Genomic DNA, 55,892 nt, shown 5'->3' with positions numbered 1-55,892 from the left:
CGGCCTACTGGTCGCCGATGTACTTCAAGCCGGGCGACAGCGATAGCGAACAAATGCGTCGCCTGGATAAACGTAAATCGACCGTGATGGCCGGTCTTTCTTATGTCCACAACACGTCCTATGGCTTCCTGCGCACGACGATTGCCGGCGATACGCTGGATAACAGCAACGGCATCAACTGGGATCTCGCCTGGCTGTACCGCTACACCAACGGGAACCTGACGCTGACGCCGGGCATTGGCGTCGAGTGGAACAGCGACAATCAGAACGAATACTACTATGGCGTCTCGCAGCATGAGTCCCGTCGCAGCGGGATGCGCAGCTACGATCCGGACAGCAGCTGGAACCCGTATCTGGAGCTGGCGGCCAACTATCGCTTCCTCGGCGACTGGAGCGTATACGGTATTGCGCGCTACACGCGTCTGTCGGATGAAATTACCGATAGCCCGATGGTGGACAAATCCTGGAGCGGTCTAATCTCAACCGGGATCACCTACACCTTCTGATTGTGCATTATTACAGTGCGCTTTATGCATCAAAACAGGGCTTCGCGCCCTGTTTTGCTTTATGGTGGTGCAGGGCGCGAAGAAGGAGACGATGGTGAAAAAAACAGTATGCTTTGACGAGCAGGCGGCAGTTCCGGCCATCGGGCTGGGAACCTGGTATATGGGCGAGAACGCGGCGCAGCGTCAGCAGGAGGTGGCTGCACTGCGCGCGGGCATCGACCATGGCCTGACGGTAATCGATACCGCGGAGATGTATGCCGACGGCGGGGCGGAGGAGGTAGTGGGCCAGGCGATCCGCGGCCTGCGCGACCGGGTGACGCTGGTCTCTAAAGTCTATCCCTGGCACGCCGGCGGAGCGGCGATGCGCCGCGCCTGTGAAAACAGTCTGCGCCGGCTGCAGACCGACTATCTGGATATGTATCTCCTGCACTGGCGGGGCGATATCCCCCTGCAGGAGACGGTCGAGGCGATGGAAAGGCTGGTGGCCGAGGGCAAAATCCGCCGTTGGGGCGTCTCCAATCTGGACACCGACGATATGCAGGCGCTGTGGCGCACGGCGGGCGGCGAACGCTGCGCCACCAACCAGGTGCTCTATCATCTCGCGTCGCGGGGCATTGAATACGATCTCCTGCCCTGGTGCCAGCAGCACACCCTGCCGGTGATGGCCTATTGCCCGCTGGCGCAGGCGGGGCGCTTACGCGATGGACTTTTTCAGCATACCGATATCATCAATATGGCTAACGCGCGGGGCGTGACGGTGGCGCAGCTGCTGCTGGCCTGGGTGATTCGTCATCCGGGAATGCTGGCGATCCCGAAAGCGGCGACTATCGAGCATGTGGTGCAGAATGCCGCCGCGCTTGATATCGTTCTCAGCCCGCAAGAGCTTGCGCAGCTGGATCGCCTCTATCCGCCGCCGCCGCGGAAAACCCGGTTGGATATGGTTTAACCCACAGCGCATCCAGGTGGAGAAGAGAAAAAGCCCCGTGATAAACGGGGCTTTTTGCGGTTAGCGTTTTTTCACGCTGATGGTTTGCGCCAGGCGAGACGGGGTCTCTTCACTGGCTTTCTGTGGCTGGGTCACGCAGCAGGTTTCGACGCAAACGAAGGTTTTATAGCCATCGTCCGGCATGTCGCCCATGCTGACGGACAGCGCCGGGCCCGGGTTCCAGGCCACCACGTTGTGCTGATGATGATGCACCACGTCGATCGTGCGGCTGAGCGCGTCGTCGTGGATCACGCTGCAGCCTTCGGCGTCGAGATAGACGCGGTCGGTACGATCCGGGAAGGTCTGCACGCCGTTGTTCAGAACGCCTTCTTCGGCGTTCTTCACTTTATCGATATAGCGCTCGCCAAGACCGCTCACTTTCACCGCCGCGATATCGCCAACGTTGAAGTAGCTGTGCAGGGCAGAGGTGGTCTCGAATTCGCCGTGGGCTTCCAGCTCGATTTCGCAGGTCTTGCCCAGCTTGAAGCGGGCATAGAGGGTGAACTCATGCGGCCACAGCTTCATGGTTTCAGCGCTGTTCTGCAGCGCAAAGGTCAACATCACGCCGCTGTCGTCTTCATCATGCCCTTCCAGGGTCCACGGCAGGTTGCGGGCAAAGCCGTGCGACGGCAGGCCCTGCTGCGCCGATGGGCCAAACCACGGCCAGCAAATCGGCACGCCGCCGCGCAGGGCGACGCCCTGTTTAAATGGGGTGTTGTTGCTCAGCCACAGGACTTCTTCTTCACCGGCGGGTTTCCAGGAGAGCAGGTGCGCCCCCTGCAGCGCCACAGAGGCTTTCACCTGCGGATGGTCGATGACAATCAGCTCCAGGTCGTCCAGCTGGCGACGGGAGATAACGGGCGAAATGGTTTCATTCACCGGGAGAGCAAAAATTTTATTTATCATTGTGCAATCCTATCTCTGCAGACAAAAAAAAGAGCGACCGAAGTCGCTCTTACAGATTACTTTTTCATCTCAACTTATTTGGAGATGTGGGCAATCAGGTCCAGAACTTTGTTGGAGTAGCCAGTTTCGTTGTCGTACCAGGAAACCAGTTTAACGAAGTTGTCGTTCAGTGCGATACCTGCTTTAGCATCGAACACGGAAGTGCAAACTTCGCCGTTGAAGTCGGTAGAAACAACGTCGTCTTCGGTGTAACCCAGAACGCCTTTCATTGCGCCTTCAGAAGCGGCTTTGATAGCTTTCTTGATTTCTTCGTAGGACGCTGCTTTTTCCAGACGAACGGTCAGGTCAACAACGGATACGTTCGGAGTCGGAACGCGGAACGCCATACCGGTCAGTTTGCCGTTCAGTTCTGGCAGTACTTTACCTACAGCTTTAGCAGCGCCGGTAGAGGACGGGATGATGTTCTGAGCTGCGCCGCGGCCGCCGCGCCAGTCTTTGTGAGACGGGCCATCAACGGTTTTCTGAGTAGCGGTGGTTGCGTGGACGGTGGTCATCAGGCCTTCAACGATACCGAAGTTGTCGTTGATGACTTTAGCCAGCGGTGCCAGGCAGTTGGTGGTGCAGGATGCGTTGGAAACGATGTCCTGGCCAGCGTAAGTGTCGAAGTTAGCGCCGCGAACGAACATCGGGGTGTTGTCTTTGGACGGGCCAGTCAGAACGACTTTTTTCGCGCCAGCGGTGATGTGTTTACGAGCGGTTTCGTCGGTCAGGAAGATACCGGTTGCTTCAGCAACAACGTCAACACCAACTTCGTCCCACTTCAGGTTAGCCGGGTCACGTTCAGCGGTAACACGGATTTTTTTACCGTTAACGACCAGATGACCGTCTTTCACTTCAACGGTGCCGTCGAAACGACCGTGAGTGGAGTCATACTTCAGCATGTAAGCCATGTACTCTGCGTCTAACAGGTCGTTGATTGCAACGATCTCGATGTCAGAACGTTTCTGAGCAGCACGGAAAACAATGCGACCGATACGGCCAAAACCGTTGATACCTACTTTGATAGTCATATATTCCACCAGCTATTTGTTAGTGAATAAAAGGTTGCCTGTAAAATTACAAAAACCTTACGCAGCGTCAAGCGGAATCGTGTCAATCATTGCGACAAATCAATCCTGAGCACACCTTGCGCGATTGATTTGCCTCACTCTCCCTTTGAGCCCAATTCCATATGGGGGCTGCGCGCGGAATTTTAAAGGGCATTTAAGATAAAAACGTGATTTAAGTCACAATTATCTGGCTGCCTGTGGGCACCGGATAAGTTTAGAACAAAAGTGTACGCTTCATTGTTAATGTTTTGTTAGAATTGGGGCGAAAGTTGTCCATTGCAAAGCGAGATGTAAGCCCATGGCAAATAAACCCTCCCCGGAAGAGCTGAAAAACGGCTTGAGCGAAATGCAGTTTTACGTGACCCAACATCATGGCACCGAACCGCCTTTCACCGGACGGCTGCTGCACAACAAGAAAAATGGCGTGTATCACTGCCTGGTGTGCGATGCGCCGCTGTTCAACTCCCAGACCAAATACGACTCCGGCTGCGGCTGGCCGAGCTTCTACGAGCCGGTAAGCGAAGAGGCCATTCGCTATCTGGACGACAGCTCCCACGGCATGCAGCGCATTGAGATCCGCTGCGGAAATTGTGATGCCCATCTCGGTCACGTGTTTCCGGATGGCCCGCAGCCGACCGGCGAGCGCTATTGTGTCAATTCGGCGTCGCTCAGCTTCACCGATGAGCAGAACGGCGAGCAGATCAAGGGTTGAAGAAACGATTCAGCAAATTATTCCAGGTGGAGGTGAGTGGAAGATGGATATTGAGCAAATTATCGACAGCATGACCCCGGAAGTGTATCAGCGTCTGGCGACGGCGGTAGAGCTGGGAAAATGGCCGGATGGCGTGGCGCTGACGCCGGAGCAGAAGGAAAATAGCCTGCAGCTGGTGATGCTATGGCAGGCCCGGTATAACACCGACGCCCAGCATATGACCATCGACACCCGCGGGCAGATGGTGATGAAGAGCAAACAGCAGCTGAAGGAAGATTTCGGCATCGTGCCGAAGCCGATCGCCACCGTGAAGTTGCAATAAACCGCCGGCCGGCGGGGAGACGTTCCGGCGTCGGGTGATCCGGCGCCGGACCAGGGTAGCGTCAATGACCGCGCCCGGCGGTCAGTCGCTTCGCTTACTTTTTATTCATCATCGCTTTCAGGTCGGCAAACGGGTTGTAGGTGGCCTCGCCGACGCTCTTTTGCGCATCTTCGCCCGCTACCACCGTGGAGCCATACTGATCGGCTTCGGTGTACTTGGAATGTTCGTGATCGTGACAGTAAAGGCACAACATCTCCCAGTTGCTGCCATCTTCCGGGTTATTGGAGTGGTCGTGATCGATATGGTGCACCGTCAGCTCGCGCAGATTGGAGTAGACAAACTCCCGGGAGCAGCGTCCGCATACCCAGGGAAAGAGCTTGAGCGCCTTTTCGCGGTAACCCACTTCCAGACGTGCGTAATTTTTGGGGATATAGGCCATGGCCCCCTGCCTCCTGTCAAACGGTTAAGCTGCGCCAGCCCCTGGCGCAGCGGATAACAGGCATCATAACCTATCCCGGGCGGCGCGATATACCTGCATTGCCGGCGATGCTGCCTGCGTCACGCCGCCCGGCGGCGGCGATGCGGCGGAACAGCCGCGATTAGTGTTTGATCCCCAGCGATTCCGCCAGCTGGCGGGCCAGCTGGTTCTGGTCATCGGCGCCATACTCCCAGAACATCGCTCCGGCGAGGCCTTTCGCCTTGATGTAGTCCGCTTTAATGGCCACCGAGCGCGGGTTCTCGTAGGAGAGGGCGAACAGCGGCTTGCCCTCGGCGGACTGCACCGACAGCCACGGGACTTTCGCCTCATCGTCCCAGTGCTCGGTAAAGCGTTTCTGCGGATCGTTGAGCAATTTGCCCACGATATCATTGTATTTCACGTAGGTGTCTTTGCTCAGGTCATAGCCCAGCGAGGCAAACAGCGCGATCTGCTGTGGACCAAAATAGGGCTGGGTGACCGGGTTCTTTTGCGCATCCGCTTTACTCCAGTCAATCCCCGGCTCGACCGCCCGTTTCGGCACCCGGCCATAAAAACCAATTCCGAGGTTCATCTGGCTGGGTTTAAGCCCGGCGGCCAGGTAATTGTTGACCACAAAATCGGCGCTGTATTTATCCGCCGCGGCGACCGTCGGCCAGTGGCTGGAGTCATACAGGTTCGAGTTGAAGTACTGCGTGCCGTAGGCCATGTCGTAGGTCATCAGGTTGATGTAGTCGAGCGATGACGCAATCGCTTTAACGTCCACCCAGCTTTTCGGGCTTTCGGCGTTGGCGCCCACGGCGATAGTGACAAGTTTCCTGGTACCAAACGCTGCGCGCAGCTCTTTTAACAGCGCGGTAAAGTTATCGCGATCGGCCGGTTGACTGGCAACCAGCCCCCAGGCGCCGTTGACCGGAAACTCCCAGTCGAGGTCAATCCCATCCAGACCATATTTTTCAACAATTTCCTGCGCAGACTGAATAAACACCTTCCGGGTTTCTTTGCTTGCCGCCGCGCCGGAGAAACCGCGCGCTCCCCAGCCGCCGACCGACAGCAGGACTTTGAGGTCCGGGTTCTGTTTACGCAGGGCCGGGAGCTTTTGCAGATCCGCCTGCACCTTCGGCGACAGCCAGATCTCGTGCAGATGAGCAGGATCCTTCAGGGCTGCGTTGGTCTCGTCTTTTTCATCGTTATAGATAAGGCCAAACGAGTAGTTGAGATGGGTGATCTGCCGGACGTCCAGCTTGTCGATATCCCCGCCCGGCCCGGCAGTGACGTCGCCGCCGCCGTTGAAATAGCCGACGGACATCAGCGGTTGGGCAGAGAGCGCGGAAGCGCAAAGCAGGGGCAAGGCTGCCAGCAAGGGCAAACGTTTCATAGTGGTTCCTCTTTGACATAAAAAAAATAACCGCGCCACGAAAATGGCGTGGCGAAAAAACAGCCTTGCCAGACTACCAGCAATAACCTGTTGAAACTGCGAGAGAGTTCAATTTATGGACGATAACGAAGCGGCAGAAGAAGCCCCGGCGCGGGCGCGCCGGGGAAGGGATCAGGCGTGGGTTTCCCGCCAGTCGTCGAGGGTATAGAGCGTGGCGCCTGCGGCGGCCATCTCCATAAACGCCTGGCTGCTGTCCTGCGGCTGAAGATTCACCCCGCGGCAGCCGTCGGTGATGACGTTGACCGCGTAGCCCAGCGCCAGGGCATCCAGCACGGTGAACTTAACGCAGTAATCGGTGGCGAGGCCGAGCACGGTCAGCTCCACGATCCCTTGACCACGCAGCCAGCCGTCCAGTTCAGTTTTCTGCCGGTGACCGTTGTCAAAAAAAGCGCTGTAGCTGTCAATGACCCGGTTTTGCCCTTTGTGGAACACGGCGGCGATGGCCTGCTGCTTGAGCAGGGGATGCAGCGCCGCGCCTTCGCTGTGCTGAACGCAGTGATCCGGCCAGAAAGTTTGCGCCAGGCCATCCAGGTCGCCCACGGTGTAGGGCTCCACATGGTGCTGGCTGGCGAAGCTGCCGTGATCCGCCGGGTGCCAGTCCTGGCTGGCGACGATGGGCTCGCCGCGCGCCAGGCTCCAGTCGATAAGCGCATTGGCCACCTCGACGGTACTATCGCCTTCAGGAACCGCCAGCGCGCCGCCGGCGCAGAAGTCGTTCTGCAAATCAACCAGTAACAGCGCTCGATGCGCCATACGTCCTCCTTAAGCTTCGTCAGGGGTCAGTTCGCCACGCAGATTCTGCTGCATCGCCGCGCGAATGGCGTCAACGTCCAGCTGCTGGCTCAGCAGATAGTGTAGCTTGGTCAGCGTCGCTTCCACCGTCATATCGAAACCACTGATGACTCCCGCCTGGGCGAGGGCATTGCCGGTGGCATAGCCGCCCATGTTCACTTTACCGGACATACACTGCGTCAAGTTGACCACCACAATGCCGCGCTGGCTGGCTTCCGCCAGCACCTGAATAAACTCGCCATTCTGCGGCGCATTGCCGACGCCGTAGGAGCGGAGGATCAGCGCTTTCACCGGTTGGCGCAGGAAATTACGCACCACGTCGGCGGAGATGCCAGGGTAAATCGTCACCACGCCAATCGGCTGCGGGGTGATGGGGTGCACGATAAGCTCTCCGCAGCCCTGCGGCGCCGGCGGGGTACCGAGACGGCGGATATGGATCCCGGCCTCCAGCAGCGGCGCGAGGTTTGGCGAGGCGAAGGCGTCAAAGCCGTCGGCATGGGCTTTAGTGGTACGGTTGCCGCGGAACAGCCGATTGTTGAAGAACAGCGCCACTTCGTTAATCGGATAGTTGGCGGCGACGTACAGGGCATTGAGCAGGTTGATCTGGCCGTCGGAGCGCAGCTCGGCCAGCGGGATTTGTGACCCTGTCACAATCACCGGTTTGCCGAGGTTTTCCAGCATGAACGACAGCGCAGAGGCGGTAAACGCCATGGTGTCGGTACCGTGGAGGATCACAAAGCCATCATACTCCTCGTAATGGCTGCGGATATCGTCGGCGATGTGCTGCCAGTCCTCAGGGGTCATATCGGATGAATCCATCAGCGGATGGTATTCATGGATCGTGAAGTCCGGCATCTCCGGGCGATGGAACTCAGGCATCAGCGCCAGCTGACGCTGCAGATGGCCGGAAACGGGTACATAGCCGTGTTCAGAGCGCTGCATACCGATGGTCCCACCGGTGTAGGCAACGTAAATCGATTTTTTTTGCATAGCATCGCTTAGGTTGGTCGTAGACAGGCGCAGTATAAAGAGACGGAGGAAAAAATACAGTGTTGGCCGCTCGCTTTGTGGCGGCGCTGGCAGGTGCGGAAAAAAGGCTGCCCCGGGAGACGGGGCAGCCGCTGCGTATTAACGGATGTTGGCGCAGGTCAGGCAGAAGGCATAGCGGTTCTGCGGGTCGTTAAACGCCGCCAGCTTGTCGCTTTCGGCTTTCACCGTCTCGGCTGCCGCGGCCACCGGCGCAGGCAGCCAGGCCTGAATGGCGGCCGGCAGCGAGGCGCGTACCGAACCGGTCAGGCTGTCCAGCACCATCGAGAAGAAGGTGGGCTCTTCCTGATAGTAGTTGAGGTGCCAGGTTTTCAGCTTCGCCAGCTCGGCGGCCTTGGCCACCGCGTCGTCGAAGTCGCCGAGGCTGTCGACAAGACCGTTGGCTTTGGCATCTTCCCCGGTCCAGACGTGGCCCTGGGCAATCTGGTCGATTTTCTCCGGCGTGCTCTTACGCGCGTTAGCCACCAGGGTGATAAAGCGTTGATAGCCGTTCTCAATGCTCAACTGCATCAGCTGCTGCACTTCCGGCGGCAGCGCTTTGGTGCTGGAGATATCCGCCAGCGGCGATGTGGCGACGCCGTCGGTATGGACGCCAATCGACCCAAGGGTGTTTTCCACGGTGTTGATCACCCCAAAGATGCCGATGGAGCCGGTGAGGGTGCTTGGGTTCGCGACAATGTAGTCCGCCGGCGTGGAGATCCAGTAGCCGCCGGAGGCCGCCATGCCGCCCATTGAAACGACCACCGGTTTACCCGCGGCTTTGGCTGCCGCCAGCTCTTCGCGAATGATTTCCGAGGCGGTCACGCTGCCGCCCGGGCTGTTGACGCGCAGGACGATGGCCTTAATTTTCGGGTCGAGGCGCGCATCGCGAATTTGCGCAGCGGTGGTGTCGCCGCCAACGTTGCCCGGGGTCTCCTCGCCGTCCATGATGGCGCCGTTGGCGAAGATCACCGCGATGGCGGAACCCTGGTCAGACGGTGTCTTCACGTTGTAGTCGTAATAGCTGATCGCCCGGTAATTGTTATCCGCTTTGCTCCAGCCAAACTGTTTGGTCAGCGCCTTTTCCACTTCCGTGGAGGTCGCCAGCTCATCCACCAGCTTATTGTCCAGCGCATATTTCGCCGTATCGCCGCCCACCTTACGCAGGCCATCGATAATGCCCTGGGCGCCCGGGAAGAGCTGCTGGGTGGTGATCTGCCGGTTGGCGGCGATGGTGTTGAGGTAGTTCTGCCACAGTTCGCCAATCCAGCGGCTGTCCGCTTCGCGGGCGGCAGGGGACATGTCATCGCGAATGAAAGGCTCGACGGCGGATTTATAGGTGCCGACGCGGAAGACATGGGTGGAGACTTTCAGCTTATCCAGCAGCGACTTGTAGTACAGCCCGTTGGTGGCGAAGCCGTGCAGGTCCACCTCGCCCTGCGGAGAGAGCCAGATTTTGTTGGCAAAGCTCGCCAGGTAGTACTGGCCCTGGCTGTAGCTGCTGCCGACGGCATACACCGGTTTGCCGCTGTCGCGGAATTCGCGCAGCGCTTTACCGATGTACTGCATGGACGGCTGATCGCCGCCGACGAAGTTTTTCAGATCCAGCACAATACCGGTGATATTACGGTCATCCTTCGCCTGACGGATGGTCTGCACGATATCGAACAGAGAATTCTCCTGCAGACGGTCCGAGCTGGCGCCAAACAGCTGGCGGCCAATTACGCCGAGCTTGCTGCTGGCGGACGGTTTATCCACCACCACGCCGGTAATATCCAGCAGCAGCGCGCCGCGCGCGGCATGTTCGCTGGTGGTGCTGCTGAACTGGCTCCAGATGCCGATACACACCAGCACCAGCACCAGGAAGATCGCATTGAGGGCCAGTTTGCGAATAAAGTTGAGTATCCGCCACGTCCATTTAAAAAAGCTGGCAATCAGTCGCCAAAGGGTTCGCATGTATTCTCCCTAACGTTATCTAAAAATGGGCAGGCCGCAGGGGCCGCCGCGTCTGGCTATCCTAAAGAGTGAGCCGTCGGTTGTCAGCAGGAATCACCGACCGCGCTGTAACAAAATCCTTGTGCATGTTAATTTTATGAAAAATGACATCACAGGAGTTATACAGATGGATGCTCTCGACCTACTGCTTAATCGCCGCAGCGCTTCCCGCCTGGCGGAACCGGCCCCGGCCGGCGAACAGCTGGAAAACATTCTGCGCGCCGGGCTGCGCGCCCCGGATCATGGCACCCTGCAGCCGTGGCGCTTTTTCATTATCGCCGATGACGGCCGCGAACGCTTTAGTCAGCTGCTGGAAAAGGGGGCCCGGGAGGCCGGCCAGGATGAGAAGGGCATAGAGAAAGCCCGCAATGCGCCGTTTCGCGCGCCGCTGATCATTACCGTAGTGGCGCGCTGTGAAGACCACCCGAAGGTGCCGCGCTGGGAGCAGGAGATGTCCGCTGGCTGCGCGGTGATGGCGATGCAGATGGCGGCCCTGGCCCAGGGATTCAACGGCATCTGGCGCAGCGGAGCATTGACCGAGAGCCCGGTGGTGCGGGCCGGCTTCGGGTGCCGCGAGCAGGATAAAATCGTCGGCTTCCTCTATCTGGGCACGCCGCAGCTGAAAGCCTCAACCACCATTGCCCTGCCGGATACCGCGCCGTTTGTGACGCGATTCTGAGTCAGCGCGTGTTACGCCGGGTGACGGCTGCGCCTTACCCGGCCTACATTCGTACGACCTGTCGTTAATTTATTCACCATTGTTGCTGAAACTGCCGGTGCTGGCGGCCTCAAAATCGCTGAGACGTTCCCGGAAGGCCGGGGCAGCCCGCATGGATGCGGGCTGAGGGCCGTGTTTTGCATGGACGCTGCCTCGGCCCGACCCGAAGCCTGCAGGGATAAGTCGAAGGGACCACGCAGTGGCGATTTTGCTGGCCGGAGCCCGGGGGTACAGGGGGCGGCGGCGACTGGCCGCCCCCTGTGCGCTCCCTGCGCCATGATTGACATAACGCAGACGATTAGCCGGGAGCGCCATCTGCCCGGACATAACACAGGAGTGGTAGCCCTGCTAAGCGCAGCGCGAGCAGGGAAATTTACGATTGTGCCGTTATTTCGCCGGGTGGCGGCTGTGTCTTACCCGGCCTACATAACCATCCCGATATCAGACGGTTACCCCTCAATGTAGGCCCGCGCAAGCACAGCGCCGCCGGGCGATGGCAGCAGGCTCGGAGCCGCATCTATGCCGGGTGGCGGCGTGCGCGTGACCCGGCCTGCCGCCCCAAAGGTAGCCCGGACAAGGCGCGTCAGGCGCCGCCTCCCGGAGTTCAACGGCGATGACGTTACTTCTGCGTTTTGGCGAATTCGTCTTTGGCTTTCTGCAACTGCTGCTGGAAGGCCGGGTTGGTGTGCAGCGTGGCGACCACCGCGGAGCCGACGATGCGCGCCGCATCGACATCGCTCTGCCAGTGATAGCCGCAGATCACCCGGCTCTCGCCGAGCTCATAGCCGCGCTTCAAAATTTCGTTCTGCCGCTGCGGGTTGATCTCCGCCAGCACCAGGGCGGTGGCCCAGCCGATGGAGGTATGCCCGGATGGGTAAGAGCCGTTTTTCGCCAGCTTGTCCTGCTCGGTGGTGTTGCAGGTGGAGACACCGTAGAAGGCAAACGGGCGAATGCGCATATACTTCTCTTTCGCGCCGCGGGTCGCCAGATCGCCGGCGTCTTCAATCATATTGGTCAACAGCTTATGGAGCTGCGGCGCGTCCTTTTCGGTGATCGGCGAGCCAAAGGCGCTGGAGAAGGCGTTAGCCACGCCGCCCGCGCTGAGGTTGGCATCCTCTGCCGCCAGCTTCCCGCGCTCGGTGTTGCGCAGCAGGCGCCCCTGCTCATACATCGCCTGATCGTTTAAGAACGCGATACTGCCCACCGCCGGCGGCGGCGGCAACAGCGCCAGGCTGTCGATGGCCTGGGCATTGGTCAGATAGTAGAGATCGGGCTTGGTGGTGACATCGTTACCGGGGGGAACCAGCGCGAAGGCGTTAACGGAGAAGAAACTGGCCAGGCAAAGGGCAAGAACACGCTTTTTCATTAGAATTTCCTTACGTCATAATCATTCCAGAGAAGACAGTCCTGGGTTGTCACATTTCTGTCATCTTTAAGTAAAAGTGAAAATGGTCGGGAAAAAATTGCCGCGTCTCGCAAAAACGGCTTTTTGTCTGCTTAATGAGCAACCATACGCGATTTCAGACTGTCGTACTTACCACCCTGACGTTTGGGCGCTAACATAGCGGGATTGCAATGACAGGAGATGTCCATGAGCGAGCAAGCCATTCGTTTAACGCAATACAGCCACGGAGCCGGTTGTGGTTGTAAAATTTCCCCGAAAGTGCTGGAAACCATCCTGCATAGCGAGCAGGCGAAGTTTGTCGACCCGAACCTGCTTGTCGGCAACGAAACCAGCGATGATGCCGCCGTTTACGATCTTGGTAATGGCACGTCAATCGTCAGCACCACCGACTTCTTTATGCCGATTGTCGATAATCCGTTCGACTTTGGCCGCATTGCCGCCACCAACGCCATCAGCGATATTTTCGCCATGGGCGGGAAACCGATTATGGCGATTGCCATTCTCGGCTGGCCGATCAACACCCTGGCGCCGGAAATTGCCCGCGACGTGGTGGAGGGCGGGCGCTTTGCCTGCCAGCAGGCCGGGATCGCGCTGGCGGGCGGCCACTCCATTGACGCTCCGGAGCCGATCTTTGGTCTGGCGGTCACCGGCGTGGTGCCCACCGAGCGCATCAAGAAAAACAGCACCGCGCAGGCGGGCTGCAAACTGTATCTCACCAAACCGCTGGGGATCGGCGTGCTGACCACCGCGGAGAAAAAATCGCTGCTCAAGCCAGAGCATCAGGGGCTGGCGACGGAGACCATGTGCCAGATGAACCTCGCCGGCGCCGCGTTTGCCGCTATCGACGGGGTGAAGGCGATGACCGACGTCACCGGCTTTGGCCTGCTCGGCCACCTCAGCGAGGTGTGCCGCGGGGCCGGCGTGCAGGCGCAACTGCGCTATGCCGATATCCCGAAACTGCCGGGGGTGGAGGAGTATATCGCCGCCGGCGCGGTGCCGGGCGGCACCGGGCGCAACTTTGCCAGCTACGGCCATTTGATGGGCGAGATGCCGACGGCGTGGCGCGATCTGCTGTGCGACCCACAAACCTCAGGCGGTCTGCTGCTGGCGGTGACCCCGGAGGCGGAGGCGGAAGTCCAGGTCGCCGCGGCGGAGTTCGGTATTAAGCTGGCCGCCATCGGCGAGCTGGTGACCGCCCGTGGCGGGCGACCGATGATCGAGATCCGTTGATTCGATGCGGTTGTTTATTGCAGAAAAACCGAGTCTCGGTCGGGCTATCGCCGATGTGTTGCCTAAACCGCACCGCAAAGGCGATGGCTATATTGAGTGCGGCAACGGTCAGGTGGTCACCTGGTGTATCGGCCATCTGCTGGAGCAGGCGCAGCCGGACGTCTATGACAGCCGCTATGCCCGCTGGAATCTCACCGACCTGCCGATTGTGCCGGAGAAATGGCAGCTGCAGCCAAAACCTTCGGTCACCAAACAGCTGAATGTGATCAAGCGCCTGCTCGGCGACGCCGAGGAGGTTATCCACGCTGGCGACCCCGACCGTGAAGGGCAACTGCTGGTGGACGAGGTCCTCGACTACCTGCAGCTGGCTCCGGAGAAGCGCCAGCAGGTGCAGCGCTGTCTGATAAACGATCTCAACCCGCAGGCGGTTGAGCGGGCGATCAACCGCCTGCGCGCCAACAGCGAGTTTGTGCCGCTTTGCGTGTCGGCGCTGGCGCGGGCGCGCGCCGACTGGCTGTACGGCATCAATATGACCCGGGCCTATACTCTGCTGGGGCGCAACGCCGGCTATCAGGGGGTGCTCTCCGTGGGGCGGGTGCAGACCCCGGTGCTCGGCCTGGTGGTGCGCCGCGATGAAGAGATTGAAAACTTCGTCGCCAAAGATTTCTTCGACGTCAAAGCGCATATCGTCACGCCGCAGGAGGAGCGCTTTGTCGCGACCTGGGTGCCGAGCGAAGCCTGCGAACCTTACCAGGATGAAGAAGGGCGCCTGCTGCATCGTCCGCTGGCCGAGCACGTGGTTAAGCGTATCGAAGGCCAGCCGGCGCTGGTGACCGGCTATAACGATAAGCGCGATTCCGAACCCGCGCCGCTGCCGTTTTCGCTGTCGGCGCTGCAGATTGAGGCGGCCAAACGTTTCGGCTTCAGCGCGCAAAACGTGCTGGATATCTGCCAGAAGCTGTATGAAACCCACAAGCTCATCACCTATCCGCGTTCGGACAGCCGCTACCTGCCGGAAGAGCATTTCGCCGGCCGCCATGCGGTGCTGAATGCGATTGCCGTCCATGCGGCGGATCTGCTGCCGCAGCCGGTGGTGGATCCGGAGATCCGCAACCGCTGCTGGGATGATAAAAAGGTCGACGCGCACCATGCGATTATCCCGACCGCCCGCAGCAGCCAGGTCAAACTCACCGATAACGAAGCGAAGGTCTACACCCTGATCGCCCGGCAGTATCTGATGCAGTTCTGCCCTGACGCGGTGTTCCGTAAATGCCAGATTGACCTTGAGATCGCCAACGGCAAATTTGTCGCTAAAGCGCGTTTTCTGGCCGAGGCGGGCTGGCGGACGCTGCTTGGTAGCAAAGAGCGCGATGAAGAGAACGACGGCACGCCGCTGCCGGTGGTGGCCAAAGGCGATGAACTGCTGTGCGAGAGGGGCGAGGTGGTGGAGCGCCAGACGCAGCCGCCGCGCCACTTTACCGACGCCACGCTGCTGTCGGCGATGACCGGGATTGCCCGCTTCGTGCAGGATAAAGATCTGAAGAAGATCCTCCGCGCCACCGACGGCCTCGGCACCGAAGCAACCCGCGCCGGGATTATCGAACTGCTGTTTAAGCGCGGTTTCCTGAGCAAAAAGGGGCGCTATATTCACTCCTCGGAGGCCGGAAGGGCGCTGATTCATTCCCTGCCGGAGATGGCCGGGCGACCGGACATGACCGCCCACTGGGAGTCGGTATTGACGCAAATCAGCGAGAAACAGTGCCGCTATCAGGACTTTATGCAGCCGCTGGTGGGGACGCTGTATCAGCTGATCGAGCAGGCGCGCAGCACGCCGGTGCGCCAGTTCCGCGGTCTGGTGGCGCCTGGCGGGGCGAAAAAATCCTTCAGTAAGGGCAAAGGCAAAGCGAAAGGCAAAAAAGCGGCAGACGATGCCGCGCCGCCGCCGCAATAACCCGCCCGGCGGCCGCGAGGATGCGCTTCCCCGCGGCCGCCGTTTCTCCCCCCGCCAGGTCAATGGTCTACACTAAACAGCCGGGAAGGGGTTGACGACCCCCTCAGAACAGGGATGCCCATTCCCCTTCCCGATGCCGTTGCTCATTTCTCTCCCAGGCGATAAGGAGGACCCGTGAAATATATCGCTATCAGCCAACCGGGCGGCCCGGAAGTATTGCAGATCCGCGAAGGTGAGATCCCCACCGTCGGGGAGCATGAGGTGCTCATCAAGGTGAAAGCGGCGGGCGTCAACCGGCCGGATATTCTGCAGCGCCAGGGGCTGTACCCTATGCCTGAGGGCGTCACCCCCGTGCCCGGCCTCGAGGTGGCGGGTGTGGTCGTGAAGGTCGGCGTGCAGGTCACAACCTTTGCCCCCGGGGATCGCGTCTGCGCGCTGACCAACGGCGGCGGGTATGCCGAATACTGCGCCGTCCCGGCAGGCCAGACGCTGCCGATCCCGGCGGGCCTCAGCTTTAGCGAAGCGGCCGCCATTCCGGAAACCTTCTTCACCGTGTGGGCGAACGTTTTCCAGCTCGGTAAGCTGCAGTCCGGCGAGAGCATTCTGATCCACGGCGGCGCCAGCGGGATTGGCACCACCGCGGTCCTGCTGTGTCACGCGCTGGGGATGAGCGTCTATGCCACCGTCGGCCAGGACGAAAAAATTGCCGCGCTGCGACCCTACGCCACGGCGATCAACTACAAAACCGAAGATTTCGCAGAGAAAATTCACCAACTGACCAACGATGAAGGGGTGGATGTCATTCTGGATATCGTGGGCGGCCCTTACTTTAACCGCAACCTGGGGCTACTGAAAAAGGATGGACGGCTGGTGATCATCGGCTTTATGGGCGGGCGAATCGCTCATGAGGTGGATATTCAGACCCTGATGCTCAAGCGGGCCACCGTCACCGGCTCCACCATGCGCGGCCGGACGGCGGCGGAGAAACAGGAGATTGCCGAGGCGCTGCGGCGCCACGTCTGGCCGCTGCTTGAGGCAGGGAAATGCAAGCCGATGATCTACGCCAGCTACCCGATGGCGGAGATTGCCGAGGCGCATGCCTGTCTGGACAGTGGTCAACATCTGGGGAAAGTGGTGATCACGATGACGTCGTGAGACGCCTCCCGGCGGGCAGCCGCCGGGAGGGCGTCAGGGGAGGTTAAATCACGCCCTGGGCCAGCATGGCATCCGCCACCTTCACGAAACCGGCGATATTGGCGCCGCGCACGTAGTTGGTCTGCTTCGCTTCACCGCCGTACTGCACGCAGGCGTGGTGGATATCCAGCATAATGTGATGCAGGCGAGCATCCACTTTTTCCGCTTTCCAGCCCATGCGCGCGGCGTTCTGCGCCATCTCCAGACCGGACGTCGCCACGCCGCCGGCGTTGGCCGCTTTGCCCGGGGCAAACAGCACGCCAGCTTCAAGGAACAGATCGGTTGCGGCGATGGTGGTCGGCATGTTGGCGCCTTCCGCCACGGCCTTCACGCCGTTGGCAATCAGCTGGCGGGCGGCATCGACGTCCAGTTCGTTCTGAGTGGCGCAAGGCAGGGCGATATCCACCGGCACTGACCATGGCTGCTGGCCTTCGAGATAGGTGAGGCCAAACTCGCGGGCGTAGTCGGCCACCCGGCCGTGGGCACGCTCTTTGATGTCGATCAGGCGGGCCAGTTTTTCTTTGGTGAAGCCCGCCTCGTCAACGACGGTGCCGTTGGAGTCGGAGGCGGTGACCACCCGCGCGCCAAGCTCCATCGCTTTCTCAATGGCGTATTGCGCGACGTTGCCGGAGCCGGAGACCGCCACGCGAGCGCCTTCGAAGCCGAGGCCGTGACGTTTGAGCATTGCTTCGGTGAAGTAGATCAGGCCGTAACCGGTGGCTTCCGGACGGATCAGGCTGCCGCCGAAGGAGAGGCCTTTACCGGTGAAGACGCAGGCGCTGTTGTTAGAGAGTTTGCGCATCATGCCGGCCATAAAGCCGACCTCGCGGCCGCCGACGCCGATATCGCCCGCCGGTACGTCGGTATCCGGGCCAAGATGACGATAGAGCTCGGTCATCAGCGCCTGGCAGAAGCGCATCACTTCGCCATCGCTCTTGCCTTTAGGATCGAAATCGCTGCCGCCTTTCCCGCCGCCCATCGGCAAGGTGGTCAGGGCGTTTTTGAAGGTCTGCTCGAAGCCAAGGAATTTGAGAATCGACAGATTCACCGACGGATGGAAGCGCATCCCGCCCTTATACGGGCCGATGGCCGAGTTGAACTGCACGCGCCACGCGCGGTTGACCTGGACCTGATTGCGGTCGTCCACCCACACCACGCGGAACTGGATCACGCGCTCCGGTTCCACCAGACGTTCCAGCAAAGCAAGCTGACGATAGCGCGGATTTTCCTCAAGGAAAGGCCACAGGGTGGTCATGACCTCCCGGACGGCTTGAGCAAATTCGGTTTGATGAGGATCGCGCTGTTGAACGCGGGTGAGAAAGCCTTCCAGAGTGCACGTCTGATCCATAGATATAAGTTCCCCTTATGGTTGTGGTTGCGTGTATTTATTATGATTCGGTCCTTGAAAAAACCGATTTTCCGACTATAACACCGCTAATCCTTAGGCAAGCAAGGAAAAATTAAGCCGTCAGCAAAATTTATAATTGCCCGCCCGTCATAACTAAAAACGATGACGAGGCGGCGAGCGGATCAGCGGGGAGAAAGGGACGGGCGCTGGGCGATAAAGGCGTGCAGGAGAGGGATATCGGCCGGGGCGAGATCGAGGGTTAAGGCGTCGGCAGGAAGGCACCAGCGCAGCTGGCTGTGATAGTGGGCCAGCGGCGCGCCCTGAAAGTTCGCTACCCACCAGGCGTGCAGATGGATCTGGCGACCGGAGACTTCCCGCTGATGGCTGGCGATATAGCATGCCGGGTGGGCGATGATGCCCATCTCCTCCCGCAGCTCCCGGGCCAGCGCCTGCGGCTGGCTTTCACCCGGCTCCACTTTGCCGCCGGCGAATTCCCACATTCCCGGCTGGTCGGCGTGGGGCGGGCGCTGCGCCAGCAGAATTTTGCCATCCTGTTCAATAATGGCGGCGACAACTTCAATCATTTTTAGCATAAGCATCAACGTTAATAAGACCAAACTGGCCTATTATCACCGCCATAGACCTTCACTGACAACCGCCAACTCTGCTGGAGACCCCCGTGCTTGATAGCCACTTGCATCCTCGCCTCAAACCTCTGCTTAACGCTGCCGCCGGCGCGCTTGACCGCCCGGGCATTTCGCCAGACGGGCTGACGCTGCTCGGTTTTGCCATCGGCGCGCTGGCTCTGCCATTTCTGGCATTAGGGTGGTATGGCGCGGCGCTGGCGGCCATCCTTCTCAACCGCCTGCTGGACGGCCTGGACGGCGCCCTGGCGCGGCGGCGCGGGCTTAGCGACGCCGGCGGTTTTCTCGATATCTCACTGGATTTTCTCTTCTATGCCCTGGTGCCGTTCGGTTTTATCCTGGCGGATCCGCAGAATAACGCCCTGGCGGGCGGCTGGCTGCTGTTTGCCTTTATCGGCACCGGCAGCAGCTTTCTCGCCTTTGCCGCGCTGGCGGCAAAGCACCAGATCGCCAATCCCGGCTATGCCCATAAATCGCTGCACTATCTCGGGGGGCTGACGGAGGGGACGGAGACTATCCTGCTGTTTGTCCTCAGCTGCTTGTTTCCGGCGCATTTCGCCTGTCTGGCGTGGCTGTTTGGCGCGCTATGCTGGCTGACGACGGCGACGCGTATCGCCAGCGGCTACCAGACCTTAAAGCGGGTGGCGTGAGCGGGAAATCGCGCATCGCCGGCAGGGGGCGACGCGCGCGAGTGGGACGCGTTACTGGCTGCTTTCCGGGCCGCGTTCTCCGCGGGCGACCGGATTGTGCGGGTTGCTGCTCCATTCGTACCAGCCGCCGTCATAGACGGCGACGTGCGGCCAGCCCATGGCCCGGGCATACATGAAGGTTTCCGAGGCCCGCCAGCCGGTTCCGCAATAGAACGCCACCTGTTGGTCAGGCAGGATGTTCCACTGGCGCCACAGGGCGGCGATATCGTCGGCGCTGCGCATGGTGCCGTCCGGGTTATGGAAGTCTTCCATGTGCGTGGAGTCGCTTCCGGCATGGCCCCAGCGGGCGCCGGCGATGTCGCCCTTCGGTTTGATATAGCTGTAGCCGCTGGTGGTGCCGATAAACTCCGGCCACGAGCGGACGCTGACCAGCGAGGCGTCCTGGCGGTGCAGCAGACCGCGGGCCTGCCCGGTATCCAGCATCAGCTGCGGCTGGCCGGGGATCGGCGCGCCAAAATCCGGCGCCGGCTGCGGCGTCGGCGGCATGCCGCGCGCCACCGGCAGACCGGCGTCGGACCAGGTCTGCCAGCCGCCGTCCAGCAGGCGCACGTCTTTGACGCCGGCGTACAGCATGATCTGCGCCACCCTCGCCGCGGCGTAGACGTCGCGACCGTAGAGGATCACCGTGGTGTCATGGCGGATGCCGTGCTTCGCCAGCATCGCCTTCAGCTGCGCATCGGACACTTTATTCCACAGCGGTTCGCTCTCCACCTCATTGGTGTCGATATAGCCCGCGCCCGGGATATGGCTCAGCAGATAGAGCTTCGGCGCTCCCCAGGCGGCCTCAAACACTTTCCAGTCGCCGGCCGGGGCGGCAGCCACGCTTTTCCCTTGCTGCAGATCGTGCAGCCACTGCGGGTAGACCAGCTGTTCAAAGTGCGGCAGCTTTTGCAGACGGTCGCCCTGGCTCAGAGCGTCGCTCAGGACGTTGAGCCGGGTGAAGCCCGCTTGTTTCAGTCGCGCCGCGACGCTGGCGTTATCCTCAGGACTGCCGTACAGCGCGATGGGGGTATCGGGCTGGAGCTGGTGCTGTTTAGCCCAGCTGTGGAGCTGCTCGTCGCTCATGGCGCCGAGCCAGCGGGCGGAAAGGTTCAGCGCCTGCGGCTCATGACCTTCCGGGCCGTTGACGTGCTGCGGCCAGCCGTTGTAATAAGCGCTCAGGCGGGTGTCGATGGCCACGCCGTGCTGCTGTTGCAGGTGGGAGAGGGTGAGCGCTGGCATGGTTTCAGCGGCGCAGGTGGTGGTAGCAGCAAGCCCCATGAGCAGGGCGAGTGCGGTCAATTGAGAAACACGTTTCATCGAAATGCCCGACGGTAAAAAGTGGAGGGCGTATTCTCCGCTTGCCAGGCGTTGATTTCTTTGCGGTAACGCAGGTTTGCACGCTATTGCGCTTCATTGCCAGCGCTCCATCGCCAGGCACCGCCCCGTCGGCGGACAGTCCTCGCGATCGTGGGTCACCAGGATCGCCGGAATGGCCTGGCGGGCCAGTTCCTCAAATACCCAGCGGCGGAACGCGGTGCGCAGGGTAGCATCCAGGCGGCTGAAGGGCTCATCCAGCAGCAGCGCCTCGGGGCGCGCCAGCAGGGCGCGCAGCAGACTCACCCGCGCCCGCTGTCCGCCGGAGAGCGTGGCCGGGTCGCGCGCGGCGAATCCATGCAGCCCGGCGCGACTGAGCGCCTGCTCCACCGCGGCTTTTCGCGCCTCGCCGCGTACGCTTTCCGGTAGCGCCAGCTGTAAATTTTGCCCGACGCTGAAATGGTCGAACAGCAACGGGTCCTGAAACAGGATGCCGATGCGCCGGCGCTCCGTCGGCAGCGTATCGCAGCGCCGATCGTTGAGCCACAGCTCGCCCTCGGCGCGGAAGTCGCCGGCCAGAGCGCCAATCATCCACGCAAACAGCGTCGATTTTCCGCTGCCGGAAGGGCCCATCAGCGTCAGCACTTCACCCGGGGCCACCGAGAAGGCGACCTCCCGCAGCAGCGGCTGACGTTTCACGCTCAGGGTCAGATGGTTTACGGTTAGCACTAGCGAAGTCCTCGTCGATAGCGGCCCGCCAGCCAGGCCAGCAGGGCCGTCAGGGTAAAGCATACCGCCGGCAGCAGTAATTGCCATAGCGCCTGGGCGGCGAGCGTCTGCGCCTCGCCGCCGCTGCTGAGCGCCACCGCCTGGCTGGTGAGCGTCGGGATACGGCCTGCCCCCAGCCATAGCGTTGGCAGATACTGCGCAATGCTCACCGAGAAACCCACCGCCAGGGCGGTCAGCAGCGGGCGGGTCAGCGAGGGCAGGGTCAGCAGCCAGAAAATACGCGTGGGATCCCAGCCGAGCGTGCGGGCGATCACCGCCATCCGCGGATCGCGCTGGCGCCAGGCCGGGCGCAAAATAAACAGCATCCACGGCACCACCCACAGCAGATGGCCCCACAGGACGGTCCACCATTCGCCGTCTAGCCAGGCGTACAGGGCCAGCCGGTACTGGCCGTCGGCCAGCGGCAGGGCCGGCAGCACCAGCGGCAACCAGACCCAGCCATCTCCCCGCGCCGGGCCGCAGGCCAGCCACAGCAGGCAGACGGCCGCGCCGAGGGCGCAGGCCGCCAGCGCCAGACCAAGGCTGTTAATCAATGCTACGGTCTGCGGCGGCGCCGAGCGCGCCAGCCCCGCCAGCAATAGCGCGCACAGCAGGCCGCTCAGCGGCAGGGCACTCGCCAGCAGGCGGCCGGGCAGGGCGTGAGGATGGGGATGCCGAACGCCGCGCAGATCGGGCAGACGTTGACGCTGTAGCCGCCATCCGCCCCAGGCGACCAGCGCCAGCCCGCCGAGGATCGCCAGCAGCAGCAGGCTGGCCAGCGCCCCTTTCGCCTGCTGCAGGTCATCGCCCTGGCTTAACCACTGCCACGCCAGCACGGCGAGGGTGGGCGGATTGCCGGGCCCCAGCACCAGGGCGACGTCTACCGTCGACAGGCTCCAGGCCGCGGCTGCCAGCAGCACCATGCCGAGGGCGGGCAGCAGCCCAGGCAGCACCAGCCAGCGCAGGCACTGCCAGCGGCCGTAGCCGAGGCTCTTTAGCGCTGTCGCCTGGTCGGCGAGGCGCGCCTCCCCCAGCAGGCCGTAGATCACCCACAGCACAAAGGCGCTCTCTTTCAGGGCCATCGTCAGGCCAAGCCCGATGCCGTACCGGTCGACCGGCGGCGTCAAAAACGGCAGCCGCTGCCAGATCCAGCCGCCTTCGGCGAACAGCAGCAGCGCTGCCGTCGCCAGGGCAAGATGGGGCACCGCCAGCAGCAAGGGCAGGCGGGAAGCCAGTCGCCGCCAGCGGGCCGAAGGCCAGAGGGCGGCGACGATGGTCAGGGCGATCAGTAACGCGCCGCCGACGGACAGCAGCGTGGAAACAAGGGTGGCGGCCAGCGCCTGGCCCAGCTGCGGGTCGGCGAACAGCGCCCGCCAGTGGACCGGGGAGAGCGCCGGCCACACCAGCCCTGCGGCGGCGGGGAATAAGGGCAGATAGATTGCCGCCATCGTCCCCCAGGCCAGCAGAATCAGTGGGTACCGTAGCGGCGCAGCCATTCCTGCTCCAGTGCGTCAACCCACGCCGCGTGCGGCTCGGCAAGCACCGGCGGCAGATCCTGCGGCAGGGTGGCCGCCAGCGCCTGGCGCTGCTTGTCAGGTAGACGCTGCGGGTCCAGGACGCTTGGATCGCCCCAGACGGCGGCATCCGCCTTGCGCAATTGCGCCTCAGGGGAGAGCAGGAAATTGGCCACCACTTTGGCAGCGGCGACGGCGCGCGCGTTGGCCGGAATAGTCACGAAATGGACGTTGCCAAGGGTCCCTCCGGTAAAGCCGAAGCTGTAGCTGTCCGCCGGTAACTCCCCGCTGGCGGCCTTCTGCCGGGCATGGAGCGGATTAAACGTCAGCGACAGGCGGAGGATGCCCTGGTTGAGCATGGCGTCCATCCGCGCCGGCGACGCCGGGAAATCCTTGCCCGCCCGCCACAGCGCCGGGTGCAGCGTATCGAGATAGCGCCACAGCGGGGCGGTGACCGCCGCGAAAGTCGCCGTCTGCGGCGGCTGGCGCAGGGCGGCAGGCTGGTCGGTGAGGGCGAGCAGCAACTGCTCCAGCAGGGCGGTACCGGTGAAGTCCGGTGGCCGCGGGTAGGTTACGCTGCCCGGATGGGCTCTGGCGAAGGCCAGCAGCGCCTGCGGGCTGGTGGGAGGCTGCGGGGTTTGTTCGCGGCGGGCGATAAACGTCAGCTGGGCGCTGCCCCACGGCGACTCGGCGCCCTCGGTGGCGACAGAAAAATCTTCCTGAACCGGCTTTTGCCGATCGACATAGCGCCAGTTGGGCAGCGATTCGGCCCAGCCGGTGAGCAGCAGGTTGGCCTGTTTTAGGGTGTGAAAGTTTTCGCCGTTGATCCACAGTAAATCCACCGAACCGCCGCGGCGACGGCCAGCCTGCGCCTCAGTCTGGATGCGTTTCACCGCGTCGGCGGCGTCGGCGATGGGGACAATACGCAGGTCGATCGCGTAGTGGCGTTTGACCTCCTCGCTGACCCACGCCAGATAGCGGTTAACGGCCGGGTCGCCGCCCCAGGCGTTAAACCAGACGGTCTGGCCACGGGCTTCCGTCTGGGTCTGCCGCCAGCTGTCGTCGGCATTCACCACCAGCGGCCAGAGCAGCAGCAGGTACAGACAGAGGCTGAAATCACGCAAACGGCGCATCGTTACTCCTTATTATGCGGGGAAGAGGGGGGTATCTTGCACAGCCCCTGGGCCGGGATCGCCATCGCGGCGTTGAACCGCGCTGATAAATTTTGCAGGCCAATCAGGGCGGTCAGCTCGGTGAGCGCCCGGGCGTCAAAATGCGCCGCCATCGCGCTGCGCAGGGCATCATCCACCTCCGGCGGCGTCTGGCTGGCGGCTTCGGCATAGGTCAGCGCCAGACGCTCTTGCTCGCTAAACAGCGTACTGTTGCGCCAGTCGGCGACCGCCAGCAGTTTGTCGCGACCTCCGCTCCGCGCCGCGAGGGTCATGCTGGTGATATCGATGCAGAATTCGCAGTGGCACAGCTGGGCGATGCGGGCGCTGACCAGCGAGCGCAGCACCGGATCCAGCGGCGAGCGGCGGCGTTCAATATAGCCCACGAACAGCGAGACCAGGTAAAACAGCCACGGGATCCGTCCCCACCAGCGAATGGGGCTCAGCACCTGGCCGTAATGACGACGGTGCAGCCAGGCCTGCGGACGAAGGATCAGGGGGACAGTATCCAGCGGGGGTAAGCTCATGGCGACGATCTCTTATGACGTTCACGGTAAATATTTTTGGCGATGGAGATGACCACCGCCAGGGCAAAAAGCAGCGAAAGGCCAGTGGCCAGCCAGAAGGCGCCTCCGGTCAGCAGACTCCCGGCCCAGGAATAGACGATGGTCGCCGGCAGCTGTCCCACGCCGGTGGCCAGCATAAAGGGCCAGAAGCGCAGTGAAGTCAGTCCGGCGGCATAGCTGACCGGATCAAAAGGGACAAACGGCAGCAGGCGACAGACCAGGATCGTCTGCGGGCCAAAGCGGGCGAAATAGCCGTCGACGCTGCGCAGCACCGTGCGGCCGGTGAGTTTCTCCACCACCTCGCGCCCCAGCGCTCTGGCGATGCAGAAGCAGAGCCCGGCGCCGACCATGGCGCTGAACCACGACAGCGCGCCGCCCCAGAAGGCGCCGAACAGCGCGGCGTTCGCCAGGGTGATCAGGAAGGCCGGCAGCGGGGCGACGATCGCCTGGAGGAGCATCAGCGCAAAAGAGACCAGCGCCGCCTGCGCCCCCCAGGCGGCGATAAAGTCTTTAACATGCTGGGGATCCAGCGACGCTAGCGCCGTCAGGCTGTGCTGCAGAAAGGCTCGCCCGCCGGGGAACCACAGCCAGGCGGCCAGAGCGGCAACGGCCACCACGGCGAGGGCCAGCCGGGCGCGGCGCAGGTGACGGCGATCAGGTCGGGTCATGGCGCACCTCCTCGCCGGGCGTTGCCACACGGCGGGCGCGGGCAAACCGTTTGCCCATCTGCACCAGGGCAAACAGCAGCCCGCCGGCGAGGCTCAGCTTGAGCGCGAAGGCGAAGGTCGCCCCCTCGCGAGCCAGTTCGCTGGCCATCACCGAATAGATCACCAGGCCCGGCAGGGTGGTCACGGCGGAGATCAGGGTAAAAGGCCAGAAGGGGATCGCCGTCAGGCCGTAGGCGTAATTCTGAATGTTGTAGGGAAAGAGCGGTACCAGGCGGGTGAGGATCAGAAAATCGCTGCCGCTGCGGGCGATACCGCGCTCAATGGCCTGGAAGACGGCGGTATGGCCCACATAGCGCTGCAGCAGATCGCGCCCAAGCCAGCGGGCGATCAAAAACGACAGCGAAGAGGCGACAGTGGCGGCGGCAAACGAGAGCAGAGAGCCGGTCAGCGGGCCGAAGAGTATTCCGCCGGCGATCACCAGCAGGCTGCCGGGGATCAGGCACAGGGTGGCAATGATAAACAGCGCAGCATAGACCAGATAGCCCCAGGCGCCCTGATGGCGCAGGGTCTCCTGCAGCAGATGCAGGTGAGTCAGCAGATCGTGGAGACCGACGCGGTGGCTGATAACGGCCAGCGCGGCCGCCAGCGCGATGAGTCCCAGCCCTTTACCAATGGCCGGATGATGGCTTCTTTTTCATGAAGGGGTCTCCTGTACAGCCTGGACGCGGTGGACATTAAAAAGTGCGCGCGACAGTATCCTGTTCAGACGACGGCCACAATGGTTTACCGTCGCTTTGTTGATTTTGCTCAGGAAATTCTGCCCCCCGCGCGGCGGGAGGCAGGTCAGAACGTGGCTTACGGCCGGAAGGTGGCCCATACCGGCGCGTGGTCGGATGGTTTTTCCATCCCGCGGATCTCATAATCGATTCCAGTCTCCACGCAGCGCTGGGCCAGAGGCTGGCTGGCCAGCAGCAGGTCGATGCGCAGCCCGCGGTTATCGTCGAAGCCTTTGGAGCGGTAATCAAACCACGAGAAGTGCTCCTGATTGTCCGGGTTAGCCTGACGCCAGGTATCCACCAGGCCCCAGCCCAGCAGGCGGTCCATCCATTCCCGCTCTTCCGGCAGGAAGGAACATTTGCCGGTGCGCAGCCAGCGTTTGCGGTTCTCTTCACCGATACCGATGTCGAGATCGGTAGGGCTGATGTTCATATCGCCCATGATCAGCACCGGATTCTCTTTATTGAGCTCGGTCTCCAGATAGTTCTGCAGATTCTGATAGAACGCCGCTTTGGCCGGGAATTTGGTCTCATGATCGCGGCTTTCACCTTGCGGGAAATAACCATTAATCACCGTAACGTTACCGAACGGCGACGGGATCTCGGCCATGATGATGCGGCGCTGAGCCTCTTCGCCATCGTCCGGGAAACCGCGGCGGACGGCAATCGGCGTCTCTTTGGTCAGCAGAGCGACGCCATAATGGCCTTTCTGGCCGTGATAAAAGACGTTATAGCCGAGTCTGGCGACCTCTTCGAGAGGGAACATATCGTCGTGAACTTTGGTTTCCTGCAGGCCAATCACGTCCGGCTGGTGCTTTTCGACGATGGCGGCCAGTTGGTGTGGGCGGGCGCGCAGGCCGTTGATATTAAAAGAGACGAATTTCATAGTCGCTGCCACTGTGCAAGGTGAATAGTGCAGGGATGGTAGCAGAAATTCGCCAGGCTGGCTGCCATCCGATGCGTCATTCTGCCAATCGCTGCGCATGAGCGTGCCGTGGGTGCCCCTTTTGCGGGCACGCCGCGCCAAAAAAGGGCAAATAGCTACGATAAATTTCGCAGAAGATCACAATTACAGAATTATATCTTACCTTTGCATAACTTATCTTCTTTAATCACTGTTCATCCCCCTTTATCGGATACTTATTCACTAAATATGCATTTTATGTGAATAGCGCCAGGTTGTAACTCATTGATATTGCGTTATCTCATCCGGTTTATGCATTTTTATCGCTGGCTGGCACGAACCGTGCAATCTACATTTACAGCGTAATAACTCATATTTATTAACATTATTGCTACTTTTAATTTACCGGAAGAGGTCGATATGTCTCAGTCAATTACGCGTAACCACTTTGATGAATGGATGATGCCGGTCTACGCGCCAGCGGCTTTTATTCCGGTGCGGGGCGCCGGGTCGCGGCTGTGGGATCAGCAGGGCAAAGAGTATATCGATTTTGCCGGAGGCATCGCCGTGAACGCGCTGGGGCATGCGCATCCGCGTCTGGTGCAGGCCCTCACCGATCAGGCTGGCAAGTTCTGGCATACCGGCAATGGCTATACCAATGAGCCGATCCTGCGTCTGGCCAAAATGCTTATCGATGCCACCTTCGCCGACCGGGTCTTCTTCTGTAACTCCGGGGCCGAGGCCAATGAGGCGGCGCTCAAGCTGGCGCGTAAATATGCCCACGATCGCTTTGGCAGCGAGAAAAGCGGCATTGTCGCCTTCCAGAACGCCTTTCACGGGCGGACGCTGTTCACCGTTTCGGCAGGCGGTCAGCCGGCCTACTCCCGGGATTTTGCCCCGCTTCCGCCGCAGATCCAGCATGCGGTGTTTAACGATCTCGCGTCGGCAAAGGCCTTAATCAATGACCAAACCTGCGCGGTGATCGTCGAGCCGGTGCAGGGCGAAGGCGGCGTGGTGCCGGCCAGCGTCGAGTTTTTACGCGGCCTGCGCCAGCTTTGCGACCAGCACAACGCCCTGCTGATTTTCGATGAAGTGCAGACCGGGGTCGGGCGCACCGGCGAACTGTATGCCTATATGCACTACGGCGTGACCCCCGATGTGCTGACCACCGCCAAAGCGCTGGGCGGCGGCTTCCCCATCGGCGCGCTGCTGGCGACAGAGGCCTGCGCCAGCGTGATGACCGTCGGCACCCACGGCACCACCTACGGCGGTAACCCGCTGGCGGGGGCGGTGGCCGGCGAGCTGCTGTCGATCGTCAATACCCCGGAAGTGCTCTCCGGCGTCAGACAGCGCCATCAGTGGTTTTGCGAACGCCTGCAGGCGATCAACGCCCGCTATGGTCTGTTCAAGGAGATCCGCGGCCTGGGGCTGCTGATCGGCTGCGTGCTGAACGACGCCTGGGCCGGGAAGGCGAAAACCCTCAGCAACCTGGCGGCGGAAGAGGGTGTGATGATCCTGATCGCCGGCGCCAACGTGGTGCGTTTCGCGCCGGCGCTGAACGTCAGTGAAGAAGAGGTGAACAGCGGGCTGGATCGCGTCGAGCGGGCCTGCGCGCGATTCCTGGCGGGAGTTTCATCATGATGGTTATTCGACCGGTGGAGCCGGGCGATCTGCCCGGGCTGCTGAAGCTGGCGGCGGAGACCGGCGGCGGGCTGACCTCGCTGCCGGTGGATGAAGCCACCCTCGCGGCGCGGATCGCCCGCTCACAGCAAACCTGGCGCGGCGAGCTGCCGAAAAGCGAGCAGGGCTATGTCTTTGTGCTGGAAGAGAGCGAGAGCGGCGCAGTGGTGGGCATCTGCGCGATAGAGGTGGCGGTGGGGCTCAACGATCCCTGGTACAACTACCGGGTCGGCACCCAGGTCCATGCCTCGAAGGAGCTTAACGTCTATCAGGCGCTGCCGACGCTGTTTCTCAGTAACGACCACACCGGCAGCAGCGAGCTGTGTACCCTGTTCCTCGACCCGCAGTGGCGCAAAGAGGGCAATGGCTATCTGCTGTCGAAATCGCGCTTCTTATTTATGGCCGCCTTTCGCGAGCGCTTTAATGAGAAGGTGGTTGCCGAGATGCGCGGGGTGATTGACGAGCACGGCTATTCCCCGTTCTGGGAGAGCCTGGGCAAACGCTTTTTCGCCATGGAGTTTTCCCGCGCCGACTACCTGTGCGGCACCGGACAGAAGGCTTTCATTGCCGCCCTGATGCCCAAGCACCCGCTGTATATCGATTTCCTCACCCCCGAGGCGCAGGCGGTGATCGGCAAGGTCCACCCGCAGACCGCCCCGGCCCGGACGGTGCTGGAGAAAGAGGGGTTCCGCTACCTGAACTACATCGATATTTTCGACGGCGGCCCGACCCTGGAGTGCGATATTGACCGGGTGCGGGCGATCCGCAAAAGCCGTCTGGTGACCACCGAGGCCGGCGAAACGCCGCCCGGCGACGGGCCGCTGTGCCTGGTGGCGAACGAACAGTACCACCAGTTCCGCGCCCTGCTGGTGCATGCCGACCCGGATGGCGACACCCTGACCCTCAGCGCCCGCGAGCTGGATATGCTGAAGTGTCATGCCGGCGACCAGGTGCGCATGGTGCGCCTGATCCCTGAGGAGAAAACCGCATGAGTCTGTGGATTAACGGCGACTGGCGGCCCGGCGATGGGCCGCGCTTCAGCAAACAGGATCCGGTCAACCTGAAGGTTGTCTGGCAGGGAGAGGCGGCGGACGCCGGGCAGGTCGCCGAGGCGGTGGCGGCAGCCCGCCAGGCGTTCCCGGCCTGGGCGCGGCTGCCGTTTGCCGACCGCCAGGTCATCGTCGAAAAATTTGCCGCGCTGCTGGAGGCCAGCAAGGCGGAGCTGACGGCGATTATCGGCGCCGAGACCGGAAAGCCGCGCTGGGAGGCGGCCGGGGAAGTGACGGCGATGATCAACAAGGTGGCGATCTCGGTGAAGGCGTACCACACCCGCACCGGCGAACAGCACAGCGAGCTGCCCGATGGCGCCGCGACGCTGCGTCACAGGCCGCATGGCGTGCTGGCGGTCTTTGGCCCCTATAACTTTCCCGGCCATCTGCCGAACGGGCATATCGTGCCAGCGCTACTGGCGGGCAATACCGTGGTGTTTAAACCCAGCGAACTCACCCCGCACAGTGGCGAAGCGGTGGTGAAGCTGTGGGAGCAGGCCGGCCTGCCCACCGGGGTGCTCAACCTGCTGCAGGGCGGTCGGGAAACCGGCGAGGCGCTCAGCGGCCAGGCGGATATCGACGGGCTGCTGTTTACCGGCAGCTCGACCACCGGTTTTCATCTGCATCGCCAGCTGGCCGGACAGCCGCAGAAGATCCTCGCGCTGGAGATGGGCGGCAATAACCCGCTGATCGTCGACGATCCGCGGGACGTCGATGCCGCGGTGCATCTGACCATCCAGTCCGCCTTTATTACCGCCGGCCAGCGCTGCACCTGCGCCCGGCGTCTGCTGGTCCGGCGCGGAGAGGCGGGAGATGCTTTCCTCTCCAGGCTGGTGACGGTGAGCCAACGGCTGATCCCCGCGGCGTGGGACGCTGAGCCGCAGCCGTTTCTCGGCGGGCTTATCTCTGAACAGGCCGCGAAGAAAGTGCATCAGGCCTGGCTGCAGCGGATCGCCGCTGGCGCAGCCACCCTACTGGAGCCGCGCTTATTGCAGGCCGGGACGTCGCTGCTGACGCCGGGGATTGTCGACATGAGCGACGTGGCCCAGGTCGAGGATGAAGAGGTGTTCGGCCCGCTGCTTGGCGTCTGGCGCTACGACACTTTCGAGGAGGCGATTGCCCTGGCCAATGCCACCCGCTTCGGGCTCTCCTGCGGGTTAATCTCCCCGGAACGGGAGAAGTTCGATCGGCTGCTGCTCGAGGCGCGGGCCGGGATAGTCAACTGGAACAAACCGCTGACCGGGGCGGCGAGTACCGCGCCGTTCGGCGGCACCGGGGCCTCTGGCAATCATCGCCCCGGGGCCTGGTATGCCGCCGATTATTGCGCCTGGCCGATGGCCAGTCTCGAATCGCCGACCCTGACGCTGCCCGCCAGTCTCAATCCGGGGCTCGACTTTCGGGCCGGGGAGGCGTCATGACCGCCCGCGAAGTCAACTTTGACGGTCTGCCCGGACTGACCCATCACTACGCCGGGCTCTCCTTTGGCAATGAGGCCTCCACCCGGCACCGCTTTCGGGTGTCGAACCCGCAGCTGGCGGCAAAGCAGGGGCTAAAAAAAATGAAAGCCCTCGCCGACGCCGGCTATCCGCAGGCGGTGATCCCCCCTCAGGAGCGGCCCAACGTGCCGCTCCTGCGTCAGCTGGGCTTTAGCGGCAGCGATGAACAGGTGGTGGCTCGCGCGGCTCAGCAGGATCCGGATCTGCTGTCGGCGGTGAGTTCGGCCTCGGCGATGTGGGTGGCCAACGCCGCGACGGTCTGTCCCTCCGCCGATTCGCTGGATGGCCTGGTACACCTGACGGTGGCGAATCTGCAGGATAAATTCCACCGCGCCAGCGAAGCCCCCACCACCGGGGCGTTGCTGCAGGCGATCTTCCCGGACCGCACGCGATTTGCCATCCATCCGGCGCTGCCTGCCTCGGCATGGTTTGGCGACGAAGGGGCGGCGAACCATAACCGTCTCGGCGGCGAATATGGCGCCCCCGGCGTTCAGCTCTTTGTCTATGGCCGCCGCCGGGGAAGCGAAGAGGCGCCGCGTCGCTATCCGGCGCGGCAAACCCTCGAGGCCAGCCAGGCGGTGGCGCGCCTTAATAAGGTCAATCCCCGCCAGCTGATCTTCGCCCGCCAGCATCCGGTGGCGATCGACATGGGGGTTTTTCATAACGATGTCATCGCGGTGAGCAATCGTCAGGTCCTGTTCTGCCATGAGCAGGCCTTTGCCGACCAGAACGCGGTTTTGCAGCAGCTGGCGCAGCAGGTGCCGGGCTTCACCCCGCTGGTGGTTCCCGCCAGCCGGGTCACGGTGGAAGAGGCGGTTGCCACCTATCTGTTCAACAGCCAGCTGTTGAGCCGGGCGGACGGCAGCATGGCGCTGATCCTGCCCCAGGAAGCCCAGGCGCATCCGGGCGTGTGGAACTATCTCAATGAGCTGCTGGCCGGGGATAACCCCATCGCCGCGCTGCAGGTTTTTGATCTGCGCGAGAGTATGGCCAACGGCGGCGGTCCGGCGTGCCTGCGCCTGCGGGTAGTGTTGACGGCCGAGGAGTATCAGGCGGTCAATCCGCACGTCCTGATGAACGATACGCTGTTTGCCACCCTCAATGATTGGGTGGATCGCTACTATCGCGATCGTCTCACCCAGGCCGACCTCGCCGACCCCCAGCTGCTGCGGGAAGGGCGCGACGCGCTGGATCGGTTGACCCAGATCCTGCAGCTCGGTTCGGTTTATCCATTTCAGCAATAAGGGGGCGCGGTGGAACACTTTCTGGCATTAACCCTGGCGGGGCGTTTGCCCCATCACTTTCACGGCGAGACGGCCCATTTCCGCTGGCACTGGCTTGGGGAGGGGATCCTTGAGCTGACGCCGCATGCGCGCTGCGAGCGCGGGCTGGTGCTCTCCTGCGCCATCCATGGCAACGAAACGGCGCCGGTGGAGATTGTCGACCGGCTGGTGCAGCGGCTGGTTCGGGAGGAACTCCCCCTGCGCTGGCGGCTGCTGGTGATCGTCGGTAACCCGCCGGCGCTGCGGGCGAATAAACGCTATCTGCACAGCGATATGAACCGGATGTTTGGCGAGCGCTGGCGGCAATTCCCGGCCAGCGAGGAGACGCAGCGGGCGCAGCGGCTGGAGCAGGCGGTGGGCCGCTTCTATCGCGACCACGATGGTCCGCGCTGGCACCTCGATCTGCATACCGCGATCCGCGGGTCGCTGCATCCGCGCTTCGGGGTGCTCCCGGCCCGCGATACGCCCTGGGAGGAGGATTATCTTCACTGGCTGGGCGGCGCCGGGCTGGAGGCGTTGGTGTTTCATCGCCAGCCAGGCGGGACCTTCACCCACTTCAGCTGCGAGCGGTTCGCGGCGCTGGCCTGCACCCTTGAGCTGGGCAAAGCGCTGCCGTTGGGGGAAAACGATCTGACGCAGTTTGCCGCCGCCGAGGGGGCTATCTCCCGACTGCTGGTGGGGGATCTGGCCATTGCCGACGCCCCGGCGCCGTTGCGCTACCGGGTGGTGCAGCAGATCACCCGCCATAGCGACGATTTCCGTCTGCATATGGCGGATCGGACGCTGAACTTCACCCCCTTCGCCCCAGGCACGCTGCTGGCGGAGGAGGGGGAGATGCGGTATGTGGTGGGGGCAGAGCCGGAGTATGTTCTGTTTCCCAATCCGGCGGTGGCCAGGGGGCTGCGCGCTGGCCTGATGCTGGAAAAATTACCCTGAGGGCAAGCCGTCCGCCGGGCGGCCTGCTTAATTTCGCGCGTCGTTTTACATCTTCTTATTTTTTCGTGCGCCAGCGTAAATTTGCAGATTATTCCTGGTAAAATGCTTTGTTTTTAATCTCTCCTCCTTTATACTCTCCATAATTTCTCTGCAAAACAGTAGGTTATTTATTTTTTATTGCAATTCCTCGTTCAAATTCCTTATTTTCTCCATAATTGGTGAGAAACTGTTTTTTACACTTTCATTGTTTTACTCTTGCTCTGACTAATTGACGATTAACGTCGTAAAGTTAATCTCGTCAACACGGCAACGCGCCGTAAGAATAACGTAAAGTAAGGATTGAATGATGAAGAAACTCACTGCACTGTTTGTTGCCTCTACTCTGGCTCTGGGCGCGGCTAACCTGGCTCACGCCGCCGATACCACCACCGCGCCGAGCGACAGCAAGCCGATGATGATGCATCATAAAGGCGGCCCAGGTCAGCATGACATGATGTTTAAAGGCCTCAACCTGACCGATGCGCAGAAGCAGCAGATCCGCGACATCATGAAGAGCCAGCGCGAAAATATGAAGCGTCCGTCCCTCGACGAACGCCGCGCGATGCACGAGCTGATCGCCAGCGATACCTTCGACAAGGCGAAAGCGGAAGCGCAGATCGATAAGATGGAGGCGCAGCATAAAGCGATGGCGCTGTCCCGCCTGGAAACGCAGAACAAGATCTACAACATTCTGACCCCAGAGCAGAAAAAACAGTTCAATGCCAATTTTGAGAAGCATCTGACAGAACGCAACGCGCCGGCAGGTAAAATGCCTGCACCCGCTGAATAATGTAGCGTACTGAATCAAGACCGCCGGTCTTGCCCAATAATGCCATCAGGCGTTGGGCAGGGCCGGCGGTTTTTTCTTTCTGGCTTCTCAGCTAAGCGGGTGCAGCGGGTAGTTGCCGCTGAGCAGAGGTTTACAGAGAATTTTGTAACCATCCTGGTCGAATCCGGCGGGCAGGCGGGTAAGCTCAGCGGCCTGGTCGAGCGAGTCGACGGCCCCCAGCCACAGCCAGTTATGAATGACATGATACTGCGTCATATCAGGGCCGCGCTCCTCCAGCGCCACCGGTCCTGCCCAAGGCCAGCACACCAGCTGCAGCTTGCTCATCTGCGCCAGCAGACGCTGGCGGTGCGCCTCCACGCTCTCCTTTCCACAGCAGGCGCCGGCGCAGCGGCCCAGCGCGGATCGAAAGCAGGCGCGACCGCGGCTGAGCGGCTCCAGACCGAGCAGGCCATAACAGAGGCGCTGTTCGTCAGCGAGGCTCTGCAGCATCTGCAGCGCCGCCCGCCGGTTGGCGAACAGACCATAGAGATGCTGCTGATGAGAGAAATCAACCTCGCGGGCATAGACAATCTGCGGCCGGTCGTCCGCAAGCAGCCAGGCGCAGAGTTGCTTGTTACGCCGTAGCCGCTTGTTAAACAGCGGCTGCTGCTCTTTAATTAACCGCGCCTCCAGCAGCAGGGCCCCCAGCTCGCCAGCGGTGCGCTGCCAGGTAATACGCCGGGACTGACGCAGCATCGCGGCCTCTTCAGGCGTGCGCAGGTGGGAGAGCACCCGGCTGCGCAGGTTAACGCTCTTGCCGATATAGAGCGGCATCGTGTCGCTGTCGCCGTGAAATTGATAGACGCCCGGCAGCTTCGGCAGCGCCTCCAGCCACGGGCGAAGGTGTTCGGGATATTCATAGATCGCCGCCGCCTCAAACTCCAGACGCGGGGCAGATTGCTTTCTGGCCACAATAACTCCTGATACTGTCTATCTATCCAGTATAGCAGGCGGTTTTTGCGGCGAAAAGCGCAAAAAATAACCCCGGCGCGGGCCGGGGCGGGGGAGGGACTATTTTTTCCAGAAATCGTCAAAGACGGTGATGGGCGGCCGACGCTTGTGTTCGGTTTTCAGATACCAGCCTTCGATCGTTTTGGCGATGCTGGGGTCCAGCGTTTTGCCTTCCAGATAATCGTCGATATTCTCATAGGTGACCCCCAGCGCCACTTCATCCGGCAGGGAGGGGCGATCGTCTTCCAGATCGGCGGTCGGCAGCTTCTTATACAGATGTTCCGGGCAGCCGAGATGGGCCAGCAGCTGTTTGCCCTGACGTTTGTTCAGGCGGAAGATCGGGTTGATGTCGGTGCCGCCGTCGCCATATTTAGTGAAGAAGCCGGTAATCGCTTCCGCCGCATGGTCGGTGCCGACCACCACCCCTTTGGTCATCCCGGCGATGCTGTACTGGGCTTTCATGCGCTCACGGGCTTTTTCGTTGCCGCGAACGAAGTCGCTCAGTTCGATCCCCGCTTCGCGGAGGGCCTGTTCGCTTGCCAGTACCGAGGCTTTGATATTCACCGTCAACACGCGGTCAGGCTGAATAAAGGCGATGGCATCCTGGCAGTCCTGCTCATCCGCCTGCACGCCGTAGGGTAAACGGACGGCGATAAACTGCAGGCTGCTGTCGCCAGTTTCGGCGCGCAGTTCATTGATCGCCATCTGGCACAGTTTCCCCGTCAGGGTCGAGTCCTGGCCGCCGCTGATACCCAGCACCAGCGATTTAATAAAAGGGTAAGTCTGCAGATAGGATTTCAGGAAATCGACGCTGCGGCGGATCTCGCCTGCGGCATCAATCTGCGGCTTCGCGCCCAGCGCCTGAATAATCTCTTGTTGTAGCGTCATCGCGCCCTCCGAAAGTGAATCTGTTTGGCAACCTGTTGGCTTAAAGCTACCTCTTTGCCGCTGAAACGACAAGGACCGGGGTTTTGACTGCCGGAAAAGAAGGCAATCAATGACATAGGATTTCATTATAGATGCCCGCGCGCAGGAGAAAGCGCCGGTCGTCGGCGGAGCGTCAATCCTGTTTACGCAATAACACAATCAGACATGATTTCGCTGTTCGGCTTGAAAAATAACACTATTTATTCCAGGCTTATCGTTACACAGTGGAAGAGAGGAACCAAAATGAACAAAAGCTTAGCAGGAATACTGGGCGTCACCGTCGCGTTAACCTTACTCGCGGGCTGTACCGCTTACGATCGTACCAAAGACCAGTTTACCCAGCCGGTGGTGAAAGATGTGAAGAAAGGAATGTCGCGTGAGCAGGTGATGCAGATCGCTGGCAAACCTTCAACGGAAGTGACGATGGTCCATGCCCGCGGCACCTGCCAGACCTATATCCTCGGTCAACGAGATGGTAAAGTGGAGACCTACTTTGTGGCCCTCGACGAAACGGGGCACGTGATGAACTCCGGCTACCAGACCTGCGCTGAGTATGATACGGATCCGCGCAACGCTAAGTAAGCGCCCTACTGTTGACTGAGTTGTACGTAAGCCCGACCACTGGTCGGGCTTTTTTGTGAGTCCTGATGCTTATTTAATTGCGCGAATTATTTGGATGAAAATGTGAGGGTAGTCAAAACCGGAGGTCAATGAGAGACAATTCTGTTCAACAGGGAATTATCACGACGGCTCAGGTTGCCGTATACTCAACCCATAAACAGAATTAACCGGATGTTACCAGTCTTACCGGCTCTCAGCGGTTACTGAAGGCCCTGGTCTCACACATTGAGGAAGCGTTCATGGAAAAGAAACACATTTATCTGTTCTGCTCGGCAGGCATGTCCACGTCACTGCTGGTCTCCAAAATGCGGGCGCAGGCGGAAAAATACGAAGTCCCGGTCATTATTGAAGCCTATCCTGAGACTCTCGCGGGTGAAAAGGGACCGGAAGCCGACGTTGTATTATTAGGGCCACAAATTGCGTATATGTTACCGGAAATTCAGCGCCTGCTGCCGAATAAACCGGTAGAAGTTATCGATTCTCTTCTGTATGGCAAGGTGGATGGTTTAGGTGTATTGAAAGCCGCCGTCGCGGCCATTAAGAAAGCTGCAGCACAATAATTTTAAATTTTAAAACTCGATATATTTTGACGCCTGGCGGCATCCCGTTGCCGGACGTCAAAGAATAAAGAGTTTATTTTCCCGTCAAAGAGTAATTTCATACATCATCGCCGTAATAGTTTATTGCGGCTTTTAAGGGTATTGACTATGAGTAAAGTGATCGACTCGCTTGAAAAGGTACTCCTTCCTTTTGCAGTGAAAATAGGAAAGCAGCCGCATATTAATGCGATTAAAAATGGATTCATTAAATTAATGCCGTTGACCCTCGCCGGGGCCATGTTTGTATTAATTAACAACGTTTTTCTGAGCTTCGGCGAAGGCTCTTTCTTTTATTCCATGGGCATTCGCCTGGATGCCTCCACCATTGAAACCTTAAACGGTTTTAAGGCTATCGGCGGTAACGTCTATAACGGCACCCTCGGCATTATGTCGCTGATGGCGCCATTCTTTATTGGCTCCGCGCTGGCGGAAGAGCGCAAAGTCGACCCGATGGCCGCAGGCCTGTTGGCGGTCGCGGCCTTTATGACCGTGACCCCGTATAGCGTGGGCGAAGCCTATGCCGTCGGCGCCAACTGGCTGGGCGGGCAGAACATCATCTCCGGCATGATTATCGGTCTGGTCGTCGCGGAGCTGTTCACCTTCGTGATCCGTCGCAACTGGGTAATCAGACTCCCGGACAGCGTGCCGGGGTCGGTATCGCGCTCTTTCTCCGCGCTGATCCCTGGCTTCTTGATCCTCTCCATCTTCGGCATTATCTCGTGGGCCCTGTCGAGCTACGGCAGCAACTTCCACCAGATCATCATGGACTCCATCTCTACGCCGCTGGCGGCGATGGGCAGCGTGGTCGGCTGGGCATACGTCATCTTTAACTCCCTGCTGTGGTTCTTCGGGGTGCACGGTTCGCTGGCGCTGACCGCGCTGGATAACGGCATCATGACGCCGTGGGCGCTGGAAAACATCGCGCTGTACAACCAGTACGGATCGGTTGATGCGGCGATCGAAGCGGGTAAACAGTTCCACTTCTGGGCCAAGCCGATGCTCGACTCCTACATCCTGCTGGGGGGTTCCGGGGCGACGCTGGGTCTGATCATCGCCATCTTTATCGCTTCCCGCCGCGCTGACCATCGTCAGGTTGCGAAGCTGGCGCTGCCGTCAGGCATCTTCCAGATTAACGAACCGATTCTGTTTGGCCTGCCGATCATCATGAACCCGGTCATGTTCATCCCGTTCGTGCTGGTCCAGCCGATTCTGGCGGCCATTACTCTCGCGGCCTACAGCCTGGGGATTATCCCACCGGTGACCAACCTGGCGCCGTGGACCATGCCAACTGGCCTGGGGGCGTTCTTCAACAGTAACGGCAGCGTCGCCGCTCTGCTGGTCGCCCTGTTCAACCTTGGCGTCTCCACCCTGGTCTACCTGCCGTTTGTGGTGCTGTCGAATAAAGCGCAGACCGTCATCGAGCAGGAAGAGAGCGAAGAAGACATCGCCAACGCACTGAAATTCTGATACCGCGCGGTACGGGCAGCGTCCCGTACCGCCTGAGAAATGAGGGAAATATTATGTTTGATCTGGACAACATCGACGCGGTAGAGACCCCGGAAAACGACCTCGAAGAGGTGGTGATGGGGTTGATTATCAACTCAGGACAAGCCCGTAGCCTGGCCTATGCCGCGCTAAAACAGGCCAAGCAGGGGGATTTTGCCGCGGCGAAATCGATGATGGAGCAGTCGCGTCAGGCGCTGAGCGAGGCGCATCGCGTGCAGACCCAGCTTATCGAAAGCGACGAGGGCGAAGGGAAAATGAAGGTCAGCCTGGTGCTGGTGCATGCTCAGGATCACCTGATGACCTCCATGCTGGCCCGCGAGCTGGTTGCGGAATTGATTGAGCTGCACGAGAAGGTACAATAGGCCATCACGACGATGAGGCAGCCCAGGATGATGACCACCGAGATCAGTACCGCCAGAGAACAGCAGTTGTTCAACGGGAAGAACTTTCATGTGGTCATCTATAACAAAACGGAAAGCGTGAGCGGGCTCCACCAGCATGATTACTACGAATTTACCGTCGTATTAACCGGGCGCTATTACCAGGAGATCAATGGCAAACGGGTGCTGCTGGAGCGCGGGGATTTTGTCTTTATCCCGATGGGCTCGCACCACCAGAGCTTCTACGAATTTGGTGCGACGCGCATCCTTAACGTCGGCATCAGCAGGCGCTTCTTTGAGAAACACTATCTGCCGCTGCTGCCGTTTGGCCTGGTGGCGTCGCAGGTCTATGCCGTGCAGAGCGCTTTTCTCGGCTATATTGAGTCGGTCATTGCCTCACTCAATTTTCGCGAAACGGAATTTGACGAATTTATCGAACTGGTCTCCTTTTATGTCATTAACCGTTTACGTCACTATCGCGAAGAGCCGGTTGCAGACGTCGTTCCACAATGGTTAAAAAATACCGTTGAGGCCATGCACGATAAACTGGAGTTTGGCGAGAGCGCCCTCGAGAATATGGTTCGGCTATCGGGCAAAACGCAGGAATATTTAACCCGGGCGACCCAGCGTTATTATGGTAAAACGCCGATGCAGATAATTAACGATATCCGTATCAACTTTGCCAAAAAGCAGCTGGAAATTACCAACTATTCGGTGACGGATATTGCCTATGAATCAGGGTACAGCAGCCCGAGCCTGTTTATTAAAACCTTTAAAAAGCTGACCTCGTTTACGCCGAGCAGTTATCGCAAACATTTGACCAGTATTAATTAAACCCGCGCGGTATTAGCCGCCCGGCTTACACCGTAACTAATTTAAGTTAACTGTCCGCATTTATGCGGAGAGCGGCCTGCGCCCAGGCGCAGCGCCTAAGGGAGAAAAAAATGAGCCAGAAATTAAAAGTCGTCACCATTGGCGGCGGTAGCAGCTATACCCCGGAATTACTGGAAGGTTTCCTGAAACGTTATCATGAACTGCCGGTGACAGAGCTGTGGCTGGTGGATGTGGAAGAGGGCCAGGAGAAGCTCGATATTATCCATGCGCTGTGCGAGCGGATGGTGGAAAAAGCCGGCGTGCCGATGAAGGTTTATAAAACGCTGGACCGCCGCGAGGCGCTGCAGGGCGCGGATTTCGTTACCACCCAGCTGCGGGTGGGCCAGCTGAAGGCGCGTGAAAAAGATGAGCGCATCCCGCTGAGCCACGGCTATCTTGGCCAGGAGACCAACGGGGCGGGCGGGCTGTTTAAAGGGCTGCGTACCATCCCGGTGATTTTCGACATCGTGAAAGATGTGCAGGAGATCTGCCCGGACGCATGGATCATTAACTTCACCAACCCGGCGGGCATGGTCACCGAGGCGGTCTATCGCCACACCAGTTTCAAACGCTTTATCGGCGTGTGCAACATTCCCATCGGCATGAAGATGTTCATCACCGACGTGCTGCAGCTCAGCCCGAGCGATGAGCTGAACATCGACCTGTTCGGTCTGAACCACCTGGTGTTCGTCCGCGACGTGCTGGTTAACGGTGTCTCGCGCTTCGATGAACTGCTGGACGGCGTTGCCTCCGGCCGCCTGACCGCGAACTCGGTAAAAAATATCTTCGACCTGCCGTTTAGCGAGGGGCTGATCCGCTCCCTGCGCCTGATCCCATGCTCCTATCTGCTCTATTACTTTAAGCCAAAAGAGATGCTGGCGATTGAGATGGGCGAGTACTATAAGGGCGGCGCGCGCGCCCAGGTGGTGCAGAAGGTGGAGAAGCAGCTGTTCGAGCTGTATAAAAATCCGGATCTCAAGGTCAAGCCGAAGGAGCTGGAGCAGCGCGGCGGCGCCTATTACTCCGATGCCGCTTGCGAAGTGATCAACGCTATCTATAACGACAAGCAGACTGAGCACTATGTGAATATCCCGCATCATGGCCATATCGATAATATCCCGGCGGACTGGGCGGTCGAGATGAGCTGCACCTTAGGTCGCGATGGCGCGAAGCCGACGCCGCGCATCACCCATTTCGACGAAAAGGTGCTGGGGCTTATCTACACCATCAAAGGGTTTGAAGTGGCGGCCAGCCGGGCGGCGATCAGCGGCGAGCTGAACGACGTGCTGCTGGCGCTGAACTTAAGCCCGCTGATCCATTCCGATCGTGACGCCGAGCAGCTGGCGCGGGAGATGATTCTGGCTCATGAAAAATGGCTGCCGAACTTTGCGGCGACGATCGAAAAACTGAAAGCGTAACGGGAGCGGCAAATGGAACGGGTATTGATCGTCAACGCCGACGACTTCGGCCTCAGTAAAGGGCAGAACTACGGCATTATCGAAGCCTGCCGCAACGGCGTGGTGACATCGACTACGGCGCTGGTCAACGGCGCGGCTATTGACCACGCCGCCCAGCTGAGCCGCAGTACGCCGGAGCTGGCGGTCGGGATGCACTTTGTGCTGACGCTGGGCGAACCGCTGTCGGCCATGCTGGGGTTAACCCGCGACGGCCGGCTGGGCAAATGGATCTGGCAGCAGGCGGAAGAAGATACCCTGCCGCTGGAGGAGATTGCCCATGAGCTGGCGTGTCAGTACCGTCGTTTTATCGATCTCTTCGGCCATGAGCCGACGCATCTCGACAGCCATCACCATGTGCATATGATCGCCCCGATCTATCCCATCGTCGCCGCTTTTGCCCGCGACAAGGGCATCGCGTTGCGCATCGATCGCCAGGTGGCGGCGCAGAGCGGTCTCGATCAGCAGGCGGCGCGCAGCAGCGCAGGCTTCAGCAGCGAGTTTTATGGGGAAGCCGTCTCTGAGGCGCTGTTCCTGCAGACGCTGGACGCCTCAATCGCCCGCGAGGAGCGCTCCCTGGAGGTGATGTGTCATCCGGCCTTTGTCGACCAGACCATCATGGGCAGCGCCTACTGCTACCCGCGGCTGGGCGAGCTTGATGTGCTGACCTCTGCCTCGCTGAAAGCGGCGGTGGCCGACCGGGGTTATCGCCTGGGAACCTACCGCGACGTGTAAGCCCGACGGGGGAAAGGAAAGTGAGTCAAGCCCGGCACACCGTGCCGGGCTTTTTGCTACGCCGGAATAGCGGCGATTTTCGGGCTTCTCGACCACACCCGGTGGGCCGTCATCAGCGCGAGCAGTTTATCTGCCGCCGGGGTGTCGAGAGCATCGGTAACGATGACGCCCTCTTCGCCCTGGGCCGGGACCTGGAGAACCGACGTTAACTGCCGCGCATCGCCTGCCAGCAGGATCGGCTTCAGGTGCTTATAGGCCTCCAGCAGGTAGTAGCGCGCATCGCCGCTCTGGCTCAGGGCGCTGAGGTCGCCGCCGGGCACCACCACGGCATCCACCGTCAGCGATGGGGAACCGGCGAAGGTGCCGGCGATCGGCACGGGAGAACCATCGTCGGCGATGACCTCGCCCATCCGCGAATAGAGCAGTTTACTGTGCACGCCCTGAGCCTGTAGCGCCTGCAGGAGATGGACCAGGTCCTGCGCCGAGGTACGCTCATTGAGCAGCACCGCCACCACGCGACCTTTCACATCCCCTTCGGCGTCCGCATAGAGGCTGAGGGTGGGATCTTTCTCCACGCCGTTGACCGGGGAGGGCAGAGTGAGGCTGCGCTGCTCATCGCTCAGTTCGATACCTAAATTCGCCCCGACCGCTTCCGCCAGCCGGGTATCAATATGGGCCAGGTGATCGACCACCCGCTCGCGGATCCAGGTGCGGACCACTTTGCTGAGCTCGAAGCTGAAGCCATCGATAATATGCTGCTGCTCAATCGGCGTCTGGCTCAGCCAGAACAGACGCGGCTGGGCGTAATATTCGCCGAATGAAGGGCTGCGCTGGCGGATCTTCTCGCCGTCGACGCGTTCGGCAAGGGACTCGAAACCGCCGCGTTTGGCGGCTGGCGGCGTCTCGCGCGGCCAGTTGTCGTTGATCGAGTTGGGTTCGTAGTTGGCCGGGTTGGTGTCAATCTCCATCCGGTGCATACCGTCGCGCTGGAAGTTGTGGTACGGGCAGGTTGGCCGGTTGATCGGGATTTCATGGAAATTCGGTCCGCCGAGGCGGCTAATCTGCGTATCGGTGTAGGAGAAGAGACGTCCCTGCAGCAGCGGATCGTTGCTGAAATCGATGCCCGGTACGATATGCCCGGGATGGAAGGCCGCCTGTTCGTTCTCGGCAAAGAAGTTGTCCGGGTTGCGGTTGAGGACCATTTTGCCGACCCGTTGCACCGGCACCAGCGCCTCAGGGATCAGCTTGGTGGGATCTAACAGGTCGAAGTCAAAATCAAATTCGTTCTCCTCGGGGATCAGCTGCAGCCCGAGCTCAAATTCCGGGTAGTCCCCGGCTTCAATGGCCTCCCACAGATCGCGGCGATGAAAATCGGGGTCACGGCCGGTCAGCTTCTGCGCTTCATCCCACACCAGCGACGCCTTGCCGGCGACCGGTTTCCAGTGGAAGCGAACAAAGGTGGCTTTGCCCTCGGCATTGATCAGGCGGAAGGTGTGGATCCCGAAGCCTTCCATGGTGCGATAGCTGCGCGGGATGCCGCGATCGGACATCGCCCACATCACGTTGTGCAGCGTTTCCGGCTGCAGGGAAACGTAGTCCCAGAAGGTGTCGTGAGCGCTTTGTCCCTGGGGTATGGCCCAGTGGGGCTCAGGCTTCACGGCGTGGACAAAGTCGGGAAACTTCAGCGCGTCCTGAATGAAGAAGACCGGGGTGTTGTTGCCGACGAGGTCAAAAATCCCCTCGTCGGTGTAAAACTTGGTGGCGAAGCCGCGAATATCGCGAACGGTGTCCGCCGACCCCGCGCCGCCCTGCACGGTGGAGAAGCGCACAAAGACCGGGGTGATTTTATCGGCTGCCGAGAGAAAATCGGCTTTGGTCAACGCTGTCAGACTTTTGTAGGGCTGGAAGTAACCGTGGGCCGCTGAGCCGCGGGCATGTACGATACGCTCCGGAATTCGCTCATGGTCGAAGTGGGTGATCTTCTCCCGCAGAATGAAATCTTCCAGCAGCGTTGGGCCGCGGGCGCCGGCGCGCAGCGAGTTCTGATCGTCGGCAATGCGCACGCCCTGGTTGGTGGTCAGCGGATAGTCTTCTCCGCCTTTGCGCTGCGGCTCCAGGGCGTCAAGTTTGCTGCTGTGGGTATCAGGCGCTTTCAGGCTGCCAGGGGCGGTCGGTTCAGCGCCAGGGGCGGTGGGTTTCGGCGTGGGGCGCCACTCCCGGTCATCCGGCGCCAGCGAGTCGAGACCCGGCTGCGCTTCCTCGCTGCCGTGAACCGGTGCCTGCTGGTGGTGCGGGTTTGGGTGCTTATCAGACATTGCTCGTCTCCTGCTTTCATTGCTAAAAGTGGTCGTTGATAAACCAAAACCCTTCTAACTATAGAACATTACGCTGGCTGCGCCCGGCGAGGGGGCAGGGAGTTATCCTAAAATGCGCATCGGCGGCAGGGGGGCGACGAACGGGACCACAATCGGCTATGATAGAGGTTTCTGTTTCCCGCTTTGCTTAGTGAATCCATTTGTTATGAAACCATTGCGCCAACAAAATCGCCCTGTCATTAGCTACGTGCCGCGCGTGGAGCCTGCGCCCCCGGAACATGCCGTGAAAATGGACCATTTTCGCGATGTCTGGATTTTGCGCGGGAAGTATGTCGCCTTTCTGCTGATGGGGGAGCATTTCCGCCGTTCACCGGCGTTCAGCGTGCCGGAGTCGGCGCAGCGCTGGGCTAACCAGGTGCGTCAGGAAGGTGAGATTGAAGCCTGAATCTGCTGCAGAAATAAAAAAACCGCTGATTATCAGCGGTTTTTTTGTGCTTACCGTTTAGCGATGCGCCAGTTCGGCCTCTTCTTCGCTATCGAAAATCGACTTGTCGGTCTGGCGCAGCCACTGGCTGGTCAGCGTCCCGGCGGTCATGGAGCCGTTAACGTTCAGCGCGGTACGCCCCATATCGATCAGGGGTTCGACGGAGATCAGCAGCGCCACGAGGGTCACCGGCAGGCCCATCGCCGGCAGGACGATCAGCGCGGCGAAGGTGGCCCCGCCGCCCACCCCGGCGACGCCCGCCGAGCTGACGGTGACGATGCCCACAAGGGTGGCAATCCACATCGGATCCAGCGGGTTGATGCCTACGGTGGGTGCGACCATCACCGCCAGCATGGCCGGGTAGATACCGGCGCAGCCGTTCTGACCAATGGTGGCGCCAAAGGAGGCGGAGAAGCTGGCAATCGACTCCGGTACGCCGAGACGACGGGTCTGCGCTTCCACGTTCAGTGGAATGGAGGCGGCGCTGGAGCGGCTGGTGAAGGCGAAGGTGATCACCGGCCAGACTTTACGGAAGTACTTCAGCGGGCTGATGCCGTTAATCGCCAGCAGCAGGCCGTGAACGACAAACATGATGCCCAGCGCGATGTACGAGGCCACCACGAAGCCGCCAAGCTTGATGATATCCTGTAGATTCGACCCGGCAACCACTTTGGTCATCAGCGCCAGCACGCCGTAAGGGGTCAGCTGCATCACCAGACGAACCAGCTTCATCACCCAGCCCTGCAGGGTATCGATGGCGGTCAGTACGCGCTGGCCTTTTTCCACATCCTCTTTCAGCAGCTTCAGGGCTGCGACGCCGAGGAAGGCCGAGAAAATGACGATGCTGATGATCGAGGTCGGGTTAGCCCCGGTGAGGTCAGCAAACGGGTTCTTCGGCACGAAGGAGAGGATCAGCTGCGGGACGCTGAGATCGGCCACTTTACCCACATAGTTGCTCTGAATGGCGTTCAGACGGGCGGTCTCCGCGCTGCCCTGGACCAGCCCCTCGGCGGTGAGGCCGAACATGTTGGTCACCAGCACGCCAACCAGGGCGGCGATCATGGTGGTGAACAGCAGAGTACCGATGCTCAGGAAACTGATTTTCCCCAGCTGCGAGGCATTGTGCAGGCGGGCCACGGCGCTAAGGATTGACGCGAAGACCAGCGGCATAACGATCATTTGCAGCAGCTGGACATAACCGTTGCCGACGATATTGAACCACTGGATGGAGTCTTTCAGCACCTGGCTGTCAGACCCATAGATCAGCTGTAGCGCCAGACCGAAGATCACGCCAATCGCCAGGCCGACCAAGACCTTCCTGGCCAGGCTCCACTGTTTATGGCGAGTTTGCCCCAGCGCAAACAGCAATACGGCGAACACGACTACGTTCGCTATTAATGGAAAGTTCATCCCCGTTCTCCTGATATTTTTATAACCTGGGCTGGTGGATAACCAGCTCTTATGACCGCAAGGTTAGCAGAAGGCGTTATCAAGGACTTATATTCAAATGGAATGGGTTATAACCAAATGGTGTTTTCTGCCGGTTTATCGCCCACTCTGGTGACTTATGAAGCGATTGAAGGTGATCTGCAGGGAATTAATCACCCCGGAAGACCAGCGTATCGCGCTGTTGTCCGCCAGCGTCTGCGGCATCCAGACGGCATAGACGAATAGCGCCATGCATAAGGCGCGCTCCAGCTGGTTGCCTTTGCGCGGCGCAAGGATCGGCAGCCGGAAGCGCCAGCGACACGGCCATAGCAGCGGCACTCCGGCGGGGGTGAGCATATCGGCGAGAATGTGGCTGAGATAGCCCAGCACCAGGCCCTGGAGGGCGTCCGCCGGGACAATCCAGCTGTCAGGCACCTTGAGGTAGAATAGCGTCAGCGCGCCAAACACCGCCAGCAGGCTGTGGGTGAAGCCGCGGTGGCCAAAGGCCCGCGCCACGGGCCTGGAGATCCAGCTCAGCCGCTGGCCAAGAAACGACTTTGGGTGATCGATGTCCGGCAGCAGGCAGGTCAAGACCGCGGAGGGCACAATATGCCACCAGTCGCCCTGCGCCAGCACCGGCGTTAACTCTGCGTTTTTGGCAAATACTGCGCAGGCGATTGAAAAGAAGAGATGGCCTTCCGCCGTCATGATAACACACCCTAAACTGTCGATTCATACAGTATAGGGTTTTTATACAGTGCACGGAAGAGGTGACGGTGTAACTCTTTGTCACAAATTCTCAGCGCGCCAGCCATCCGCCGTCGACGGCCAGGGTATAGCCATGAATATAGTCGGCGGCGGACGAGGCGAGAAACACCGCCGGCCCCTGCAGGTCACCCGGCACCCCCCAGCGACCGGCGGGGATACGCTCAAGGATTGCCTGGTTACGCTCTTCATCTTCGCGCAGCGCCTGGGTGTTATTAGTGGCCATATACCCGGGCGCAATGGCGTTGACGTTGATACCCTGACCAGCCCATTCGTTGGCCAGCAGGCGGGTCAGGCCCAGCACGCCGCTTTTCGAGGCGGTATAAGAGGGGACGCGGATCCCGCCCTGAAACGAGAGCATCGAGGCGATGTTAATAATTTTCCCGCCTTCACCCTGGCGAATGAACTGCCTGGCGACCGCCTGGCAGAGGAAGAAAACCGCTTTCAAATTCAGATCGATGACCGCGTCCCAGTCGCTTTCCGTGAAGGTCAGGGCGTCATGGCGGCGGATAATCCCGGCGTTGTTAACCAGAATATCGACCCGGCCCATCGCCGCCACCGCCTGGTCGACCAGAACGGTCATATCATCCTGATGGCTGAGATCCGCCTGAATGGCATGAAAGCGGCGGCCCAGCGCCTCAACCTGCGCGGCCGTGTCGTGGGGAATTTTGCGGTTGATGCCGACGATATCGCATCCGGCCTGCGCCAGGCCCAGCGTCATTCCCTGTCCCAGGCCGGTATCGCAACCGGTCACGATGGCGACCTTACCCGTCAGGTCGAAGGCGTTCAGTACCATATTCACCTCTGCGTGCTGATCTTCAGGCGTACGATGACGCCACCTGTGCCCAGCATAGAGGCAGGAAAACAAAATTACAATTAAAATGAAACGCTGTTTTGATTTTATTGCCGGCGGCGTGACGGCGATCGCGTCAGCCGCCAGCGGCCTTATCCGAGCAGCGCCTCGACGGTCAGGGCCTGCAGTGACGGCAGCTTGACGTCCGCCAGCACAAAGCGCGGGTCGCGGCTGTTCTCCGCTTCCGGCACCACGATAGCGCGCATGCGTGCAGCTTTGCTGGCGATCATGCCGTTGACCGAGTCCTCCAGCGCGACGCAGCGCTGTGGGTCGACCCCGAGGGCGGCGGCGCAGTTGAGATACACCTGCGGGTGCGGTTTGCTCCAGGGTAGATGCTCCGCCGAGGCGAGGGCATCAAACTGATCGCGCAGCTCGAACATATTGAGCACTTTCTCCAGCATCACCAGCGGCGAGGCTGAGGCCAGCCCAACCTTCAACCCCTGGGCTTTACACAGGGCCACCGCCTCGCGCACCCCCGGCAGCAGCGGACGTGAGGCTTCCACCAGTTCGATGGCGCGACGGATAATGCGCGCGGTGGCTTCCGCGCGGTCCACGCCGCGCCACGGTTGCTGCGCGTACCACAGATCCACCACCAGGTCGATTCGCAGACCCAGCAGGTCGGGCAGTTCATCGCGGCGGCGGGTATCCACCCCCAGGCTCTCCATGACCTCGACCTCCGCCTGATCCCAAAGCGGCTCAGAGTCAATCAGCAACCCGTCCATATCAAAAATCGCAGCCTCAATGCGGCGCTTCGCTGACATATGTCCTTCTCCTGTTGCGTAATCAGATAAACGAATCGGCATTCATGGTATATCATACCGCGCATTATTGGGCGAAATTCGCCGTGGAAGATAGACTTATACCCGACACATTCGGGTAAGCGAGGAGCGCCTGCGCCACGCAACGGGCGGCAGGCGAACCACTAACGCGTCTTTAACAAGGGGAACTCATGACGTACCAACAAGCTGGACGCATTGCGGTCATCAAACGTATTTTGGGATGGGTCATCTTTATTCCCGCCGTGCTGTCGACGCTGATTTCTGTCCTCAAATTTATGTATGAGCACAGTGAAAAGAAACCCGGCATTGACGCGGTAATGATGGATTTTGCGCACGTCATGATTGAGATGATGCGCTTTAACACGCCGTTCCTGAACTTTTTCTGGTACAACTCACCGCTGCCGGATTTCCACCACAGCCTGAACATCGGCTTCTGGATTATCTTCATTCTGGTGTTCGTCGGTATGGCGCTGCAGGCCTCCGGCGCGCGGATGGCGCGGCAGGCGAAATTTCTCCGCGAGGGGATTGAGGATCAGCTGATCCTCGAGCAGGCGAAAGGCGCGGAAGGGTTAACTCGCGAGCAGCTCGCCGAACGCATTGTGGTGCCGCGACATACGATCCTGGTGCAGTATTTCCCGCTGTACGTGCTGCCGGTGATCGTAATTGTCATCGGCTACTTCTTCTTCTCGCTGCTGGGCTTTCTCTAAGCCAGGTGCCCGGTTAGCCGGGCGCCATCTTATTCCGCCGGCAGAGGGCGTGGTTTACCCTGATTATCGACGGCAACGTAGATAAACAGCGCTTCCGTCGCCTTGTAGCGCTGGCCAATCGGTTCTGAAGAGACTTTTTTCACCCACACTTCGATGTTTATGGTCACCGAGGTATTGCCGCGCTTCACGCAGCGGGCATAGCAGCACACCACGTCGCCGACGGCCACCGGGCGTAAAAAGGTCATCCCATCCACGCGCACGGTCACCACGCGACCCTGGGCGATCTCTTTGGCCATAATGGCGCCGCCGATATCCATCTGCGACATCAGCCAGCCGCCAAAAATATCCCCGTTGGCATTAGTATCCGCCGGCATTGCCAGGGTGCGTAAAACCATTTCGCCCTTCGGGGCGAGATCTGTTGTTGTCATGCTCTACTCTGTTGTGGTCAAAGACGATCAGCGGGATGCTACTATGAAAACGGCGGAGAGAGAATAGGGGATAGCGCCCGCGGAGGCGGGCGCAGGCTGCCGGGGAGTTAGTGGTGGTCGTCCTGCGGCATATGGCGGTAGATGTAGATCCCGCTCAGCAAGGTAAAGACCAGCGTGAGAGCGGTTAAACCGAAGACCTTAAAGTTAACCCAGATATTCTGCGGCAACCAGAAGGCGATATAGATATTAGCCAGCCCACAGAGGATAAAAAACGCCGCCCACGCCAGGTTTAGACGCGACCAGACCTGCTGCGGCAGGGTCAGCTCTTTACCCAGCATGCGCTGGATAAGCGGCTTTTTCATTACCCACTGGCTGAACAGCAGCGCGCCGGCGAACAGCGCATAGATCACCGTCACCTTCCATTTAATAAACTCATCATTGTGGAAGAAGAGCGTTAATCCGCCGAAGACGGCCACCAGCACGAAGGTGATCAGCGCCATTTTTTCGATTTTACGGTAGCGCACCCAGCTGTAGATCAGCACGATGGCGGTCGCCACAATCAGCGCCGTGGTAGCGGCGTAGATATCGTAAAGCTTGTAGAAGGCGAAGAAGACCACCAGCGGTAAAAAATCCAGAAACTGCTTCATACATCGATCCCGTCTGTCAGGACGGACCGGGAAATTTCCCGGTCCAGGTTAAAATTAGCTACGGATAAGCATATACACGCGGAATAAATAGATCAGCAACAGGGCGGAAATCAGGTTGCTGATGGTGTTGATGACCACCGCGCCGACGTTCGGCGTTAGCACGGCAAAGCTGGAAGCGAACAGCAGCAGCAGGGTTTTCGCCACCAGCCAGCCGATAATGGCCGGCGCCACCAGCCGCAAATTGGCCCAGGCCAGACGCATGCTGCTGCGCATGGCGCTGAGGATGCCCATTTTGTCCTGCACCAGCATGATCGGCGCAAAGGCCAGCACAATGGCCAACAGGACGCCGGGCACCAGCACTAACATCATCCCCATCTGCACCAGGAAGGTGGTGAAGAGGATCAACAGCAGCAGCTTCGGCAGCACCGGCGCCGAGGCGCCGATAGCGCGCAGAGCGCTGACGCGATGACCGGCAGAGACCAGCTGGATGAGCAGCAGGACGCCGCCGGCGAGGATCGCATTGCCCACCAGACCCGAGAAGGTCGATGCCGCCGAGGCGCGCAGCAGAACCTGCTGCTGCTCCGGCGTCATATTCTGCACCAGCTCGAACAGGCCTGCGCTACCGGCGAGGTTATCGCCTTCGCTGAGTATCGACAGCTGCTCGTCGCTGGGTGAAAAGGCATGGCCAAGTACTACCGTAATGAACGCGCACAACAGCGCAATCAGCAAAATGGTAATGAACTGATTACGAAAAAAATTCCCGGTGTCACGGTAGACGGACTTCGCCGTGATAGACATGCATTCTCCTTGAGTGTCGCAGGTGTTAACTAGCCGGCGATTGTACCGCAAATCGTTCCGTCGTAGCACTCTCTGCGCCGGTCAGGGCAGGTATATCTTTGTAAAGAGGCCGCAATGGCGGCAGGCCATAGCGCGCTCGCGCCCGGTTGCAGGCGTCGTTTTCCTCGCCATCTTCCCCGGACATGGCGAATTCGCGACATGGCGAGGGACGGTTTTCATAGATAGAGCAGTGGACGGCGTCGCCGATCTCGCCCGATAGCGCCACGCAGCGGCCCTGGCGTTGATTGGTGCCGCTCATGCAGCGCAGGAAAGGGGTTAGCGGCTCGGTCAGCGCGGAGGGCACCAGGCCACCCGCGTCGTCGGCTTCCGCCCAGTAGAAAGAGACACGAAAATACGCACAACAGGCACCGCACGTCATGCACGGGTTGATTTCACTCATAATTACACCTGAAAAAAACGCATCAACACAGATTGTCGGCAGTTAACTTATCCAGCCGCCTCAGCGGCGGCAAGAGGGGCAGAAATAATTTTTTTCGCGAAAAGTGAAAATTGATGTGTGAAGGATTCAGCGTATTGCGATCGGTATCAAAAATTAATCTGGATCAATAAATGTTAAATCTAAGGTTTTAGTGTGATCTAAAACAGATCAAACGTAACTCGTTATAGGTATATTTGGCCGCGCTGAAAAACCATAATGAGGAAGTGGACATGAAGAAGTTAGCAGCGGCGGCATTAATTCTAAGCACTCTTTCCACCGGCAGCGTCTGGGCGCATGAAGCGGGTGAATTTTTCATTCGCGCCGGGACCGCCACCGTCCGACCGACGGAGGGCTCTGACAATGTGTTAGGCAGCCTGGGCGGTTTCAACGTCAGTAACAACACTCAGTTGGGTTTAACCTTTACCTATATGGCGACCGATAACATCGGCGTGGAACTGCTGGCGGCAACGCCGTTCCGCCATAAGGTTGGTACCGGGCCCACCGGCACCATCGCCACCGTCCATCAGTTGCCACCCACCCTGATGGCGCAGTGGTACTTTGGCGATGCGCAAAGCAAGGTGCGCCCTTACGTGGGGGCGGGGATTAACTACACCACCTTCTTTAATGAAGACTTTAACGATAACGGCAAGGCGGCCGGGCTTTCCGATCTGAGCCTGAAGGACTCCTGGGGCGCGGCAGGGCAGGTCGGCCTCGATTACCTGATTAACCGTGACTGGCTGCTGAATATGTCGGTGTGGTACATGGATATCGATACCGATGTGAAATTCAAAGCCAACGGCGTGGACCAGAAAGTCAGCACCCGCCTGGATCCGTGGGTGTTTATGTTCTCTGCAGGCTATCGGTTCTAACGCCTGCTGCAAACTGGCCAGCGGACGGCCAGTTTGTTGCCTCCTCACTCCTCCCTGCGATACCCCTTCGCCTGCGGATCACACTTCCGTCCACTGGCGCAGCAGGTTGTGATACATATTGAGCAGGGAGAGCACCTCTTCTCCGTCGCCAAAGCGCGTTTTGAGCGACTGGATCGTGCGGTCCAGGTCGTAGAGCATCGCGCGCTGCTTATCGTCGCGGACCATCGACTGGATCCACAGGAAAGAGGCCTGGCGTACGCCGCGGGTGACCGGGGTGACGCAGTGCAGGCTGCTGGCGGGATAGAGCACCAGATGCCCGGCCGGGAGCTTCACCCGATGCTGGCCATAGGTGTCTTCAATGACCAGTTCGCCCCCCTCATAGCTTTCCGGTTCGCAGAGAAACAGCGTCGCCGATAAATCGGTCCGCATCCAGCCCGCTTCGCCGTTCTGACGCACCGCGCCATCGACATGAAAGCCGTAGGTCTCCCCCGGCCCGTAGCGATTAAACAACGGTGCGGAAATCGTCCGCGGCAGCGCGGCGGAAAAAAACTGCGGATGGCCGCGCAGCGCGTCGAGTACGGCGGCCTGCAGACGGGCGTACAGCGGCGTGCGGGTATCGATCTGTTGGTTTTGTTTGACGGTCGCCCCCTGGCTGCCGACGGTAACCCGCCCGTCAACCCATTCGGCCTGCGCCAGCCGGCGGGCATATTCAGCCACCTGGTCCGCCGTTAGCACGTCAGGAATGTGATACATCATTGCGGTGTCCTCTCAAAAAGGTGGGGCGCGATGGCCCCACGTACAGACTCAGAAATGGACGTTCGCCGTCAGCATAAAGGTACGGGGTTCGCCCGGATGATAGCGATAGCCGCTCTTGTTGATGGAAGCCACGTAATCGGTATCAAACAGGTTGTACATATTGAGCTGCAGATCGAGGTTGCTGTTGACCCGATAGCCCAGTTTGGCGTCGGCGACCCAGTAGCCCTCGGTGTGATCCGGGGTACCCACCGCGCCATCGCTGCCCCGGCGCAGGCTTCCGACATAGCGCACGCCGCCGCCGACGGACAAATCGCTGGTGGCCTGATACTGCGTCCACAGCGTAAAGGCATGTTTCGGAGTGTAGGCCAGCGCGGAAGAGCCATCCTGCGCCACATTCTGCCCCTCCGTCACCTTGGCATGCTGCTGGGTGTAGCCGGCGATGATCGTCCAGTCCGGTGTCAGGTTCCCGGTCGCGGAGAGCTCATACCCCTCCACGCGCTTTTTGCCGTATTGCGACCAGGTTCCGTCATCGTTAGCGGCCACTTCGTTTTCAATATCGGTACGGAATAACGCCGCGCTGAGCAGCAGGCGCTTGTCGAGGATCTGCCACTTGGTGCCCAGTTCGCTGGATTTCGCCTTCTGCGGTTTAAAGTCGGTCCGGTTGGCGCTGTTGCCGCTGCCGCTGGCGGCCAGCGCGAAGCTGCTGCCCCCCGGCGGTTGCTGCGAGATGGCATAGTTGACGTAGATATTGCCCTGCTCGGTTAAGCGATACAGCGCTCCGGCCTTCCAGTTAACCAGGTTACCGGATTTGGCGGTATCGACTGTGGTGACCGGGCTGCCGGTCGACTGTCCTGGCGGGCAGGCGACAGCCCCGCGTCCGCTGCCGCCGCAGGCGGTGGCGCTGTCATATTTGGTATGGTAACTGTCGAGACGCAGCCCGCCGTTGACCTCAACCCGATCGGTCAGCGCCAGCGTATCGAAGGCATAAATGCCGAAGGTATCGGTCTGGCCGTTGGCGTTCGCCCCGTTTCTGTCCAGCCCGCCAATCGACAGGCTGCTCACCGGATGATAGAGATTCACCGCCGGGGCGGTCAGGGCGTTGACGCCATAGTTGGTCTGGTTTTCCCGGGTAAACTCCACGCCGGCGCTGACGTCATGGCCTATCGAGCCGGTATTGAAGGTCGAGGTGATATTGGTCTGGTTGGTCAGAATGCGGTTGCTGACATCTTTGGTATTAACCAGCCGTGACCAGCTCCAGGTGTTGACGTCATTGATGTCGGGGGCAGTGATATTGCTCGCGCCGCCCATCACCGCAGTCAGGAGATACTCCTGCTTCACCCGCGACCAGCGGGTGGTATTGCGCACGGTGGTATTGTCCGTCAGATCGTGTTCGAAGCGCAGGGTGCCGCTGTCAGTGGTGGATTTATCGTAATCGGAGTCGGTGCCATAGAAATTGCTGGTATTGACCTTACCGGCGGAATTGAGCGCGGCATACTTCGGCGAAGGCGCTGAATAGCCCGGCAGGCCGACGGTGGGGATCCCGCCATCCGGGGTGTTGTTCTGCCGGACGTGGAGATAGTTCAGATACAGACGGGTGGGCGTATCGAGGCCAAAGGCCAGCGACGGAGCGATGCCGTAGCGCTCGTTCTCAATCTTATCCCGGCCGGCGTCGTGAGTTTTTTCGCCCATCAGGTTGAGGCGAAACGCGGCGTTGTCGCCGAAGGCCTGGTTAAGATCAAGGGTACCCCTGCGCGACCAGGCGCTGCCGATGCTGGCCGAACCGTCGATCCCGGAGTCAAGGCGCGGCTGCTTGCTGATCATATTGATCGAGCCGGAGGGGGCGCTGCGGCCATAGTCCGTGCCGGCGGGCCCTTTGATGACTTCCACCTGCTGGGTATTGAAGGTATCCCGCGTCACGCTGCCGATATCGCGAATGCCGTCCACATAAATACTGTTGGAGGTGTCCACGCCGCGCATAAAGATGGCGTCCCCGGTGGTTGAGCTGCCATTCTCCCCGGCGTAAAACGCCCCGACGCCAGGGACGTTCTTGAGGGCGTCAGTCAGGTTGGTGACGCCCTGATCTTTAATGACCTGTTCGGG

The 55,892-nt window shown here is 60.3% G+C and carries 58 protein-coding genes (2 of these 58 running past the window's edge); 27 read left to right on the top strand and 31 right to left on the bottom strand.

The window, feature by feature from the left end:
* Together ACLH1U_RS10205 and ACLH1U_RS10200 are read left to right on the top strand one after the other, a co-directional pair.
* Positions 1–506 carry the 3' portion of a MipA/OmpV family protein gene (locus ACLH1U_RS10205; RefSeq protein ID WP_411299231.1) on the top strand. Its footprint begins 241 nt before the window's first position, so only the last 506 of its 747 coding nucleotides appear in the window; its start codon lies beyond the left edge, outside the window; the stop codon is at positions 504–506.
* 91 nt (positions 507–597) lie between these two features.
* Positions 598–1,452 carry an aldo/keto reductase gene (locus ACLH1U_RS10200; protein WP_085550726.1) on the top strand — a complete coding sequence of 285 codons (855 nt, stop codon included), beginning with the start codon at positions 598–600 and terminating at the stop codon, positions 1,450–1,452.
* Between the two features lie 60 nt (positions 1,453–1,512).
* On the opposite strand, the gene ACLH1U_RS10195 is transcribed toward ACLH1U_RS10200, so the two are convergent.
* Both ACLH1U_RS10195 and gapA read right to left on the bottom strand, forming a co-directional pair.
* On the bottom strand, positions 1,513–2,397 hold the full coding sequence (locus ACLH1U_RS10195) for a D-hexose-6-phosphate mutarotase (RefSeq protein ID WP_023289274.1): 885 nt from the start codon (positions 2,395–2,397) through the stop codon (positions 1,513–1,515).
* A 74-nt stretch (positions 2,398–2,471) separates the two neighbouring features.
* Positions 2,472–3,467, bottom strand: a complete 996-nt coding sequence (gene gapA, locus ACLH1U_RS10190) for a glyceraldehyde-3-phosphate dehydrogenase (RefSeq protein WP_004203784.1) — start codon at positions 3,465–3,467, stop codon at positions 2,472–2,474.
* A 337-nt stretch (positions 3,468–3,804) separates the two neighbouring features.
* Here gapA and msrB point away from each other — a divergent pair, with 337 nt between their 5' ends.
* Positions 3,805–4,218 (top strand): peptide-methionine (R)-S-oxide reductase MsrB, encoded by a 414-nt coding sequence (gene msrB / locus ACLH1U_RS10185; protein WP_004203786.1) that lies wholly within the window; start codon positions 3,805–3,807, stop codon positions 4,216–4,218.
* Between the two features lie 43 nt (positions 4,219–4,261).
* The gene (locus ACLH1U_RS10180) at positions 4,262–4,540 is read left to right on the top strand and encodes a YeaC family protein (RefSeq protein ID WP_004203787.1); all 279 of its coding nucleotides are present in this window, start codon (positions 4,262–4,264) and stop codon (positions 4,538–4,540) included.
* 94 nt (positions 4,541–4,634) lie between these two features.
* On the opposite strand, the gene yajD is transcribed toward ACLH1U_RS10180, so the two are convergent.
* From yajD to sppA, 5 genes are all read right to left on the bottom strand, one after another.
* The gene (yajD, locus tag ACLH1U_RS10175) at positions 4,635–4,979 is read right to left on the bottom strand and encodes an HNH nuclease YajD (RefSeq protein WP_002901254.1); all 345 of its coding nucleotides are present in this window, start codon (positions 4,977–4,979) and stop codon (positions 4,635–4,637) included.
* A gap of 160 nt (positions 4,980–5,139) precedes the next feature.
* Positions 5,140–6,393 carry a glycoside hydrolase family 18 protein gene (locus ACLH1U_RS10170; protein ID WP_032452507.1) on the bottom strand — a complete coding sequence of 418 codons (1,254 nt, stop codon included), beginning with the start codon at positions 6,391–6,393 and terminating at the stop codon, positions 5,140–5,142.
* Between the two features lie 171 nt (positions 6,394–6,564).
* On the bottom strand, positions 6,565–7,206 hold the full coding sequence (gene pncA, locus ACLH1U_RS10165; RefSeq protein WP_085550728.1) for a bifunctional nicotinamidase/pyrazinamidase: 642 nt from the start codon (positions 7,204–7,206) through the stop codon (positions 6,565–6,567).
* A gap of 9 nt (positions 7,207–7,215) precedes the next feature.
* Positions 7,216–8,235, bottom strand: a complete 1,020-nt coding sequence (gene ansA, locus ACLH1U_RS10160; protein ID WP_032452508.1) for an asparaginase — start codon at positions 8,233–8,235, stop codon at positions 7,216–7,218.
* Between the two features lie 138 nt (positions 8,236–8,373).
* The gene (gene sppA / locus ACLH1U_RS10155) at positions 8,374–10,227 is read right to left on the bottom strand and encodes a signal peptide peptidase SppA (RefSeq protein WP_032452509.1); all 1,854 of its coding nucleotides are present in this window, start codon (positions 10,225–10,227) and stop codon (positions 8,374–8,376) included.
* Positions 10,228–10,393: 166 nt separating this feature from the next.
* Here sppA and ACLH1U_RS10150 point away from each other — a divergent pair, with 166 nt between their 5' ends.
* Positions 10,394–10,945, top strand: a complete 552-nt coding sequence (locus ACLH1U_RS10150; RefSeq protein WP_032452510.1) for an NAD(P)H nitroreductase — start codon at positions 10,394–10,396, stop codon at positions 10,943–10,945.
* 658 nt (positions 10,946–11,603) lie between these two features.
* Here the strand turns inward: ACLH1U_RS10150 and phoC are convergent.
* Positions 11,604–12,350, bottom strand: a complete 747-nt coding sequence (gene phoC / locus ACLH1U_RS10145; protein WP_004203793.1) for an acid phosphatase PhoC — start codon at positions 12,348–12,350, stop codon at positions 11,604–11,606.
* 225 nt (positions 12,351–12,575) lie between these two features.
* Here phoC and selD point away from each other — a divergent pair, with 225 nt between their 5' ends.
* The 3 genes from selD to ACLH1U_RS10130 all read left to right on the top strand — a co-directional run bounded on the left by selD (position 12,576) and on the right by ACLH1U_RS10130 (position 16,725).
* Positions 12,576–13,619: a selenide, water dikinase SelD gene (gene selD, locus ACLH1U_RS10140; RefSeq protein ID WP_085550731.1), complete on the top strand. Its 1,044-nt coding sequence runs from the start codon at positions 12,576–12,578 to the stop codon at positions 13,617–13,619.
* A gap of 4 nt (positions 13,620–13,623) precedes the next feature.
* Positions 13,624–15,570, top strand: coding sequence for a DNA topoisomerase III (locus ACLH1U_RS10135; protein ID WP_023289280.1), 1,947 nt, complete (start codon positions 13,624–13,626; stop codon positions 15,568–15,570).
* A gap of 174 nt (positions 15,571–15,744) precedes the next feature.
* Positions 15,745–16,725 carry an NAD(P)H-quinone oxidoreductase gene (locus tag ACLH1U_RS10130; protein WP_065805804.1) on the top strand — a complete coding sequence of 327 codons (981 nt, stop codon included), beginning with the start codon at positions 15,745–15,747 and terminating at the stop codon, positions 16,723–16,725.
* A 43-nt stretch (positions 16,726–16,768) separates the two neighbouring features.
* Here ACLH1U_RS10130 and gdhA read toward each other — a convergent pair whose 3' ends face one another.
* Complete coding sequence (gene gdhA, locus ACLH1U_RS10125) at positions 16,769–18,112, bottom strand: NADP-specific glutamate dehydrogenase (RefSeq protein WP_004176526.1); 1,344 nt, start codon at positions 18,110–18,112, stop codon at positions 16,769–16,771.
* Between the two features lie 182 nt (positions 18,113–18,294).
* The gene (locus ACLH1U_RS10120) at positions 18,295–18,705 is read right to left on the bottom strand and encodes a pyrimidine (deoxy)nucleoside triphosphate diphosphatase (RefSeq protein WP_085550886.1); all 411 of its coding nucleotides are present in this window, start codon (positions 18,703–18,705) and stop codon (positions 18,295–18,297) included.
* Between the two features lie 86 nt (positions 18,706–18,791).
* Here ACLH1U_RS10120 and ACLH1U_RS10115 point away from each other — a divergent pair, with 86 nt between their 5' ends.
* On the top strand, positions 18,792–19,406 hold the full coding sequence (locus tag ACLH1U_RS10115; RefSeq protein ID WP_072420372.1) for a CDP-alcohol phosphatidyltransferase family protein: 615 nt from the start codon (positions 18,792–18,794) through the stop codon (positions 19,404–19,406).
* Between the two features lie 51 nt (positions 19,407–19,457).
* Here ACLH1U_RS10115 and ACLH1U_RS10110 read toward each other — a convergent pair whose 3' ends face one another.
* The 7 genes from ACLH1U_RS10110 to ACLH1U_RS10080 all read right to left on the bottom strand — a co-directional run bounded on the left by ACLH1U_RS10110 (position 19,458) and on the right by ACLH1U_RS10080 (position 26,072).
* Positions 19,458–20,765 carry a sulfurtransferase gene (locus ACLH1U_RS10110; RefSeq protein ID WP_044522400.1) on the bottom strand — a complete coding sequence of 436 codons (1,308 nt, stop codon included), beginning with the start codon at positions 20,763–20,765 and terminating at the stop codon, positions 19,458–19,460.
* A gap of 93 nt (positions 20,766–20,858) precedes the next feature.
* Positions 20,859–21,491 carry an ATP-binding cassette domain-containing protein gene (locus tag ACLH1U_RS10105; protein WP_085550733.1) on the bottom strand — a complete coding sequence of 211 codons (633 nt, stop codon included), beginning with the start codon at positions 21,489–21,491 and terminating at the stop codon, positions 20,859–20,861.
* Entirely contained in the window at positions 21,491–23,026 is a 1,536-nt protein-coding gene (locus ACLH1U_RS10100) for an ABC transporter permease subunit (protein ID WP_105491145.1), read from the bottom strand. Before ACLH1U_RS10100 ends, ACLH1U_RS10105 begins: the two co-directional genes overlap by 1 nt.
* Complete coding sequence (locus ACLH1U_RS10095) at positions 22,999–24,177, bottom strand: ABC transporter substrate-binding protein (protein ID WP_411299230.1); 1,179 nt, start codon at positions 24,175–24,177, stop codon at positions 22,999–23,001. The genes ACLH1U_RS10100 and ACLH1U_RS10095 overlap by 28 nt, the downstream gene beginning before the upstream one ends.
* A 2-nt stretch (positions 24,178–24,179) precedes the next feature.
* Entirely contained in the window at positions 24,180–24,740 is a 561-nt protein-coding gene (locus tag ACLH1U_RS10090) for a carboxymuconolactone decarboxylase family protein (protein WP_032452523.1), read from the bottom strand.
* Positions 24,737–25,447, bottom strand: a complete 711-nt coding sequence (locus tag ACLH1U_RS10085) for a TVP38/TMEM64 family protein (protein ID WP_032452524.1) — start codon at positions 25,445–25,447, stop codon at positions 24,737–24,739. Before ACLH1U_RS10085 ends, ACLH1U_RS10090 begins: the two co-directional genes overlap by 4 nt.
* Complete coding sequence (locus ACLH1U_RS10080) at positions 25,434–26,072, bottom strand: TVP38/TMEM64 family protein (protein WP_223822588.1); 639 nt, start codon at positions 26,070–26,072, stop codon at positions 25,434–25,436. The genes ACLH1U_RS10085 and ACLH1U_RS10080 overlap by 14 nt, the downstream gene beginning before the upstream one ends.
* Here ACLH1U_RS10080 and ACLH1U_RS10075 point away from each other — a divergent pair.
* The gene (locus ACLH1U_RS10075; RefSeq protein WP_023289292.1) at positions 26,004–26,147 is read left to right on the top strand and encodes a hypothetical protein; all 144 of its coding nucleotides are present in this window, start codon (positions 26,004–26,006) and stop codon (positions 26,145–26,147) included. The two genes, ACLH1U_RS10080 and ACLH1U_RS10075, sit on opposite strands and share 69 nt — an antisense overlap.
* A 155-nt stretch (positions 26,148–26,302) precedes the next feature.
* Here ACLH1U_RS10075 and xthA read toward each other — a convergent pair whose 3' ends face one another.
* Positions 26,303–27,109, bottom strand: a complete 807-nt coding sequence (gene xthA / locus ACLH1U_RS10070) for an exodeoxyribonuclease III (RefSeq protein ID WP_023289293.1) — start codon at positions 27,107–27,109, stop codon at positions 26,303–26,305.
* 438 nt (positions 27,110–27,547) lie between these two features.
* Here xthA and ACLH1U_RS10065 point away from each other — a divergent pair, with 438 nt between their 5' ends.
* From ACLH1U_RS10065 to spy, 6 genes are all read left to right on the top strand, one after another.
* Positions 27,548–28,768: an aspartate aminotransferase family protein gene (locus ACLH1U_RS10065; RefSeq protein ID WP_023289294.1), complete on the top strand. Its 1,221-nt coding sequence runs from the start codon at positions 27,548–27,550 to the stop codon at positions 28,766–28,768.
* Positions 28,765–29,799: an arginine N-succinyltransferase gene (astA, locus tag ACLH1U_RS10060; RefSeq protein WP_023289295.1), complete on the top strand. Its 1,035-nt coding sequence runs from the start codon at positions 28,765–28,767 to the stop codon at positions 29,797–29,799. Before ACLH1U_RS10065 ends, astA begins: the two co-directional genes overlap by 4 nt.
* Entirely contained in the window at positions 29,796–31,274 is a 1,479-nt protein-coding gene (astD, locus tag ACLH1U_RS10055) for a succinylglutamate-semialdehyde dehydrogenase (protein WP_121936163.1), read from the top strand. Before astA ends, astD begins: the two co-directional genes overlap by 4 nt.
* Complete coding sequence (gene astB / locus ACLH1U_RS10050) at positions 31,271–32,596, top strand: N-succinylarginine dihydrolase (RefSeq protein WP_411299229.1); 1,326 nt, start codon at positions 31,271–31,273, stop codon at positions 32,594–32,596. Before astD ends, astB begins: the two co-directional genes overlap by 4 nt.
* A 9-nt stretch (positions 32,597–32,605) precedes the next feature.
* Complete coding sequence (gene astE / locus ACLH1U_RS10045) at positions 32,606–33,571, top strand: succinylglutamate desuccinylase (RefSeq protein ID WP_121936162.1); 966 nt, start codon at positions 32,606–32,608, stop codon at positions 33,569–33,571.
* Between the two features lie 343 nt (positions 33,572–33,914).
* Positions 33,915–34,400, top strand: a complete 486-nt coding sequence (gene spy, locus ACLH1U_RS10040; RefSeq protein ID WP_072096650.1) for an ATP-independent periplasmic protein-refolding chaperone Spy — start codon at positions 33,915–33,917, stop codon at positions 34,398–34,400.
* Between the two features lie 87 nt (positions 34,401–34,487).
* Here spy and cho read toward each other — a convergent pair whose 3' ends face one another.
* Complete coding sequence (gene cho, locus ACLH1U_RS10035) at positions 34,488–35,351, bottom strand: excinuclease Cho (RefSeq protein ID WP_023289300.1); 864 nt, start codon at positions 35,349–35,351, stop codon at positions 34,488–34,490.
* 99 nt (positions 35,352–35,450) lie between these two features.
* Positions 35,451–36,278: an ammonia-dependent NAD(+) synthetase gene (gene nadE, locus ACLH1U_RS10030; RefSeq protein WP_023289301.1), complete on the bottom strand. Its 828-nt coding sequence runs from the start codon at positions 36,276–36,278 to the stop codon at positions 35,451–35,453.
* A gap of 282 nt (positions 36,279–36,560) precedes the next feature.
* Here nadE and osmE point away from each other — a divergent pair, with 282 nt between their 5' ends.
* From osmE to chbG, 8 genes are all read left to right on the top strand, one after another.
* Positions 36,561–36,899, top strand: coding sequence for an osmotically-inducible lipoprotein OsmE (gene osmE / locus ACLH1U_RS10025; RefSeq protein WP_023289302.1), 339 nt, complete (start codon positions 36,561–36,563; stop codon positions 36,897–36,899).
* A 278-nt stretch (positions 36,900–37,177) separates the two neighbouring features.
* Positions 37,178–37,498, top strand: a complete 321-nt coding sequence (chbB, locus tag ACLH1U_RS10020) for a PTS N,N'-diacetylchitobiose transporter subunit IIB (protein ID WP_002901547.1) — start codon at positions 37,178–37,180, stop codon at positions 37,496–37,498.
* 19 nt (positions 37,499–37,517) lie between these two features.
* Positions 37,518–37,634: a hypothetical protein gene (locus ACLH1U_RS10015; protein WP_032429133.1), complete on the top strand. Its 117-nt coding sequence runs from the start codon at positions 37,518–37,520 to the stop codon at positions 37,632–37,634.
* An 11-nt stretch (positions 37,635–37,645) separates the two neighbouring features.
* Positions 37,646–39,004, top strand: a complete 1,359-nt coding sequence (gene chbC, locus ACLH1U_RS10010) for a PTS N,N'-diacetylchitobiose transporter subunit IIC (RefSeq protein WP_004203823.1) — start codon at positions 37,646–37,648, stop codon at positions 39,002–39,004.
* Between the two features lie 53 nt (positions 39,005–39,057).
* Complete coding sequence (gene chbA / locus ACLH1U_RS10005; protein ID WP_023289303.1) at positions 39,058–39,405, top strand: PTS N,N'-diacetylchitobiose transporter subunit IIA; 348 nt, start codon at positions 39,058–39,060, stop codon at positions 39,403–39,405.
* A 27-nt stretch (positions 39,406–39,432) separates the two neighbouring features.
* Positions 39,433–40,257: a transcriptional regulator ChbR gene (gene chbR, locus ACLH1U_RS10000; protein ID WP_004203825.1), complete on the top strand. Its 825-nt coding sequence runs from the start codon at positions 39,433–39,435 to the stop codon at positions 40,255–40,257.
* 110 nt (positions 40,258–40,367) lie between these two features.
* The gene (locus ACLH1U_RS09995; RefSeq protein WP_186977433.1) at positions 40,368–41,714 is read left to right on the top strand and encodes a 6-phospho-beta-glucosidase; all 1,347 of its coding nucleotides are present in this window, start codon (positions 40,368–40,370) and stop codon (positions 41,712–41,714) included.
* Between the two features lie 12 nt (positions 41,715–41,726).
* A complete protein-coding gene (gene chbG, locus ACLH1U_RS09990; RefSeq protein ID WP_411299228.1) occupies positions 41,727–42,485 on the top strand; it encodes a chitin disaccharide deacetylase in 759 nt (252 codons plus the stop codon).
* Between the two features lie 56 nt (positions 42,486–42,541).
* Here the strand turns inward: chbG and katE are convergent, their stop codons facing one another.
* Positions 42,542–44,800 carry a catalase HPII gene (katE, locus tag ACLH1U_RS09985; protein ID WP_023289306.1) on the bottom strand — a complete coding sequence of 753 codons (2,259 nt, stop codon included), beginning with the start codon at positions 44,798–44,800 and terminating at the stop codon, positions 42,542–42,544.
* Between the two features lie 190 nt (positions 44,801–44,990).
* On the opposite strand from katE, the gene cedA reads away from it, so the two are divergent.
* A complete protein-coding gene (gene cedA / locus ACLH1U_RS09980) occupies positions 44,991–45,245 on the top strand; it encodes a cell division activator CedA (RefSeq protein WP_008807754.1) in 255 nt (84 codons plus the stop codon).
* Between the two features lie 57 nt (positions 45,246–45,302).
* Here the strand turns inward: cedA and ACLH1U_RS09975 are convergent, their stop codons facing one another.
* The 4 genes from ACLH1U_RS09975 to hxpB all read right to left on the bottom strand — a co-directional run bounded on the left by ACLH1U_RS09975 (position 45,303) and on the right by hxpB (position 49,091).
* The gene (locus tag ACLH1U_RS09975) at positions 45,303–46,694 is read right to left on the bottom strand and encodes an L-cystine transporter (RefSeq protein ID WP_411299227.1); all 1,392 of its coding nucleotides are present in this window, start codon (positions 46,692–46,694) and stop codon (positions 45,303–45,305) included.
* A gap of 135 nt (positions 46,695–46,829) precedes the next feature.
* Positions 46,830–47,420, bottom strand: a complete 591-nt coding sequence (locus tag ACLH1U_RS09970; RefSeq protein ID WP_023289309.1) for a metal-dependent hydrolase — start codon at positions 47,418–47,420, stop codon at positions 46,830–46,832.
* Positions 47,421–47,511: 91 nt separating this feature from the next.
* Entirely contained in the window at positions 47,512–48,273 is a 762-nt protein-coding gene (gene kduD / locus ACLH1U_RS09965; RefSeq protein ID WP_032452531.1) for a 2-dehydro-3-deoxy-D-gluconate 5-dehydrogenase KduD, read from the bottom strand.
* 149 nt (positions 48,274–48,422) lie between these two features.
* Entirely contained in the window at positions 48,423–49,091 is a 669-nt protein-coding gene (gene hxpB / locus ACLH1U_RS09960; RefSeq protein ID WP_017898668.1) for a hexitol phosphatase HxpB, read from the bottom strand.
* A 188-nt stretch (positions 49,092–49,279) separates the two neighbouring features.
* Here hxpB and ACLH1U_RS09955 point away from each other — a divergent pair, with 188 nt between their 5' ends.
* Entirely contained in the window at positions 49,280–49,816 is a 537-nt protein-coding gene (locus ACLH1U_RS09955) for a YniB family protein (RefSeq protein ID WP_023283571.1), read from the top strand.
* Positions 49,817–49,845: 29 nt separating this feature from the next.
* On the opposite strand, the gene yciA is transcribed toward ACLH1U_RS09955, so the two are convergent.
* The 4 genes from yciA to ACLH1U_RS09935 form a co-directional block, all read right to left on the bottom strand.
* Positions 49,846–50,244: an acyl-CoA thioester hydrolase YciA gene (gene yciA, locus ACLH1U_RS09950; protein WP_002901629.1), complete on the bottom strand. Its 399-nt coding sequence runs from the start codon at positions 50,242–50,244 to the stop codon at positions 49,846–49,848.
* A 107-nt stretch (positions 50,245–50,351) separates the two neighbouring features.
* Positions 50,352–50,891, bottom strand: coding sequence for a septation protein A (locus tag ACLH1U_RS09945; protein WP_004203842.1), 540 nt, complete (start codon positions 50,889–50,891; stop codon positions 50,352–50,354).
* Positions 50,892–50,945: 54 nt separating this feature from the next.
* The gene (locus ACLH1U_RS09940) at positions 50,946–51,689 is read right to left on the bottom strand and encodes a YciC family protein (RefSeq protein ID WP_023289311.1); all 744 of its coding nucleotides are present in this window, start codon (positions 51,687–51,689) and stop codon (positions 50,946–50,948) included.
* Positions 51,690–51,714: 25 nt separating this feature from the next.
* A complete protein-coding gene (locus ACLH1U_RS09935; protein ID WP_237902080.1) occupies positions 51,715–52,128 on the bottom strand; it encodes a YkgJ family cysteine cluster protein in 414 nt (137 codons plus the stop codon).
* 269 nt (positions 52,129–52,397) lie between these two features.
* On the opposite strand from ACLH1U_RS09935, the gene ompW reads away from it, so the two are divergent.
* Positions 52,398–53,036, top strand: coding sequence for an outer membrane protein OmpW (ompW, locus tag ACLH1U_RS09930; RefSeq protein ID WP_048334791.1), 639 nt, complete (start codon positions 52,398–52,400; stop codon positions 53,034–53,036).
* Positions 53,037–53,114: 78 nt separating this feature from the next.
* Here ompW and ybiX read toward each other — a convergent pair whose 3' ends face one another.
* Together ybiX and ACLH1U_RS09920 are read right to left on the bottom strand one after the other, a co-directional pair.
* Positions 53,115–53,792, bottom strand: a complete 678-nt coding sequence (gene ybiX, locus ACLH1U_RS09925; RefSeq protein ID WP_072422008.1) for a PKHD-type hydroxylase YbiX — start codon at positions 53,790–53,792, stop codon at positions 53,115–53,117.
* Positions 53,793–53,840: 48 nt separating this feature from the next.
* Positions 53,841–55,892 carry the 3' portion of a catecholate siderophore receptor Fiu gene (locus ACLH1U_RS09920; RefSeq protein WP_102002083.1) on the bottom strand. Its footprint extends 234 nt past the window's final position, so 2,052 of the gene's 2,286 nt are visible here — the last part of the coding sequence; its start codon lies off the right edge, out of view; its stop codon occupies positions 53,841–53,843.

Source organism: Klebsiella sp. 1SOBk5mer (genome assembly GCF_046603115.1).
GTDB classification, from domain to species: Bacteria; Pseudomonadota; Gammaproteobacteria; order Enterobacterales; family Enterobacteriaceae; genus Klebsiella; species Klebsiella quasipneumoniae.
This window is presented reverse-complemented; position numbering and strand designations above follow the sequence as displayed.

Coding starts and splice junctions, on each gene's coding strand:
- ACLH1U_RS10120 (WP_085550886.1), bottom strand. CDS start 18,705: ATGCTAAAAATGATTGAAGTTGTCGCCGCCATTATTGAACAGGATGGC.
- astA (WP_023289295.1), top strand. CDS start 28,765: ATGATGGTTATTCGACCGGTGGAGCCGGGCGATCTGCCCGGGCTGCTG.
- ACLH1U_RS09935 (WP_237902080.1), bottom strand. CDS start 52,128: ATGAGTGAAATCAACCCGTGCATGACGTGCGGTGCCTGTTGTGCGTAT.
- ACLH1U_RS10100 (WP_105491145.1), bottom strand. CDS start 23,026: ATGGCTGCGCCGCTACGGTACCCACTGATTCTGCTGGCCTGGGGGACG.
- yciA (WP_002901629.1), bottom strand. CDS start 50,244: ATGACAACAACAGATCTCGCCCCGAAGGGCGAAATGGTTTTACGCACC.
- katE (WP_023289306.1), bottom strand. CDS start 44,800: ATGTCTGATAAGCACCCAAACCCGCACCACCAGCAGGCACCGGTTCAC.
- hxpB (WP_017898668.1), bottom strand. CDS start 49,091: ATGTCAGCGAAGCGCCGCATTGAGGCTGCGATTTTTGATATGGACGGG.
- ybiX (WP_072422008.1), bottom strand. CDS start 53,792: ATGATGTATCACATTCCTGACGTGCTAACGGCGGACCAGGTGGCTGAA.
- ACLH1U_RS10200 (WP_085550726.1), top strand. CDS start 598: ATGGTGAAAAAAACAGTATGCTTTGACGAGCAGGCGGCAGTTCCGGCC.
- osmE (WP_023289302.1), top strand. CDS start 36,561: ATGAACAAAAGCTTAGCAGGAATACTGGGCGTCACCGTCGCGTTAACC.
- ACLH1U_RS09940 (WP_023289311.1), bottom strand. CDS start 51,689: ATGTCTATCACGGCGAAGTCCGTCTACCGTGACACCGGGAATTTTTTT.
- spy (WP_072096650.1), top strand. CDS start 33,915: ATGATGAAGAAACTCACTGCACTGTTTGTTGCCTCTACTCTGGCTCTG.
- ACLH1U_RS09970 (WP_023289309.1), bottom strand. CDS start 47,420: ATGACGGCGGAAGGCCATCTCTTCTTTTCAATCGCCTGCGCAGTATTT.
- ACLH1U_RS10085 (WP_032452524.1), bottom strand. CDS start 25,447: ATGACCCGACCTGATCGCCGTCACCTGCGCCGCGCCCGGCTGGCCCTC.
- astD (WP_121936163.1), top strand. CDS start 29,796: ATGAGTCTGTGGATTAACGGCGACTGGCGGCCCGGCGATGGGCCGCGC.
- ACLH1U_RS09955 (WP_023283571.1), top strand. CDS start 49,280: ATGACGTACCAACAAGCTGGACGCATTGCGGTCATCAAACGTATTTTG.
- chbB (WP_002901547.1), top strand. CDS start 37,178: ATGGAAAAGAAACACATTTATCTGTTCTGCTCGGCAGGCATGTCCACG.
- nadE (WP_023289301.1), bottom strand. CDS start 36,278: ATGACGCTACAACAAGAGATTATTCAGGCGCTGGGCGCGAAGCCGCAG.
- chbG (WP_411299228.1), top strand. CDS start 41,727: ATGGAACGGGTATTGATCGTCAACGCCGACGACTTCGGCCTCAGTAAA.
- ACLH1U_RS10090 (WP_032452523.1), bottom strand. CDS start 24,740: ATGAGCTTACCCCCGCTGGATACTGTCCCCCTGATCCTTCGTCCGCAG.
- ACLH1U_RS10135 (WP_023289280.1), top strand. CDS start 13,624: ATGCGGTTGTTTATTGCAGAAAAACCGAGTCTCGGTCGGGCTATCGCC.
- chbC (WP_004203823.1), top strand. CDS start 37,646: ATGAGTAAAGTGATCGACTCGCTTGAAAAGGTACTCCTTCCTTTTGCA.
- selD (WP_085550731.1), top strand. CDS start 12,576: ATGAGCGAGCAAGCCATTCGTTTAACGCAATACAGCCACGGAGCCGGT.
- yajD (WP_002901254.1), bottom strand. CDS start 4,979: ATGGCCTATATCCCCAAAAATTACGCACGTCTGGAAGTGGGTTACCGC.
- astB (WP_411299229.1), top strand. CDS start 31,271: ATGACCGCCCGCGAAGTCAACTTTGACGGTCTGCCCGGACTGACCCAT.
- ACLH1U_RS09945 (WP_004203842.1), bottom strand. CDS start 50,891: ATGAAGCAGTTTCTGGATTTTTTACCGCTGGTGGTCTTCTTCGCCTTC.
- ACLH1U_RS10110 (WP_044522400.1), bottom strand. CDS start 20,765: ATGAAACGTGTTTCTCAATTGACCGCACTCGCCCTGCTCATGGGGCTT.
- gapA (WP_004203784.1), bottom strand. CDS start 3,467: ATGACTATCAAAGTAGGTATCAACGGTTTTGGCCGTATCGGTCGCATT.
- ACLH1U_RS09995 (WP_186977433.1), top strand. CDS start 40,368: ATGAGCCAGAAATTAAAAGTCGTCACCATTGGCGGCGGTAGCAGCTAT.
- ACLH1U_RS09975 (WP_411299227.1), bottom strand. CDS start 46,694: ATGAACTTTCCATTAATAGCGAACGTAGTCGTGTTCGCCGTATTGCTG.
- phoC (WP_004203793.1), bottom strand. CDS start 12,350: ATGAAAAAGCGTGTTCTTGCCCTTTGCCTGGCCAGTTTCTTCTCCGTT.
- ompW (WP_048334791.1), top strand. CDS start 52,398: ATGAAGAAGTTAGCAGCGGCGGCATTAATTCTAAGCACTCTTTCCACC.
- ACLH1U_RS10180 (WP_004203787.1), top strand. CDS start 4,262: ATGGATATTGAGCAAATTATCGACAGCATGACCCCGGAAGTGTATCAG.
- sppA (WP_032452509.1), bottom strand. CDS start 10,227: ATGCGAACCCTTTGGCGACTGATTGCCAGCTTTTTTAAATGGACGTGG.
- ACLH1U_RS10095 (WP_411299230.1), bottom strand. CDS start 24,177: ATGCGCCGTTTGCGTGATTTCAGCCTCTGTCTGTACCTGCTGCTGCTC.
- ACLH1U_RS10150 (WP_032452510.1), top strand. CDS start 10,394: ATGGATGCTCTCGACCTACTGCTTAATCGCCGCAGCGCTTCCCGCCTG.
- msrB (WP_004203786.1), top strand. CDS start 3,805: ATGGCAAATAAACCCTCCCCGGAAGAGCTGAAAAACGGCTTGAGCGAA.
- ACLH1U_RS10075 (WP_023289292.1), top strand. CDS start 26,004: ATGGCGCAGGGTCTCCTGCAGCAGATGCAGGTGAGTCAGCAGATCGTG.
- pncA (WP_085550728.1), bottom strand. CDS start 7,206: ATGGCGCATCGAGCGCTGTTACTGGTTGATTTGCAGAACGACTTCTGC.
- chbR (WP_004203825.1), top strand. CDS start 39,433: ATGATGACCACCGAGATCAGTACCGCCAGAGAACAGCAGTTGTTCAAC.
- kduD (WP_032452531.1), bottom strand. CDS start 48,273: ATGGTACTGAACGCCTTCGACCTGACGGGTAAGGTCGCCATCGTGACC.
- gdhA (WP_004176526.1), bottom strand. CDS start 18,112: ATGGATCAGACGTGCACTCTGGAAGGCTTTCTCACCCGCGTTCAACAG.
- chbA (WP_023289303.1), top strand. CDS start 39,058: ATGTTTGATCTGGACAACATCGACGCGGTAGAGACCCCGGAAAACGAC.
- ACLH1U_RS10170 (WP_032452507.1), bottom strand. CDS start 6,393: ATGAAACGTTTGCCCTTGCTGGCAGCCTTGCCCCTGCTTTGCGCTTCC.
- ansA (WP_032452508.1), bottom strand. CDS start 8,235: ATGCAAAAAAAATCGATTTACGTTGCCTACACCGGTGGGACCATCGGT.
- ACLH1U_RS10195 (WP_023289274.1), bottom strand. CDS start 2,397: ATGATAAATAAAATTTTTGCTCTCCCGGTGAATGAAACCATTTCGCCC.
- ACLH1U_RS10065 (WP_023289294.1), top strand. CDS start 27,548: ATGTCTCAGTCAATTACGCGTAACCACTTTGATGAATGGATGATGCCG.
- xthA (WP_023289293.1), bottom strand. CDS start 27,109: ATGAAATTCGTCTCTTTTAATATCAACGGCCTGCGCGCCCGCCCACAC.